Raw genomic sequence first — 48,049 nt, 5'->3', positions numbered from 1 at the left:
CACCCCGTGGGCCGAGCCCGACCACCACCCCGTGGGCCGAGACTACTTCGCACCCCGTGGGCCGAGACTACTTCGCACCCCGTGGCACGGTCAGCGCCGTCAGCAGGGCCGTGCCGGGGGCGAGCGCCCGCCAGCTGACGCCGTGCCAGGCCAGGACGGCGATCGCCGAGGTCGGGAACTTCACCCGGAGCCGGTCCAGTGTGTCGTCGAGCCCGTCCCCGGCGAGCTCGAGGACGAGCTCCTCCAGGCCGGGGTTGTGCCCGATCAGCAGGAGCGTCTCTACCTCGGGGGCCGTCTCGCGCACGGCTGCCAGCAGGGCGGGGAGACCGGCGGCGTACAGCCGCGGTTCGTGCCGTACCGGCGGCGGGGTGCCCCACTGGGCGGAGGCCAGCTCCCAGGTCTGGCGGGCACGCAGGGCGGTGGAGCACAGGGCGAGGTCCGGCAGCCAGTCGGCCTCGGCCAGCGCGCGCCCCGCGGCGGGCGCGTCCCGGCGGCCGCGGGGCGCGAGCGGACGATCGTGGTCGGCGACGCCCTCGGGCCAGGCGGACTTGGCGTGCCGCAGGACCACCAGGCGGCGCAGCGGGCCCCCTCCCGCGCGGGGCATCACGGCGTACTTCCCAGGTCGCGGGTCAGGTCGAGGCCGAGCAGCCGGTCCGCGTAGGCGTACGTCTCGAAGCGGGCGCCGTCCGCCAGGTCGGACCGGGTCTCGACCCAGTCCAGCACCTGGAGCACTGCCGGGACGTTCAGGTCGTCCTCCCAGGCTCCGCGCAGCCGGCCGCGCACCTCGTCGGGGATCGGCCGCGAGGGCCGCATCGCCCACCCGGCGACCGCGCGGCGCCAGCGCGCGAGGGTCCGGCGGGCCTCCGCCAGAGCCTGCACGTCGAGCCGTACGGGCAGGGCGCGGCGGCGGGCGAGCAGGGCCAAGCGCACTGCGGCGGGGTCGTCGGCGGCCGCGGGGGCGACCGGCACCACGGAATCGACCGGCGCGACGGTGATCCGGACGCCGTCCGGTGCCGCGCCGCCCTCGCCGACCACGTGGATGACCTGCGCCTCGCCCAGCGCGGCACCGAGGGCGCGGCCGTCCTCGAAGGGCCGGATGCCGAGGGCCGAGCCACAGGCCCGCAGCTCCGCCTGCTCCCGCTCGCCGGTCAGCAGGGCCCACACCGGCGTGCCGCCCAGTTCCAGGGCGCGGACGAGGAGGTCGGCGACCAGCAGCACGCGCAGGCCCGAGGCGTCGAAGCCCGACGCGTGCGCCTCGACACGGGTCAGGCCACGGCGGGCGGGAGTGGCGTCGACGGGCTCGCCGGTTCGGGCGTCGATGATGCGCAGCACGGCCCGAGCGTAGGCGTACGGACGGCTGCGCGCAGGCATGTGGAGGTGTCTTCCGGACATGGTGGCGGATTCGACCGGGTGTGAGAGGAGCCCTGCGCAATCGTGCGGGCGTCCGCGGAAAGGCGCGCCGCGCCCGTCACGCCCGCCCGGTCCCCGCACGTCCGGCACGTGGATGCGCACCCGGTCGAGCACCGCGACCGCCGAGGTATCCCCCAGGAAGCCCGCCCCGATCAGGACGAGTCGGCGCGCCGGGCCATACGCCGGGCGCCCCTCGCGCCGCGCCCGGTGGACGAGTTCGACGCAGGCGGGTCCGTGGTGCCGGACGACCGCCGTGTCGCGATGGATACCGCCGTGTCGCGATGGATGGTGAGACGGGCGGCGGGCGCGTCGGACGCGGACATCGGCCACCCTGCCGTACCGACCGACCCGACGGCACTGCGCGCCCCCGGCCGGCCATGCCCGCGGGCCGGGGAATCGCCGGGCGGCACCCGCTGTTGCCCAGTCGGCCACCCTTCCCCCACGCCAGAGGAGACCCGCGGTGTACGGCGACGCAGCGACGATCCGTAAGATCCTGACCGAACTCGGTGACACCTGGGCCGTCGTGGGCCTATCGTCGAACCGGAGCCGCGCCGCGTACGGCGTCGCCGAGGTGCTGCAGCGCTTCGGCAAGCGCGTCGTCCCGGTCCACCCCAAGGCGGAGACCGTGCACGGGGAGCAGGGCTACGCCGCCCTTGCGGACATTCCGTTCGACGTGGACGTCGTCGATGTCTTCGTCAACAGCGACCTGGCCGGTCCGATCGCCGACGAGGCGGTCGCCAGGGGCGCGAAGGCCGTCTGGTTCCAGCTCGGTGTCGTCGACGAGGCCGCCTACGAGCGCACCCGCGCGGCCGGCCTCGACATGGTCATGGACCGCTGCCCGGCGATCGAAATTCCCCGCATGAGCTAGCCTGTCTTACCTTCTTCTCACCTACCGCAACTGAATAGGTACATTCCGCCAGGCTGGCTGACCTGTGCAAAGTGCGCGTAAAAGAAGTCCCCGTGGAAGGGTCAAATTTCAGGCAACGGCCTTCTGTCGAGCGCGCCTCGATTCTTACTCTGAGCCGCCCATTGGGCGTTCATTCGATGTTCAGATAGTGAGAGGCCCCTTGACATGGTGAATGTTGACCATGCAGCCCTCGACGTCACGCGGGACCGGACCGGTCTGCGGCGGGACGTCGGTCTGATCGGTCTGATGTGGGCCTCGGTCGGTTCCATCATCGGCTCAGGCTGGCTCTACGGCGCCGAGAAGGCCGTCGTCGTGGCCGGTCCCGCGGCGATCATCTCGTGGCTGATCGGCGCGGTGGCGATCGTCCTGCTGGCGCTCGTGCACGCCGAACTCGGCGGCATGTTCCCGGTGGCGGGTGGCACGGCCCGCTACCCGCACTACGCGTTCGGCGGCCTGGCCGGCATGTCGTTCGGCTGGTTCTCCTGGCTGCAGGCGGCGACGGTGGCCCCGATCGAGGTCGAGGCCATGATCGGCTACGCCGGTCACTGGGACTTCGCGAAGGGCTTCCAGCACGCCGACGGCACGCTGACGACGAGCGGTTTCGTGGTCGCCGTCGTCCTGATGGCCGCCTTCGTCGTGGTCAACTTCCTGGGCGTGCGGGTCCTGGCCCACACCAACAGCGCGGCCACCTGGTGGAAGATCGCCGTGCCGCTGGCCACGATCTTCATCGTCGCGGTGGGCAACTTCCACCCGCACAACTTCACCGCCCACGGCTTCGCCCCGTTCGGCGCCAAGGGCGTGCTGAGCGCCATCAGCTCCAGCGGCATCATCTTCGCCCTGCTGGGCTTCGAGCAGGCGATCCAGCTGGCGGGCGAGAGCCGCGACCCGAAGCGCGACCTGCCGCGCGCGACCCTCGGCTCGGTCGCCATCGGCGCGGTCATCTACGTCCTCCTCCAGGTGGTGTTCATCGGCGCGCTGCCGCTCAGCTCCTTCGCGCACGGCTGGGCCAAGCTGGACTTCCCGGGCATCAGCGGCCCTTGGGCGGGTCTGGCGACGCTGGTGGGCCTCGGCTGGCTGAGCGTGGTGCTGTACCTGGACGCCGTGATCTCCCCCGGCGGCACCGGCCTGATCTACACCACCGCGACCTCGCGCGTGTCCTACGGCCTGTCCAAGAACGGCTACGCGCCGAAGGTCTTCGAGAAGACCGACGCCCGGGGCGTGCCGTGGTTCGGCCTGGTCATCTCCTTCCTGACCGGCATCATCTGCTTCCTGCCCTTCCCGAGCTGGCAGGAGCTGGTCGGCTTCATCACCTCGGCGAGCGTCCTGATGTACGCCGGTGCGCCGCTGGCCTACGGCGTCTTCGCCGACCGCCTCCCGCACCACGAGCGCCCCTACCGCCTGCCCGGCGGCAAGGTGATCTCGCCGCTGTCCTTCGTGGTCGCCAACCTCATCATCTACTGGGCCGGCTGGGACACGCTGTGGCGGCTCGGCGTGGCGATCGTCCTCGGCTACGTGCTCCTCGGCGGCTACGCCTGGTACGCCACGAGCAAGAACCTGACGGACGCGCCCCGGCTGGACTGGAAGGCCGCCCAGTGGCTGCCCGCCTACCTGGTGGGCATGGGCCTGATCTCCTGGCAGGGCGGCTTCGGCGGCCAGGGGCACATCGGCCTGTGGTGGGACATCCTGGTCGTCGCGGCTTTCTCGCTGGTCGTCTACGTCTGGGCGAAGGCCACCGCGTCCCGGCCCGAGGAGATCGAGCGGAGCATCGAGGAGGTCGTGGTCACCGACGCGCCCGCGCACTGACCCGACCCCGGACGGTGTCCCGTCAGCTGCAGCGACCCGGCCGTGGCTGACGGGACACGGTCATAATGTGCGGGTGACGCACTCCTCCCCCCACGCCAACTCCCCCTCCCCCCAACGCGTTCCGGTCGTCGTCATCGGAGCCGGCCCCGCGGGGCTCACCGTCGGCAACATCCTGCGCGCCGCTTCCATCGACTGCGTGGTCCTGGAGGCCGAGTCCAGGAAGTTCATAGAACAGCGGCCCCGGGCCGGGGTCATCGAGGAGTGGGCCGTGCGCGGGCTCGAACAGCGCGGCCTGGCCGGGAACCTGCTGGAGCGGGCGCAGCGGCACACCATGTGCGAGTTCCGCTTCGGCGGCCGGGGCCACCGCTTCCCGTACACGGAGCTGACGGGCCATCACCACTTCGTCTACCCACAGCCGTTGCTGGTGACGGACCTCGTGCGCGAGTACGCGGACGTACGCGGCGGGGACATCCGGTTCGGCGTGCGGGACGTACGGCTGCACAACACGGACACGGACCGGCCGTCGGTGTCGTACCTCTGCCCCGAGACGGGCCGACGGCAGCTGATCCACTGCGACTTCGTCGCCGGCTGCGACGGGGCGCGCGGGGTGACCCGGTCCGCGCTGCCGCCGGAGCGCACCCGCATCGCACGGCACGACTACGGCATCGGCTGGCTGGCGCTGCTCGCCGAGGCGCCACCGTCGTCCGACTGCGTGCTGTTCGGTGTCCATCCGCACGGGTTCGCCGGACACATGGCCCGCAGCCCCGAGGTGACCCGCTACTACCTCCAGTGCCCGCCCGGCGACGACCCGGAGAACTGGTCTCACGAGCGCGTCTGGACCGAGCTGCGGCAGCGGCTCGCGGCGGCGGACGCCCCGCCGCTCACGGAGGGCCGGCTGCTCGAGAAGCGGGTGCTCGACATGCACGACTACGTCGTCGAGCCCATGGTGTCCGGCCGGCTCTTCCTGGCCGGCGACGCGGCCCACCTCACCGCGCCCATCGCCGCGAAGGGCATGAACCTCGCGCTGCACGACGCCTTCCTGCTCGGCGACTCCCTGGCGGCACACCTCACGAAGGGCGACGACAGCGGGCTGGACGGCTACTCGGAGGCATGCCTGCGGCGCGTGTGGGACTACCAGGAGTTCTCCCAGTGGCTCTCCGACGTGTACCACGGCACCGCGTCGGGCGACCCGTACCGCGCGGGCACCACGCTCGCCCGGCTGCGGCGCCTGTTCGCCTCGCCCGCCGCCGCGGCCGCCTTCGCCGAGCAGTACCTCGGCACGGCCGCGCAGTTCTGAGCAGTTGCTGCCGGGACGCCCCGACTCGGCGGGACGGCGGCGTCGCTTCAGTCGTGGACGGGCCGGTCGCTGAGCCGGTGATCCGCCACGTTCAGCGCCTCGTCGACCAGGCGGCGCAGGTGGCCGTCACGGAGGGAGTAGATCACCCGGCGGCCCTCCTTGCGCGTGTTCACGAGTCCCGCCAGGCGCAGTCGCGCCAGATGCTGGCTGACGGCCGGCCGTGCCGCCCCGCAGGCCTGCGTGAGCGTCGTGACGTCGGCCTCGCCGGACGTCAGCGCGTGCAGCAGGGCCAGACGGGTGCGGTCGCCGAGCAGGGCGAGGAGTTCGGCGGCGAGCACGAACTGCTCCTCGCCCGGTGTGCGCGAGTGCGCATGGTGTGCAGGTGATAGGTGCATGCGTGCGCTCATACGCACATAATGGCTTCGTGGGCGCCGAGCGTCCACTTCGCGCGCACCGGAAGGGGAACCACGTGAGCGACCGGCACCACCACGAGCAGCGGCATCACCACGAGCAGCGGCGCTACCGCGAGCACGGTCACCACAACGGCCACGACCATGGCCACATCCACCCCCACGCGCCTACGTCTCTCCGTGACCGCCTGGCGCACCTCCTCACCCCCCACTCCCACGAGACCGCCGACAAGCTCGACTCCGCCCTGGAGTCCTCGGCCCGCGGCATGCGGGCGCTGTGGATCTCGCTGGCCGTGCTCGGCGCGACGGCGCTGGTCCAGTCGCTGGTGGTGGTCGCGTCCGGCTCGGTCGCGCTGCTCGGCGACACCGTGCACAACACCGCGGACGCCCTGACCGCCGTACCGCTGGGGATCGCGTTCGTGCTGGGCCGCCGCGCGGCGACCCGCCGCTTCACGTACGGCTACGGACGCGCCGAGGACCTCGCGGGCCTGGTGATCGTGGTGACGATCGCCGCGTCCGCGGCCTTCGCCGCGTGGACGGCGGTCGAGCGGCTCCTCGATCCGCGCCCCGTTCAGTACCTCCCGGCGGTCGCCGTGGCGGCCCTGGTCGGCTTCGCGGGCAACGAGTGGGTGGCCCGCCACCGGATCCGCGTCGGCCGCGCGATCGGCTCTGCCGCGCTGGTCGCCGACGGACTGCACGCCCGCACCGACGGATTCACCTCGCTGGCCGTGCTCCTGGGCGCCGGCGGCTCGGCCCTGGGATGGCACCTGGCCGACCCGCTCGTCGGGTTGGCGATCACTGCCGCGATCGTGCTGGTGCTGCGCGACGCGGCCCGTGAGGTGCTCCGGCGGATGATGGACGCCGTGGACCCGGCCCTGGTGGATGGGGCGGAACGGGCGCTGCGCGAGGTCCCCGGGGTACGCGCGGTGGGCGAGCTGCGGCTGCGCTGGATCGGGCACCGGCTGCGCGCCGAGGTGGCGGTCGTCGTCGACGGCGATGCGACGGTACGCCAGGCCCACGCCGTCGCCGTCGAGGCCGAGCACGCCCTGCTGCACGCCGTACCGAGGCTCACCGCGGCCCTGGTCCACGCCGACCCGGCACCGGCCCCCGGCGAGGACGATCCGCACCTGGCGCTGGCCCATCACACATCGGCCTGAGCGGGATCAGACCCCCAGGCCGTCCAGCACCACGGCCCTCGGCAGCTCCGCGAAGACCTTGCCCGGCACCAGCAGCTTGCCGCGTCGGCGCCCGCTGCCGACCAGGACGTACGGCAGGTCGACGACGGCCGAGTCGACCAGAATCGGCCAGTCCTCGGGCAGCCCGATCGGGGTGATGCCGCCGTACTCCATGGCGGTCTCGCCGGTGGCCACCTCCATCGGCGCGAAGGACGCCTTGCGGGCGTCAAGTTGGCGGCGCACGACGCCGTTGACGTCGACCCGGGTGGTGGAGAGCACGACACACGCGGCCAGCTTCGTCGCGCCGCCGCGCCTGCCCGCCACCACCACGCAGTTCGCCGACTGTTCGAGCAGCTCGCGTCCGTAGTGCTCGACGAAGACGGCGGTGTCGGCCCACCGCGGGTCGGTCTCGACATAGACGATCTGCTCGGCGGGGACGCTGCCGCGCCAGTGACGTATGGCGTCGGCGACCGGGCGGGTCAGTTCGTCGAGGCAGTCGGGGGCCGGGGCGGCGTGTTCGAACTCTCCGATCGGTGCGCGCATGACTGCACGTTAACAGCTGTGCAGCGAGGGGCGGCCGGGCGTCTCAGTGCACGGGCGGGACGGAGACCGTCATCACCATCTCCATCGGCACGGCGCCGTCATTGGCGTACGTGTGGGGGGTGTTGGCCTCGAAGGAGGCGCTCGCGCCCTCCGGTACGCGGTAGTCGACGCCGTCGACCGTGAGCGTCAGCTCCCCCGCCGTGACGTGGACCAGCTCGACGGTTCCGGTGGGGTGCGGGTCGGACGGGCTGCGCTCGCCCGGCATCAGGCGCCACTCCCACATCTCCAGTGGGCCGGGCGCCTCGACGCCCGCGAGCAGCCGGTTGTAGCTGCCGGCGTCGGTGTGCCACAGCCGGACGGCCTGGTCGGCGGGAACGATGCGGACCTTCGGACCCTGTTCGTAGTCGAGCAGGGTGGTGATGCTGACGCCGAGCGCGTCGCCGATCTTGACGACCGTTCCCAGACTCGGGTTGGTGCGGGCCTGCTCGATCTGGATGAGCATGCCGCGGCTGACTCCGGCGCGGGCGGCGAGCGTGTCCAGGGTGAAGCCGCGCTCGGTGCGCCACCGCTTGACGTTGCGCGCCAGGGACTGGGTCAGCAGGTCGAGGTCCGACACATTCCGTCCAATATTTTGGATGACACAGTTCACTTCACTAAACTACGGTGGGGTGCACCCGATCGTTCACCGAACTGTACTGCGAGGCGCCTCGTGACAGCATTCTTCGCCCTGGCCACCAGCCTCCTGTGGGGCCTGGCCGACTTCGGCGGCGGGCTGCTCACGCGACGCAACCCGGCGCTCACGGTCGTCGTGGTCTCCCAGACGATCGCGGCGGCGGTGCTGGGCGCGGTGGTGGTCGCCACCGGCGGCTGGAGCGAGGGCGGTCCGCGGCTGTGGTTCGCGTTCGCCGCGGGCCTGGTGGGGCCGGTGGCGATGCTCTCCTTCTACAAGGCGCTGGCCCTGGGCCCGATGGGCGTGGTCTCGCCGCTCGCCACGCTGAGCGTGGCCGTTCCGGTCACCGTCGGGCTCGTGCTCGGCGAGCGGCCGGGGCTGCTGCAGATAACGGGCATCACGGTCGCCGTCGCGGGTGTCGTGCTCGCGGGCGGGCCGCAGCTCAGGGGCGCCCCCGTGCAGCGGCAGACGATTGTGCTGACGCTGGTCGCGGCGCTCGGTTTCGGCACGGTGTTCGCGCTGATCACCGAGGCGTCCACCACCGTCACCGGCCTCTTCCTCGCCCTCTTCGTGCAGCGCGTGACGAACGTCGTCGCGGGCGGCGCCGCGCTGTACGTCTCCGCGCGGCGTGGCGCGGCCGTGCTACCAGGGGGTGGCTTCCCCTGGCGCTCCCTGCCGGCGCTCGCCTTCGTCGGCCTCGCCGACGTCGCGGCCAACGGCACGTACTCCGTCGCCGCCCAGCACGGCCCGGTCACGGTGGCCGCGGTGCTCGCCTCCCTCTACCCGGTGGTGACCGCCCTGGCCGCCCGCGGCTTCCTCAGCGAACGGCTGCGAGCGATCCAAGCGGCAGGGGCAGGTCTGGCGCTCGTGGGGACGCTGCTGCTGGCAACGGGCTGAGTCACCCCTCGGCCTCCAGCTCGGCGAGGCGAGCGCCCGTGTCCTTGTCCAGTGCGGCGAGCCGGGCCACGCTCTCCTCGTCCGGTGCGGCGAGCCCGACCGAGCTCTCCTCGTCCAGCGCAGCGAGCCCGACCGAGCTCTCCTCGTCCAGCGCAGCGAGCCGGGCCACGCTCTCATCGTCCAGCGCAGCGAGCCCGACCGAGCTCTCCTCGTCCAGCGCAGCGAGCCCGACCGAGCTCTCCTCGTCCAGCGCAGCGAGCCGGGCCACGCTCTCCTCGTCCAGATCCGCCAGGGCCAGCAGCTGCTCCGGGGTGACGCCCTCCGGGATCGGCACCGGGGCCGGTGTCCGCAACGGCGGCTGCCAGCCCTCGGCGGGGGTCCAGCGCCGTACGACCCGGGCGGGCGCGCCGGCGACGACCGCGTGGTCGGGCACATCGCCACGGACCACGGCACCGGCCGCGACCACAACGTTCCGCCCGATCCGCGCCCCCGGAAGGATCACCGCGCCGGTGCCGATCCAGCACCCGGGACCGATCTCCACCGGCTCCATCCGCGGCCATTGCCTGCCGATGGGTTGGTGCGGATCGTCGTACGAGTGATTGGTGGACGTCACGTAGACGTACGGCCCGAAGTAGCAGTCGCTGCCGATGGTGACCGTCGTGTCGGCGATGACATGGCTGCCGCGGCCGAGCACGACGCCGTCGCCGATGCGCAGGATGGGTTCCGGGCCCAGGTCGAGGTCGGGCATCAGACCGGCGGTGAGGGTGACCTGCTCACCGATGATGCAGTGGGCGCCGAGGTGGATCCACGGTTCGCCGAAGACCGTGCCGAGCGGGAAGGCCAGCCTGGTACCCGTTCCTATCGCGCCGAAGCGGAGGCGCCCCGGGTGCTCGGCCGTGACGGAGCCCGTGCGCTGCACCCAAGCCCAGCCCGCGTGCACGGCGCGCTGCGCGAGGCGACGCCGCCAGGATGAGAACGTGTTCTTGGGCTTGGGCACCCGCTCACGGTACTCAGCGCGGGCCGCACCCAAGAGGGCGGACGCCTGTGATCTTCGCCCCACCGGATGACGTACCGTTCCCGTGCACCCACGACAAGGAGACGAGGATGACGCACAAGGCGCTGATCGCGGGCATCGGCAGCAGGGAGCCGCACGTGGATCAGGAGGCGTTCGTGGCGCCCACGGCCACGGTGATCGGTGACGTGACGCTGGGCGCGGGCGCGAGCGTCTGGTATGGCGCGGTGCTGCGCGGCGACGTCGAGCGGATCACCGTCGGCGCGAACAGCAACGTGCAGGACAACTGCACGCTCCACGCCGACCCGGGCTTTTCGGTTCGCGTCGGCGAGCGCGTCTCCATCGGGCACAACGCCGTGGTGCACGGCGCGACCGTCGAGGACGACTGCCTCATCGGCATGGGCGCGACGGTGCTGAACGGCGCGGTGATCGGCGCCGGGTCCTTGGTGGCCGCGCAGGCGTTGGTGCCCCAGGGCATGCAGGTGCCGCCCGGTTCGCTCGTCGCAGGCGTTCCCGCGAAGGTCAGGCGGGAGCTGACCGCTCAGGAGCGCGAGGGCATCACGCTGAACGGCACGATGTACGCGGAGCTCGCGAAGGCGCATCGCGAGGCGCACGGGTAGGAGGTTTTCGGGGGCTGCGGACCGTGCGGACAGCGCGGGTCGTCCGGGGCTGGGCGCGCAGTTCCCCGCGCCGCCCCCTTAGGTTCCTCTACTCACCGGCGGGAACCGGTTCCGCTTCCTCGGCTTCCCGCTGCGCGGCCTGTGCCTTCTTCGCCTTGCGCTTGAGGACCAGCATCGAACCCAGCCCGATGAGCACGGCCGCCACCAGCCCCAGCCACGAGAACTTCTTCAGCCAGGACTCGGCGACGACACCGACGTAGTAGATGACGGCGGTGGTGCCGCCCGCCCAGACGACGCCGCCCAGGAAGTTGGCGGTGAGGAACTTCCAGTACGGCATCCGCAGGACGCCCGCGAGCGGGCCGGCGAAGATCCGCAGCAGGGCGACGAAGCGGCCGAAGAACACGGCCCACATGCCCCACCTCTCGAAGGACCGCTCGGCGGTGGCGACATGCCCCTCACTGAAGTGCTTGGGGAACTTCTTCCCGAGCCAGGCGAGCAGCGGCCTGCCGCCCTTGCGGCCGATGGCGTAGCCGATGGAGTCGCCGATCACGGCACCGAGGCTGGCGCACACGCCGAGGACGACGGGGTTGATGCCCGAGTGCTGGGAGGACATGAGCGCGGCGGAGACCAGGATGATCTCGCCCGGCAGCGGGATGCCCAGGCTCTCCAGACCGATGACGAGGGTGACCACGGCGTAGACGGCGGCCGCGGGTACCGTGTCGAGCCATTCCTGGACGTGCACCGCCGGTTCCTCCCCGTTTTCGCGTCCGTGTGTTCCCGGGGGCGCCCGCGAAGACGCGCCCCAGGAAGCCTACCTGTTCAGCCGGATCCGGCGGTGTCCCCCAGATGGCGCTGGTGCTCCCGGTGGACGCTCGCGCCCAGAGTGTTCCCGCCCTCGGCGGCGCTGTTCAGCGACAGCACGACCCCGGGCCGGCCCGCCATCGCGGAGCCCGCCATCGCGGGCTGCCCCTCGGCGCGGGGCACGCCGTGCCGCACGAAGGACTCCCAGTACTGCATCTGCCGCGCCGGCGCCTTCTGCACGGCGTTCAGCGGTACGCGAGCCCGAAGTGCTTGAAAGCGGTACGCCAGCCCGAAGTGCTCGACAATGCACTCGCCGAAATCCGACCGCGGCCGCATGACGGAAAAGGACCGCGGAATGAGGGGTCACCCGCAGCGGGGGGTGACCCCTGTGTTCACTTGTGTTCACTGCCCGAAGGCGGACCCAAGGGCCGTCACGGCGCCGGCCGCGCGCGCTGCCACGGGGTTCACCACGTGGACCCGGGCGGTGACGGCCGCCGCTTCGGCGACGGCAGGGGCCTGCGGCTTGTCGGACGGGGACTCCTTGGACCCGGAGCCGTCGCAGCAGCGATCTGGACGAACCGCTTCTCGTACTCCTGCTCCGGCGTCGCCCACTCCTGGCGCCGGGTGCCGGCCTTTGGGGGCGGCGGGGCGCCGCGCCGGGGTGTGCTGCGCTCCGCGGGCTGATCGCCCGTCGCCCCGCCGGTCTGCCGCGCCCACGGTGCGGCCTCCCGCATGTCGCCGGCCCCCGAGTCGAGCAGCCACCGCTGCCTCTCGCTCCCGTCGCGGGCCTCGACGACGACATGCGCACGGGACTCTCCGGTTGCCGGGGCGACAAGGAGATCCCTGCGCCGGCGGAGCAGGAGTTCGCCGCGGGCGGTCAGGTCGTAGGCCACCTCGCCGGCGTGCACGACGCGGCCGGACAGCAGCACCGTCCGCCGGCCGGGGGCCGAGTCCAGGCAGAGGGTGGGGTCGACGGCGCTGCGCAGGAGTCCGTCGTCCCGGTACGACCACTGCTGGGACCCCGCGGCCGAGCACACCGCGAGCTCGGCCCCGGCTCCCGCCGTGACCCGGCCGCCGTGGACGTCGAGCCACAGGCCGGCGGCGGGACTGCGCAGGCGGCCGTGGGCGACCTCCGTGGGGTGGACCGCGGAGGCGGCGGACGCGGCGGAGGAGGGCTCGCCGGCCTCGCTCGCTCGGACGGAGCTGCTGCTGGCCGCCCCCCAGGTGACGTGGGGGCCGGGGACAGCGTTGTCGTCGGTCCAGCCCTTGACCACCAGCACCGTGGCGAGCAGGGCGAGGGACGTGAGGGCGACGCCCACGGCCAGGGCCTTCCGGTGCCGCCGCAACGGCTCGTCCGGACCGACCAGCGCGGTGCGGTGGCGTCCGCCGCCTCCCGGGTGGGTCGGCCCGGACGCCTGCGGCGCTTCGGCGGCGGCGCGGGCCGGGCGGGAGTCGAGATAGCGGCGGGCGCCCCAGCCGAGCACGGTTTCGGCGAGCAGGACCTCCAGGCCGCCGTCGAAATGGCTGAGCTGTTCGGCGGCGTGCCGGCAGTAGCGGCACTCCGTCAGATGCCGCCGGACATCCGGCAGCAGGGCTCCGCCCCGGCGAATGGGGATGTCGAGGAGGCGGTTGTAGAAGCGGCATTCCTTGGTCGGCGCGAGTTCCCGGTGGGCGCGTACGCAGCCCGCCCGGAATTGCTCCCGCGCCTGCTCAAGCGCGGCCGCTGCGGTGTCGGCGCCCATCGCCAGCAGACCGGCCGGTGTGGTTATGGGTTCGGCCTCGACCTCCGTGTGCCACAGCAGGCATTGGGAGGCTCCGGGGAGGGCCTGGAAAGCCCGCTCGGCGAGTTGCCGCTTTTCGGGTGTCATGGACCTCACCGCGCGTAGACCGCGACCGCCGGTGGGCCGGCGCAGTTCCGGCAGCACGGCGCATATTCCGTCGTCGGCGGCCCATTCCCGGACGGTGTCCCGGGCGGCGACGAGGAGTTGGGGGCGCAGGGCGCCGCCGGCCGCCCCGCCCGTCAGGCGCCGCAGCACCTGATGGAACGCGGCGGTGGCCACCATGGCCGCCGAACTGCCGGACGCGGCGAGGCAGATGACCGCGTAGTCGTGGGTCGCCCGCCAGTGCCGGGCGAGCAGCCCGGCGACGGCGTGATGGCCGCCGTCGGCATCCCTCAGCCGGGCCACGAGGGTGCGGTCGGACTCCCCCGGAGCGGTGCCGGGGTGGGGCGGGCGGGGAGGGTGTGGGGGGTGGGGGGATTGCACTGAACCATTTCCTTCCAAGACGCAGGACGGCGTGCGGAATGCGCGTCCCCTGGAAAGCAGGTGCCTGTTGGTGCGTGCCTGATCGGGAAAGCGACTCTGGCCATCGTCTTTCTCACAGGGGGGCTCACCCTCGCACACGCGACTCATGGGAAACAAGAAGTTCGAACCGCCGGTGCGTCAAGTCGAGGGAATTACACGCCGGTTACCCGAAGTATCCGCACCCGCATTCGAAATCGCCGGTCGCAAGGACGCCAACTTGTGTACGTGGACGGGCGGATGGCACACGAAATCTCCAACTCCCGCCCCACAGCCCTCTCCCATGATTCTCTCGGGGCGCTCCCATCTGCGGCGGGCCGGCATGGCCCGCACGCCCCCCCACTCTTCACCCACGTCCCCGCCCACCCGCACGGTGCGCAAGGCGGTACGCGGGCACTGTGGTCGCCCTCATGGAGGTCGGCCCGGCGCAGATCCACCTCTACGGCTGCGCGGCCGTCGAACCGACCGGCGAGGAGGGCGTCGTCCGCGTCACCGGCCTGGCCGAGAGGCCGTCGGGCGAGGACGCGCCCAGCGCCTACGCGGTGGGCGTTACGTCCTCGACCCCGGTGCGTTCGGCGTCCTGGAGCGCACCCCGCCCGGCCGGGGCGGCGAGATCCAGCTGACCGACGCCCTTCAGGAACTCGCCGCGGGCAGCACGGTGCACGGGGTCGTCTTCCAGGGGCTGCGCTACGACACCGGCGACAAGGCGGACTACCTGCGCACGGTCGTCCGCCTGGCCTGCGACCGGCCGGACCTGGGACCGGAGTTCGTGGCCTGGCTCAAGGAGTTCGTCACCGGCCTGGAGGGCGGTGAGACCTCCGGCCGCCGGGTCGCCGCGTAGCACGACGGCGAAGACCCCTGGTCAGGCCATACACGGAGCGCCATCGCACCCGGCTCGAGCCGGACGTCGCCGAAGTGTGCGCGGTCATCTCGTGCCGGCCTGGGGGCGCGTTCTGCTGCCACGTCCGACGCTGCCGTGCGGGCCCGCCGACGCGGCCCGGTCGTCGATGGCGATGAAGACGCGGGCAGAGCGGCGCCGACTCCGCCGTACGGGCTGTCGATGATCTCTTGCCGGTGACGACTGGCAGAGGCGAGGCTCGGGCCGCGGATGCGGACACCGGCAAAGCCGTCGTTGTCGTCGGCTTCGCCGGACGTGGAAATGAAGAATCTCCCGGCCGCTCCCTGGCGGTCGATTGCGATGGCCAGGGAACGGAGTGCACACAGGTCGATCCGTCAGCCGTTGGGGCGGAGTGTCCAGACGACGGTCATCTCGCCCGTCACGGCGCCGTCCTCGCGCTGGATCTCGACGGTCACCGGGAACTCCGGGCGCCTGCCCTCGTCGAGTTCGGCGACGACCTCGGCGGCGGGGCGGCCGAGGGTCGCGGTGGCCTTGACCGGCCCGAGGGCGATCTTCTTGAACGCGATCTGGGCATTGACCGGCAACGGCACCGCTCGCGAGAGCTGGTCGCCGAAGGCGGCGAGGACGATCGCGCCGCTGGCCGACTCGCCGAGGGTGAACATCGCTCCGGCGTGCGGCCCGCCGACGTGGTTGCGGTACTCGCTCTGGTCCGGCAGCGCCAGGACGGCCCGCTCCGGAGTGGTCTCCAGGTACTCGAGGTTCAGGGTCCGAACCATCGGCACCGTGGCGGCGAGCAACTCGCCGATCGACATCTGATCTGCGCTCATGCCCGCCATGTTACTCACTAGTAGCTCTCGCTGGCCAGAGTGGTGCGAACGACCCGCACCCGTTTCTGGTACGTCCCTGACAAGGGGCAGTGACCGAATCGTGTTCCTGGCGGCACTAGGGTTACTGCCCATGTGGCCAGGACAGCAGCCGCCCGGGGGCGAGCAGAACCCGCAGAACAACCCCTACCAGCAGCCGGGATACCAGCAGCCGAATCCCTATCAGCAGCCCGGCTACCAGCAGCCCAACCCCTATGCGCAGCAACCGCAGTGGGGTGCGCCCGCGCCCGTGGGCGCTCCGCAGCCGCCGCAGGGCGGAGGCGGGGGCGGCAACCGGACGAAGCTTGTCGCGCTCATTGCGGCCGCGGCCGTGGTGGTGGCCGCAGGCGTGACCGGTTTCCTGGTCCTGGGCGGCGGCAAGGACGACAAGGCCGACGGCGGCACGAAGAACAACAAGGGCGGCCAGTCGGCATCGTCGTCGACGTCCACGGACCCGAGCGCCTCGGAGTCCGGGTCGGACGACAACCCGCGCGGCACGGAGACCGAGAAGCCGACCATTCCCGGCTGGAAGGTCGTCATCAACCAGAAACGGGGCGTCGCCTTCGACGTGCCGCAGGACTGGGAGATCCAGTCCCCGAGTGTGGCCATCGGCTTCGAGGACAACAAGACCGGCAAGCCGCTCGCCGTCATGACCGGCACGGCCGAATACAAGTCGAAGTGGTGCACGTCCGACGACGACAAGGACGGCCGCACGGAGGACACGTCGCTGGCCGCGGTGGGCGTCAAGGGCGCCGACGGCGCGAAGAACACCGACGAGGTCGCGGTGAACACCGTCGGCTGGTGGGTCTACGGCGGCTACACACAGCCCGACAAGAAGAGCCTCACGCTCGACGAGAAGGCCCAGCCCTACAAGACCACGTCGGGCATCGAGGGCAGCATAGCCTGGGCACAGTCCACGAACACGCCGACTAAGGGCAAGTGCGCGAGCGACGGCAAGGCGCTCAGCTTCGGCTTCAAGAACTCCGCCGGCGACTTCGTGTCCTGGAACTTCTTCGGCGCCAAGGGCGTGCACGGCGAGGTCCCCAAAGCGACCATCATGAAGATCCTCAGCACGGTCAGGCTGCACGGAGAGCCGACCGGCGGCTGACCTCAGCGCCCTCCGGCCCGCCTCGACGGACGGGCCGGAGCAGCCGAGGAGCCTAGCCCCTCAGAGAGTTGCGGAAGCCAACGCCGTCGGTGCCGCCGACGCGGTCCACGGCCCGCTCGGCGCCCGGGACAGGCTCGGTGGGACGGCACCCCAGGGCCTGGCGCCGGGATGCCGTCCCGGGCGGGCACGGTCGCGGGCGCCCTGTTGAGGACCCACTGGAAACCGCCCCACCTGCTGCTCGCGGGCACGCTGTGCGTCTTCCCGCTGGCCCTGCCCTCCGCCGCAACGAGTGACGGGCGCGGGGAGCCGGTCAGCCGATGCCGAACGCCCCGTCGGGAGGCTCGGGTGACGGTACGGCGTCCTCGTCCCGTACCGGCTCGGCGCCGCCGATGAAGTCCCGCAGTGCGGTGCCGTGTTCGACGCGGGCGGGGAAGGCGTCGGAGGCGGCGAGCCGGGTCAGGGCAGCCGTGTCGACACGGTGGTGCGAGGCGATGAGCACCGCGTTGCCGAAGCGGCGGCCGCGCAGCACGCCCGGCTCGGCCATCAGCGCGACCCCCTCGAACACCGCGGCCAGGTTGGCGAGTTGGGAACGCAGGAAGGCGAAAGGCGCGGCGTCGGCGAGGTTGGCGAGATAGACCCCGCCGGAGCGCAGCACGCGCTCCGCCTCGCGGGCGTACGCGAGGGACGTGAGGTGCGCCGGCACCCGCGAGCCGCCGAAGACGTCGGCGATCAGCACGTCCGCGGAGTCGGCCGGGGCCGCCTCCAGCCAGGCGCGGGCGTCCGCGGCGTGCAGCGCGACGCCGGCGTCGTCCGGCAACGGGAGGTGGGCGACGACCAGCTCCAGCAGGCCGCGGTCGGCCTCGACGACGTCCTGCCGGGAACCGGGGCGGGTCGCGGCCACGTACCGGGGCAGGGTGAGCGCACCGCCGCCGAGGTGCAGCACGTCCAGCGGACGGCCGGGCTCGGCGGCGGTGTCCAGCACATGTCCGAGCCGCCTGGCGTACTCGAACTCCAGATGCTCGGGGGCGTCCAGGTCGACGTACGACTGCGGGGCCCCGTCGACCGTCAGCAGCCAGGCCCGCTCACGGTCGACGTCCGGCATCAGCTTGGCGGTCCCGTGATCGACGGGGCTGGTCACGGGTATGGGCTCGGTCACGGGTCCATTGTGCCCGTGTCCGAAAGGGCGCGGAGCTGTGTCGACCTGCGGCTCCGCCGCGTGGGCGCGACCCGCCCACGGACGGTCCGCGGTCCCCCGCGCACGGCAACCGCTCAGCCGACGGCCGTCACCGTCCCCGCGCCGACCGTCCGCCCGCCCTCGCGGATCGCGAAGCCGAGGCCCGGCTCCAGGGGGACCTCGCGGCCCAGTTCGACCGTGATGCTGACGGTGTCGCCGGGCCGGGCGACGGCGGTCTCGCCGAGGTCGACGTCGCCGACCACGTCCGCGGTGCGGATGTAGAACTGCGGCCGGTAGCCGGTGGACACCGGGGTCGTACGGCCGCCCTCGCGCGCCGACAGCACGTACACCTGCGCGGTGAAGCGCCGGCTCGGTACGACGCTGCCGGGCGCCGCGACGACGTGCCCGCGGCGCACCGCGTCGCGCGGGACACCGCGCAGCAGCAGCGCCACGTTGTCCCCGGCCTGCGCCTCCTCCATCGGCTTGCCGAAGGTCTCCAGGCCGGTGACCACCGTCTCCGCCTCGGCGCCGAGTACCTCCACCCGGTCGCCGACCCGGACCGTGCCCCGCTCGACCGCGCCGGTGACGACCGTGCCGCGGCCGGTGATGGTCAGGACGTTCTCCACCGGCAGCAGGAACGGCGCGTCCAGGTACCGCTCGGGCATGGGCACGTAGGTGTCCACCGCGTCGAGCAGCGCCTCGATCGACGCCGTCCACCGCGGGTCGCCCTCCAGTGCCTTCAGCCCGGAGACCCGTACGACGGGGACGGAGTCACCGCCGTAGCCGTGCGCGGTCAGCAGGTCGCGGACCTCCAGCTCGACGAGGTCGGTGAGCTCCTCGTCACCGGCGTCGGCCTTGTTGAGGGCGACGACGATGTGGTCGACGCCCACCTGCCGGGCGAGCAGCACGTGTTCGGCGGTCTGCGGCATGATTCCGTCGAGCGCGGAGACGACGAGGATCGCCCCGTCGAGCTGCGCGGCCCCGGTGACCATGTTCTTGACGTAGTCGGCGTGGCCCGGCATGTCCACGTGCGCGTAGTGCCGGGTGTCGGTCTCGTACTCGACGTGCGCGATGTTGATGGTGATGCCCCGCGCGGCCTCCTCCGGGGCCCGGTCGATGCGGTCGAAGGGCACGAACGTGCCGGTGCCGCGCTCGGCGAGGACCTTGGTGATGGCGGCGGTCAGGGTGGTCTTGCCGTGGTCGACGTGGCCCATCGTGCCGATGTTCAGATGCGGTTTGGTGCGCACGTATGCCGTCTTGGGCATGGCTGTACCTCGAAGCCTTCACTGGGTGCTGAGTGACGGCCCGGCACGCACATGAGACATGCGGCCGGGGCGGGGACCCCAAGGACTTGCCGACCCTCCCCCTGCGGGGTCCGCCGGACGATCCGGAGAGGGTCAGCTTCGGGCGCCGTCGACTGCGGCCACGAGGATCAGGACGGCAGCCTTCGGAGCATCCGCGGCGGCGGATGCTGCGAGGACGAAGGCGTGCCGGAACATGGGGTCGATCATCGCCGACGCGCCACCGCACGTCGAATGGTTTTCCGCGGGAGGGGAGTTCAGCACCCGATGTTCTTCGCGCTTCGCGCACCGCCAGCGGCGCGAGCCTCCCCCGCTCCCGCGCCAGGAGCGCCCGTACGGCCTCCGGGTCGTACCTGGCATACGCGCAAGGACCAGCCGATCGCCTTGCGGACGAAGAAGTCCGGGTGGCCGGACTGGCGCAGGCAGTAGGCGAACAGGCGCTCGGCGTAGGTGCGTTCCTTGTGGCACAGCTGGTGGAGCAGGGCCGTGCGGACGACCCACAGGTCGTCGTCCGTGATCCACGCGTCCATGTCCACCGCCGACGCCGGGTCGGTCGCGACGAGAGCGCCGACGACGTGTACGGCGAGCGGGTCCACGGTGTCCCACCGGGCGACGGTGGTGATCAGGTGGCGGGCCGCCGGCAGGAAGGCGGAGGAGCAGTGCCGCACGTGCCGGCGCAGACAGTCGACGGCGAAGTAGTGGTATTCGCGTTCGGGCAGCTGCCGGCAGCTCAGGGCGATCGCGGTGCAGTCCCGCCTCATCGGGGCGGGGCAGGCCGTCGACGACGGTGCGGGACAGGGCGCGCCACACGGGTGTGCTGATCCCCAGGAAGGGAGCCACGCCCTTCCTGTACGCCCGCATGGCCACGGTCTTTTCCGGGTCGGCCGCGTCGGCGTACGCGGCGGTGGGCCGCTCCAGCACGGTGTCGGCGCGGATACAGCGCGGCACGTCCGGGCGGGGCGCACCTGTGACGCTCATGAGACGAACCATACGGCGATCACACATGTCTGTCGGTTAGTGTCACCGGATGCTCGATGCCACCACCCGCTCTGGGGGCACCGCCACGGCCTCTCGCCGGGCCGCCGCCACGGAGCTCGCCGTCACCGTACCCACGGTCACGACCGTCTCGATCGTCACGTCGGGCGCACCGACGTCCGTCCCGCCGACGGGCCTCCTCGCCCGCTGCACGAGAACCCTGCTGTCACCGTGGTCACGCCTGTCCCTGCTCCTCGTTCTGCTCGCGGCGGCCGGGGCGTCCGTACTGCTCTTCCAGCCGCAGAAGCTGCTGGCGCACGGCTGGCCGCCGCAGCTCGGCGGGGCAGCGGCGGCCGTGGTGTTCGCGGTGGCGTACGGCCTGTGCACGGTGGCGTTCGTGCCGCGGCCGCTGCTGAACCTCGCGGCGGGCGCGTTGTTCGGCTCGCAGCTGGGGCTCGGCGCGGCGCTGGCCGGCACGGTGCTCGGGGCCGGGGCGGCCTTCGGCCTCGGCCGGGTGCTGGGCCAGGACGCCCTGCGGCCGCTGCTGCGGGGCCGGTGGCTCAAGGCCGCGGACGGGCAGCTCAGCCGGCACGGCTTCCGCTCGATGTTGGCGGCACGGCTGTTCCCGGGCGTGCCGTTCTGGGCCGCGAACTACTGCGCCGCCGTCTCCCGCATGGGCTGGCCGGCGTTCCTGCTCGCGACGGCGCTCGGGTCGGTCCCGAACACCGCCGCGTACGTCGTCGCCGGCGCCCGCGCCTCCGCGCCGACGTCGCCGACCTTCCTGATCGCGATGGCCTGCATCGCCGTACCGGCCCTGGCCGGCGCGGTGGTGGCCTGGCGCAAGCGCCACCACCTGCGGCTGCGCTGACCTGCCGTCAGGCCGCTCCCAGGATCATGGCGTTGGCGAGCCCGCCCGCCTCGCACATCGTCTGCAGGGCGTAGCGGGCGCCGCGCTCGCGCATGGCGTGGACGAGGGTCGTCGTCAGGCGGGTGCCGCTCGCGCCGAGCGGGTGGCCGATCGCGATTGCGCCGCCGTGCACGTTGACCTTGGCGAGATCGGCGCCCGTCTCCTGCTGCCAGGCCAACACCACACTGGAGAAGGCCTCGTTGACCTCGAACAGGTCGATGTCGTCGAGGGTCAGGGAGGCCCGGCGGAGCACCTTCTCGGTGGCCGGGACGACACCGGTGAGCATGAGCAGCGGGTCGGATCCGGTGACGGCGAAGCTGTGCAGCCGGGCGAGCGGGCGCAGGCCGAGGCGGGCCGCAGTCTCGCTGGAGGTGATCAGTACGGCGGACGCCCCGTCGTTGATCGGGCTGGCGTTGCCCGCGGTGACGTTCCACTCGATCTGCGGGAAGCGTTCGGCGAAGGCCGGGTCGTAGTAGGCGGGCTTGAGGTCGGCGAGGATTTCGGTGGTGGTGTTCGGCCGGACGCACTCGTCGCACGTGACGCCCTTGAGGGGGGCGACCTCGGCGTCGAACAGACCGGCCTCCCAGGCCGCGGCCGCCTTCTGGTGCGAGGTGACCGCGAAGGCGTCCATCTGCTCGCGCGTAATGGACCACTTGGCGGCGATGAGCTCGGCGCTGATGCCCTGCGGGACGAGGCCGTCGGGGTAGCGCTCGGCGACACCGGGGCCGAAGGGGTCCTTGCCCGCGGGCACGTTCGACCACATCGGCACGCGGCTCATCGACTCGACTCCGCAGGCGACGACGAGGTCGTACGCCCCGGAGATGACGCCCTGGGCCGCGAAGTGCACGGCCTGCTGGGAGGAGCCGCACTGCCGGTCGACGGTGGTCGCGGGAACGGACTCGGGCAGACCCGCGGACAGGACGGCATAGCGGGTGGTGTTCATGGCCTGCTCGCCGACCTGGTCGACGGTGCCGCCGATGACGTCGTCGATCAGCGCCGGTTCGACGCCGGAGCGTTCGACGAGGGTGCGCAGGGTGTGGGCGAGGAGCTCGATGGGGTGGACGTGCGCGAGGGCGCCGTTGGGCTTGCCCTTGCCGATGGGGGTGCGTACGGCTTCGACGATGACTGCGTCACGCATGGTGCGGGCCTCCTTGGCCGCTGAACGGTGACCGGTCCGCAGGGGCGGTTACCAGTGAGTAGGAAATCCGAACCCACCATAGCTTGCCAAGTTGGAAAATCAAACCCTCGCCTAGACTGGCGTCATGGCCGCCACCAAAGACCCGCGTCCCTGCTCCATCGCCGATGCCCTGGCGCTCGTCGGCGAGAAGTACTCCCTGCTCGTCCTACGGGAGGTGTGCCTCGGCAACGGCCGCTTCGACCGACTGGTGCGCAACATCGGCGCCCCGCGCGACATCCTGGCCACCCGGCTGCGCCGCCTCGTCGACGCCGGCATCCTGACCAAGCGCGCCTACAGCGAGCGCCCGCAGCGCTTCGAGTACCGGCCCACCCAGGCGGGCCTCGAGCTGGAGCCGGTCCTGATGACCCTCATGGCCTGGGGCGACCGCCACCTCCGCAGCGACAGCGACCGTCCCATGGTGATCGAGCACGCCTGCGGCAACGCGCTGGTCCCGGTCGTCACCTGCGAGGCCTGCGGCGAGGCGGTCCGCCACGAGGACCTGACGGCCCACCCGCAGGCGCCGGGCTGGACGGTGGCGGGACCGGCTGCGGCATAAGCGCATCCGCCTATGGCGTGAGGTTGCAAGGCGTCGAGGCCCTACGGCGTGAGGTTGCCGGGCGTCCAGGCCCTACGGCGTGACGTCGCACGACGTGGAGCCCCTAGGGCGTGCCTTCGTAGACGTCGAGCCGCCCGCACATCCCGAACCTCCCGTACACCGACGGCAGCTCGGCCCGTACGAACGCGCCGTCGAGGTGGGAGACGTCGCCCCGTTCGAGGCGGTCGAGCTGTTTGCCCGTGGCCGCGGCGGCCGCCTCGGCGCCGTGCCGCCAACGCTCGCGCCACTCGGCGAGCCGGGGCCGGACCAGGGCGGCGGCGGCCCGGTAGAAGGCGGCGAGCGCCTCGGCGCCGGCCGCGTCGCGCAGCGCCCGGTAGCCCTCCAGCGCGAGGTCGCGCCGGGCATGGGCGATGCGCTTCCGCTCCTCCTCGGGTGCGTCCGCCGGGATCGTGGTCGCGGCCGCGTACGTCTCCGGGTCGGTCAGGTACTCCGGTGGCAGCGTGAAAACCGCGTCGCCCGCCTCGGGCAGCCCGCTGTTCTGCATGAGGACGGTGATCCGCAGATCGCCGTCGTTGACGAGCCGGTGGATGGTGCCGGGGGTGAAGCGTCGGCCGGTGCGCTGAGTTCGCACGCCGCCGAGTCGGCGGGCTGACCCGTCCATTCGACTGAGCGTCCAGTCAGCAGGGGCGACCGGACCACGGAAACGGGTGGCCGACTCCATACGGTCCGCGTAGCCGTCCGGTAGCGCAGTGTCAGTGCTTGCCCCTACGCTTGTGGCCATGTCCCCCAATTCCGTGGCCCCTGGTTCCGTGCGGTCTGCTGCCGAACTGAACGAGCAGATCCGGGCGCTCTGGCTACGCGCGGGCGCGTCGCTGTCGGCCGAGGAGCGCGCGGAGTACGAGCTGCTGGTGGTCGAGTGGGCCGCCGCCATCCGGGGCGAGGTCATCAAGGCGGCCTGACGTCCGAGGCGCGGCTCACCGCCCGCCCGACACCCTCAGCACCGCTCCCGTCGCGTAGGAGGCGTCCGGTGACATCAGCCAAGCGATGGCTGCGGCGATCTCCTCGGCCCGGCCCGGGCGACGCAGCGGGATCGTGTCGGCGACGCGCCGGACCCGGTCCGGGTCGCCCATCGCCGCGTGCATCTCGGTGTCGATCAGGCCGGGCGCGACCGCGTTGACGCGGATGCCGTCCGGACCGAGCTCCTTGGCCAGCCCCAGCGTGAGGGCGTCGACGGCGGCCTTGGTCGCGGCGTAGTGGACGTAGTCGCCGGGGCTGCCGAGCGTGGCGGCGGCGGACGACACGTTCACGATCACACCGCTGCGCCGGGGCGTCATCAGCTGGGCGGCACGGCGCGAACACAGCAGCGTCCCCATCAGGTTCACCTCGACGACGCGGCGCAGGTCGGCCGTGTCCGCGTCGGCGAGGCGGCCCAGCGGTCCGGTCACCCCCGCGTTGTTCACCAGCCCGGTCACCGGCCCGAGCCGCTCCTCCGCCGTGGCGAAGAGCCGCTCGACGTCCGCCTCGACCGACGTGTCCACCCGGACGGTGAGACTGCGTGCCCCGGCCTTGAGCACCTCGTCCGCCACCGCCTCGGCGGCCCCGGCGTCCCGGACGTACCCCACCACCACGTCGTGCCCGTCGGCCGCCAGCCGCCGGCAGGTCGCCGCGCCGATGCCCCGGCTGCCGCCGGTGACGACGGTGACGAGACGTTTCATGCGGAACCCCCAGGCGACCGACGACACCCGTATGGGATCACCCTAGGCCCGCAGATGCGCGAGCACCTCCTCGTCCAGGGGGAATGGCCGCTCCTCGGGCAGCAGACCGGCCGCCCGGTCCAGGTCACCCGTCCGTACGAGCGCGTGGATCTCGGTCGCGAGCGGTGTGACGTCCTCGATGCCGACGTTCCACTCGTCGGCGTACCGGGCCGCCGCTTCCCCGGCGAGGCCGAGCTGCAGGGAGCGGTGGGGCAAGGGGTTGAGATGCAGATCGCGCTCGGGATCCCACTGCACGCGCGCGGGAGCCCGCTTCAACTGCCGCTTCCAGGAGGCCTGGTCACCGTGCAGCACCGGCACGTAGTGCGAGAGGCAGGAGTTGCGCAGCGCCCAGACGAAACCCTCGCGCGTGATCTCGACAGCGGACGGTCTCCTGGTGCTCCTTGGTGCCCCAGCCGCAGCGGTACATCATCCACAGGAACGACGGTTTGATCCAGGTCATCCGGTCGCGCTTCCACGAGGACGGGAAGCGGCCGTTGCGGGCCGCGGCCCGGCCGATCTCCGGGTGGTACGCCTGGTAGACGGTGACGGTGTTCTCCGTATGGCGGGCGCGCACCCGGAACCTGGGTTCTTGGTCGGCGTCCGGATCATTCATGGGACCGGGGTGGCCGGACCACCCGGGTCGGGCCACCGAATATCCCCGCACGCCTCTTGGCCCGTCGCGCCCCGTGGCCAAGACTGAGCCGATGACACAGCGCATCGAGCTCGCGACCGTGATGGACCGGCTGGCCGTGGACGGGCTGATCACCGAGTACGCGGTGGCGGTGGACGACGGCGACTGGGCGGCCTACCGGGAGCTGTTCACGCCGGACGGGCGCGCCGACTACCGGTCGGCCGGCGGTATCGAGGGCGACGCCGGGCAGATCGCAGGGTGGCTGGCCGAGACCATGCGGCTGTTTCCGATGCGGCAGCACCTGATCGTCAACCGTCGCCTGCGGTTCGGGACTCTCGATCAGGACACGGGCGACACGGCCCGGGTGCAGGCCGACTACGTCAATTTGATGCGCTTCGCCGGAAACGACGGCAGCCCGGCCGCGCCCGACTTCGTGTGCGGCGGCCGGTACGCGTTCGCGCTGCTGCGCACGGACGACGGCTGGCGGCTGCGCGAGGTGGTCGTGCAGGAGAAGTGGCGCCGCCTGCCCAAGCCCCGCCCGGCGCCGGTGCCCGACTGAGCCGAGGCCCGGCGCCGGTGCCCGACTGAGCCCCGCCCGGCGCCCGTGCTCGACCGATCCGGTGCCCGACTGATCCGGGGCCCAGCGCGGGTGCCCGACTGGTCCGGGGCCCAGCGCGGGTGCCCGACTGGTCCGAGGCCCGCCGCAGGTATTCGACTGAGCTCCGCCCGGCGCCGGTGCCCGGCTGAAAACCGAGGTCCTCAGTGCCTCGAGCGAGCCGGCGCCCCCTGTGCGAGATCGGCAACAGCGCGCACACTGGAGCCAGCACGGGGTAGGGAGGCGACGTATGAAGACGTTCGGCCACTGGCTCGCCTCCCCGTGGCTGCGCTCGCTCCTCGCCGCGCTCGCGGGCGCCCTGCCCATGCTCGCCTTCCCCGCCCCGTCGCTGTGGTGGTTCGCCTACGTCGCCCTCGTCCCGTGGATCCTGCTCGCCCGCTCCGCCCCGACCGGGAAGCGGGCGGCGTACGACGGCTGGTTCGGCGGGCTGGGCTTCATGCTGGCCGTGCACCACTGGCTGCTGCCCAGCCTGCATGTCTTCACGGTCGTCCTCGCAGGGCTGCTCGGTGTGCTGTGGGCCCCGTGGGGCCGGCTCGTGCGCCGCTTCCTGGCCGGAGTGCCGTCGCCGGGGCGAGGTGCGGCCGCGCTCGTCGTGCTGCCGTCGGGCTGGCTCATGGTCGAACTCGTGCGTTCCTGGCAGGGGCTGGGCGGCCCCTGGGGCATGCTCGGCGCCAGCCAGTGGCAGGTGGAACCGGCCCTGCGGCTGGCCTCGGTGGGCGGAGTCTGGCTGCTCAGCTTCCTGGTGGTGGCCGTCAATGTCGCGGTCGCCGTGCTGGTCTCGGTCCGTGAGTCCCGCGTGCCCGCGGTGGCCGGTCTGGTCGCCACGGCCGCAGCGACCTCCGCGGCCTGGATATGGGCGCCGCGCCCGGACGTCGACGGCCGAGTCCGCGTCGCCGTCGTCCAGCCCGGAATCGTCGACGGCGTCGGCAGCGGCGAGAGGCGCTTCGACCGCGAGGAGCAGCTGACTCGGCGGCTGGCCGGGGAGCACCCCGACCTGGTCGTCTGGGGCGAGAGCAGCGTCGGCTTCGACCTCGGAGAACGGCCCGACCTGGCGCGGCGGATCGCCGCCCTGTCCCGGGAGACCGGGGCCGACGTCCTGGCCAACGTGGACGCCCGGCGCTCGGACCAGCCGGGCATCTACAAGAGCTCCGTGCTGGTCGGCCCGAACGGCCCGACCGGCGAGCGCTACGACAAGATGCGGCTGGTCCCGTTCGGCGAGTACATCCCGGCCCGCTCCCTGCTCGGCTGGGCGACCTCCGTCGGCAAGGCCGCGGGCGAGGATCGCAGGCGCGGCAGCGAGCAGGTGGTGATGAACGTCGGCCACGGCCTGCGGGTCGGCCCCATGGTCTGCTTCGAGACGGCGTTCCCGGACATGAGCCGCCACCTGGCGCAGGCCGGCGCCGACGTGCTGCTCGCGCAGTCCTCCACGTCGACGTGGCAGCACAGCTGGGCTCCCGAGCAGCACGCCTCGATCGCCGCGCTGCGCGCCGCCGAGACCGGACGCCCCATGGTGCACGCCACGCTGACCGGCGTGTCCGCCGTCTACGGCCCCAGCGGACAGCGCATCGGCTCCTGGCTCAGTACCGAGGCCAGCACGGCCAGGGTGTACGACGTGCCGACCGCGCACGGCGTCACCCCGTACGTCCGCTTCGGCGACTGGCCGGTGTTCGGCGCGCTGCTCGTGCTGGGCGTCCTGGGCGCGACGGAGGGCGCGCGGACGCTCAGGCTGCGCCGGAGCGCTCCTGAATCGCACGTACCACCCGCTCGCACAGTTCATGAGTCTGCAGCGCATCCCGGGCGCTGAGCACCTTGCCGGCGCGCACGGCGTCGAGGAAGGACAGCACGGCCTGTTCGAAGCCGCGCTGCCGGGCCACCGGAACCCAGTCGCCGCGCCGCCGCACGGTCGGCTGCCCCTTGTGGTCGATTGTCTCGGCGAGGTTGACCACCTGCCGCTTGGTGTCCTGCCCGGACACCTCGAGGATCTCCTCCGCCGAGCCGCTGAGCCGGTTCATGACGCCGAGCGCGGTGAACCCGTCCCCGGCGAGCTGCAGTACGACATGCTGCAGCAGGCCGTCCCGGACGCGACCGCGGACGGTCACGTCGTCGACCGGGCCCGGCACCAGGAACCGCAGGGTGTCCACGACGTGGATGAAGTCGTCGAGGATCATCGTCCGGGGCTCTTCCGGCAGCCCGATGCGGTTCTTCTGCATGAGGATCAGCTCGCGCGGGTGCTCGGCGCACTGCACGTACCCGGGGGCATGGCGCCGGTTGAAGCCGACGGCGAGGGAGAGGTTGCGCTCCTCGGCGAGCGCCACGAGCCGCTCGGAGTCGGCGAGTTCGTAGGCGAGGGGCTTGTCGACGTACGTCGGTACGCCCGCCTCGAGCAGCCGGGTGACGATCTCCGGGTGGACGGAGGTGGGGGCGTGCACGAAGGCGGCGTCCAGGTCCTGGGCGAGGAGGGAGTCCAGGGTCGCGTGCCGCCGGTCGGCCGGCAGGTGCAGGCTGTCGGCGACCCGCTCGAGCGTCGCGGGGGTCCGGGTCTGCAGATGCAGGTCGACCCCGGGCTGCAGGCCGAGCACCGGCAGGTACGCCTTCTGCGCGATGTCGCCGAGCCCGATGCAGCCGACCTTCACGGAGGCTCCTTCACTGCTTGCCTGCGCCTGCCTGGACGGCAGCATACGGCCTCCCCCACTCTCACCTTCTTTCGAGCGGGGGGACCTCCACCGGGGGCCGCCAGTCGGCGATGCCGTCGAAGCTCCGCAGGAGCAGCGCCGGTCGGGCCTTCGACAGTGCGGCGATCGCGGTATTGCGTACGGCGATCCCGGCGCGGTTGCTCATCATGTCGATGCGCGCGGCCTTCACGGCCTGGCGGGCGATCGCCGTCGTACGGGGCAGCCGGGCCGCCGTGTAGGCAGCGAGGTCGTCCGCATGGTGGGCGAGCACGACCGCGTCCTCGATGGCCTGGTTGCCACCCTGGCCGAGGGTCGGCGGCATGGCGTGCGCGGCGTCGCCGAGGAGGGCGACCCGGCCGCGGTGGTAGGCGGGCAGAGGCTCGGCGATGTGGTGGACGTCGTGGCGCAGCACGTCCTCGGGGCGGGCGGCGGCGATGACGGCGGGGATCGGGTCGTGCCAGTCGCCGAAGCGACGGAGGAGTTCGGCCTTCTCGTCGTCGGCCGCGTGCTGCCCGGCCGGCCCCGTGGCGGCGGCGTACGCGTAGACCCGGCCGTCCTTGAGCGGGTGCGTGCCCCACAGTCGGCCCCTGCCCCACGTCTCGTGCGAGGTGAACGCGACGCCGGGTACCGGGATGACGAGCCGCCAGGTGGTGAACCCCGAGTGGACGGGCCCGGGATGGTCCGGGAACAGGGTCCGGCGTACGCCGGAGTGGATTCCGTCGGCGGCCACCACGAGGTCGGCCTCCAGTTCGCCGTCGGAGGTGGTCACGCGGGCCGGGCGGTGAGCGTCGCCGGGGTCGGCGAGGCCGGCGGCGGCGTTCGTGCGGACGGCGTCGGGCGGAAGGAGTGCGGCCAGGCTGTTGATCAGCGTGGCGCGGTGCAGCAGGACGAGGGGCCCGCCGAAGCGCTCGGCCGCCTCAGCGGCGCTGGTCTTCGCCACCCAGCGTCCGGTCGGGGTGCGCAGTCCGCCGTCGCCCTGCCAGGCGGCGAGGTCCCGGATCTCGTCGCCGATGCCGATGACGTCCAGGGCGCGCAGGGCGTTCGGAGAGAGCGAGATCGCCGCGCCGACGGGCTCCAGGGAGCGGGCCCGCTCCAGCACGGTCACCTGCCGGCCGCGCAGGTGCAGGGCCACCGCCGCGGTCAGGCCTCCGATGCCGCCGCCGATGACGACGGCGCGTGACGACTGGGGCATGTCTACCTCCTGCGCATGGAACCGTTGACTACACCTGTAGTGGCGCGTCTTGACTGTACTACGGATGCAGTCAGGAACACTACGGCTGTAGTCCACCGGGTAGGTTGAGTCCATGTCCGTGAACACCGCGAGCCCTTCGCGCGCCGAACTCGTCGCCGACACCGCCCTCGCCCTGCTCGCCGAGCGCGGGATGCGCGGCCTGACGCACCGGGCGGTCGACGAGGCGGCCGGGCTGCCGCAGGGCTCGACCTCGAACCTCGCGCGCACCCGCCAGGCGCTGCTGGAACTGGCGGTCCGGCGGCTGGCCGAGCGCGAGGCGCGGGTGCTGGCGCAGCACGAGATGCCGGACCCGCGGGCCGGCGGTCTCGACTCGCTGGTGGACGGGCTCGCCCTGGCGACGCACCGCGCGCTGACCCGCAACCGCGAACTGACGCTCGCCCGCTACGAACTGGCCCTGGAGGCGACCCGCCGCCCGGAGCTGCGGACCTACTTCGACGCGACGGGTGCCCGCTTCCGGGAGCAGCTCAGCGCGCTGGTCACGGCCATGGGCTCGACCGACCCCGAGCGGCACGTGCTGTCGCTGGTCGCCTGGACGGACGGGCTGATGTTCTCCTGCGTGGCCGGGTCGTACCACGCCCGGGTGCCGGGGCTGGACGAGGTGCGCGCGGGCCTGCGGGAGCTGCTGGGCGGGATGCTGGGCGCCGGAAAACGCGTGGTGTGACGGGCGTGGGGTGCGCCAGGATCGGGGCATGACCTCCGAGCGCCGCGAACCCGCCCAGAACGCCGACGAACGCACCATGCTGGAAGGCTGGTTGGACTACCACCGGCAGACCCTCGCGTGGAAGTGCGAGGGTCTGACCGACGAGCAGTTGCGGACCACGTCCGTCGAGCCGTCCCAGTTGTCCCTGATGGGGCTGGTGCGGCACATGGCGGAGGTCGAGCGGGGCTGGTTCCGCAAGGTGCTGGTGGGCGACGATCCGGGGCCGATCTACTACAGCGACGAGGACCGGGACGGCGAGTTCCATCTCACCCAGGACACCTGGCAGGAGGCGTACGCCACCTGGCAGGCCGAGATCGGGATCGCCCGGCGCAACGCGGCCGGGTTCGCCCTGGACGAACTGTCCAAGGGCCGGAGCAGGTTCACCGACGAGCCCTTCAGCCTGCGGTGGATCTACACGCACATGATCGAGGAGTACGCCCGCCACAACGGCCACGCCGACCTGATCCGGGAACGCATCGACGGAGCGACCGGGGACTGAGGAGGCCGGGCCGAGCCGCCGGGTCGGGCCCCGAGGGCGACGTCAGCCGGGCGAGCCGCGCCCACTCCCTACGGGGCCGGAGATCACCCGTGCGGGGCATCCTCCGCTCCTCCGCTGTTCGCCGGTGGCCCGGACCCAGCAGAGTTGCGCGGGTGCATCGAACGACGACCACCGCAACGCTCCTGGTCACCGTGGCCGTCTCGGCCCTGTCCGGCTGTGTCACGGTTCAGCGGCCACCCGCTTCCGGTCCCGCGGCGGCTCCCTCCCGGCCGTCGGCGCCGCGCCCGGACGGCAGCGCCGAGCCACGGATCGTGCAGGCCCCGGCCCGGGAGGCCCTGGAACTCATCGGCCGGCCCCGCACACCGAAGCCGGCCGTACGCTCGCAGGCCCCGGCCGCCTCGACGCCGCCGACGGAACAGCACCGGCGGCCGTCGCCGCACTCCCGCACCCACCACCAGCCGCATCCGGCACCACGGCACCCGAGTCAGGCGAGGCCGCCGCGCATCGAGCTCCCCGACGTCTCGCAGTCGGTGCCGAAGAACTCGGACGTCTGCGCCCTCGGCAGACGGTACGGCGGCTGGAAGGCGGACAGCCCGGAGGCGACGATCTGCAGGCAGGCGTACGTCCGTTGAGACGAGCGAGCAGGCGTACGGCCGCGGAGAAGGCGAGCAGGCGTACGGCCGCGGAGACAGCGAGCAGACGTACGGTCGCGGAGACAGCGAACCGCCGGCACACGCACGGCCGTTGTGATCCGACGCCCGCCTCCGCCGGAACCGGGCGTCGGACGTCGGACGTCACCCACCGGTCGCCGGTTGTCGGTCGCCGGTCCTAGGGACGCCGGTGCGGCGGGTCCCACGTCTCCCCTCCGGAGTCGCCCTCCCCGAGCCTCAGTTCGAGCCGGTGGATCGCCGCCCGGACCCCGTCGCCGTAGCTGTCGTCGCCGAGGGCGTCGGCCGCGCCGCGGGCGCGGTGGAGGTGGGTGCGGGCGGCCTCGGAGCGGCCGAGCTTCACGTAGTCGGCGGCGAGGTTCAGGTGGAGGGAGGGGTAGAGGGCGCGGACCGCGAGCGCGTCCCCGTGCTCGGCGAGCCGGTCGTCCGTGAGGTCGTCCGCCGCCGACAGCGCCCTGAGGTCCCAGGCCAGCTCGTCCGCGGGGTCGTCCTGGGTGTCGGCCACGTAGTGGGCCAGCGTGCACCGGTGCAGCGGGTCGCCGTCTTCGCCGATCTCGGCCCACAGGTCCAGGAACCGCCCCCGGGCCTCTTCCCGGTCCCCGGCGTGATGCAGCATGACGCTCTGCCCGATCCGCGTCATCACGGGATCCGGCACCGTCTGCTCCCGGCGCTCCACCACGACGTCCTCCAGCCCTCTCCCCTGCCCGACTCCCCCGACGCTAGCCCCACCCCTCCGGCAATCCCGGTCAGGCGGCCCGGTACACCACCGGGCCACCCGGATGCCCGACCGGACCGGCCGAAGGAGGCTTGCCGGGCGTCGTCACCCCAGGTTCGGAATCCGCCAGTCGATCGGCTCGTGCCCCTGCTTCGCCACCGCCTCGTTGATCTGGGTGAACGGGCGGGAGCCGAAGAACTTCTTGGCCGACAGCGGAGACGGGTGTGCGCCCTTGACCACCACGTGCCGGGTCTCGTCGATCAGCGGGAGCTTCTTCTGCGCGTAGTTGCCCCACAGGACGAACACCGCCGGGTCGGGGCGGTCGGCCACCGCGCGGATCACCGCGTCGGTGAACTTCTCCCAGCCCCGGCCCTTGTGCGAGTTGGCCTCGCCGCCGCGGACCGTGAGCACCGCGTTGAGCAGCAGCACGCCCTGCTGGGCCCACGGCATCAGATAGCCGTTGTCCGGGATCGGCGTGCCGAGCTCCTCGTGCATCTCCTTGTAGATGTTGCGGAGCGACGGCGGGATCTTCACCCCGGGCCGGACCGAGAAGCACAGGCCGTGGCCCTGTCCCTCGCCGTGGTACGGGTCCTGACCGAGGATCAGGACCTTCACCTTGTCGAACGGCGTGGCGTCCAGGGCGGCGAAGACCTCCTCGCGCGGCGGGTAGACGGGGCCCTTCGCCCGCTCCTCCTCGACGAACTCGGTCAGCTCCTTGAAGTAGGGCTGCTGCAGTTCGTCGCCCAGAACCCCGCGCCAGGACTCGGGCAGCATGGCGATGTCGGTCACGTCAACGTCCTCACGATGTGCGGTCACTTCCAGGCCACAGAACCTACAGGCGACCACTGACAACGGGCCTCCGACCCGGAAAACGCCCCGCCTACCAGCTGGTCTTCCGGTACAGCTCCCACATCATCATGATCGTCGACGGGTCGAGCGCCCGCTCGCCGCCCGAGATGTCGTCGCTCGCGGCCACGTACTGCTTGCCCTGCCACAGCGGCAGCAGCCGCGCGTCGTTCACCAGGATCTGCTGGGCCTGCTCGAACTGCTTCACCACATTCGCGCGGTCGCTCTCGCGGCGGGACTCGGGCAGCAGCACCTTGGTGATCTTGGGCGCCGGATAGGGCGTACCGAGCGCGTTCTGCTCACCCACGAACGGGGCGATGAAGTTGTCGGCGTCGGGAAAGTCCGGGGACCAGCCGCGCCCGAAGACGGGGTACTCGCCCTTCTGGTAGCCCACGACGTACGTCTTCCAGGGCCGGCTCTTCAGAGTGATCGTGAACAGGCCGGAGTTCTCGAGCTGGCTCTTGAGCTCCTGGAACTCCTGGGCGGTCTCGGAGCCGTAGCGGTCGGTGGTGTACCAGAGGGTGAGCGGGACCTTCTGGGTGATGCCCGCGCCGGAGAGGATCTTGCGGGCCTTGGCGACGCTGGGGTCGCCGAAGTTGTCGAAGTAGCCCGTGGTGTGCCCGGTCAGCCCCTTGGGGACCATGGAGTACAGCGGGTCGACGGTGTCCTTGTAGACATTGTGCGCGATCGCCGGCCGGTCGACGACCTGGGCGACGGCTTTGCGGACGGCGGGCTTCTGCGCCCACGGGTCCTTCGGGTTGAACACCAGGTAGCTGATGTCGGTGCCGGCGCCCTCGACCAGCTGGAGGTCCTTGGAGCCCTGGCGCTGGAGGGCGATGATGTCGTCGGCGGCCAGGCCTCGGTAGGTGACGTCGATCTGCTTGGCCCGCAGCGCCTTGACCATGGCGGCCGAGTCCTGGAAGTAGCGGATCGTCACCGCGTTGTTCCTGCGCTGGGCGAAGCCCTTGTAGTAGTCGTTCTTGACGAGCTCCGCCTTCTTGCCGTCCTCGTACGACTTCAGGGCGTACGGTCCGGACCCGAAGACCTTGTCGTCCTTGCGCAGGGACCGGGCGGGGTAGTCGTTGGGGTCGACGATCGACATGGCCGGGGTGGCAAGCACGAACGGGAAGGTGGCGTCCGGCTTGTTGAGGTGGAAGACGATCTCCCGGTCGCCGAGCGCCTGCACCCGGTCCAGGCTGCCGAGCAGCCCCGCCGGGCCGCCGGACACGTTGATGGTTCTGATACGGTCGATGGAGTACTTGACGGCCCGCGCGTCCAGTGTGTCCCCGTCGGCGAACTTCATGCCCGGGCGCAGCACACAGCGGTAGGTGCTGTTGGTGTCGTCGGTGAACTTGCAGCTCTCCGCGGCGTCGGGCTGGGGCGTGGTCGCGCCGTTCGGGTAGGCGAGCAGCGTCTGGTAGATGTTGCGGAACAGCTCCCAGGAGCCGTCCCAGGAGGCCGCCGGATCCAGCGTGCTGGGAGCACTGGTGGTCCCCACGACGATCGGTCCCTTGTCGTCGGGGCTGCCGTCGGAAAAGACGCTGCACCCGGCGACCAGGGATATGGACGCGATCGCCACTGCTGGCCGCAGGCATCGGTTCCGGTTGAACACGCGCACGCTCCTCGATCTGCCATACCACGGGTCGGCAGACCATACCGCAGTGCCCCGCCCGGTGAACCTGCTTGGGACGGGGCTCTGGATCAACGGGTCGATGACTACGTTGTCATCCGGCTGTGCGTCCGTTGTACGCCGACACGGGCGCCGTTTCCGTCAAGGAGAGGCTGGAGAGGAAACGGCGCCCGGTCGAGTCAGGCCACCCCGGCGTTGAGGAAGATGCCGCCGTCGACGACGAGCGTCTGGCCGGTGACCCAGGCGGACTGGTCGGAGGTGAGGAACGCGGCCGCGCCGCCGATGTCGGAGGGGACGCCGAGCCGGCCCAGCGGGTAGGCCGCGGCCGCCTCCTCCTCGCGGCCCTCGTAGAGGGCCTGGGCGAACTTGGTCTTGATCACGGCGGGCGCGATCGCGTTGACCCGCACCTTGGGCGCGAACTCGTGCGCCAGCTGCACGGTCAGGTTGATCATCGCGGCCTTGCTCACGCCGTAGGCGCCGATGAACGGCGAGGGCGCGAGGCCGGCGACCGAGGCGATGTTGACGATCGCGCCGCCGTTCTCCTTCTGCCAGGCCTTCCAGGTCTGCTGCGCCAAGCCGAGCGCCGAGATCACGTTGGTCTCGAACACCTTCCGCGCGACATTGAGGTCGAGCTCGGCGATCGGACCGAACACCGGGTTGGTACCGGCGTTGTTGACCAGGAAGTCGACGCGTCCGAAGGCCTCCATCGTGCGCTCGACGGCGGCGGCCTGGTGGGCCTCGTCGTGGGCCTTGCCCGCGACACCGATGACCCGGTCGGCGCCGAGCTTCTCGACGGCCTCCTTCAGGGCCTCCTCGTTGCGGCCGGTGATGCACACCCGGTCGCCCCTGGCCACGAGCGCCTCGGCGATGCCGTAGCCGATGCCCCGGCTGGCGCCGGTGACGAGCGCGACCTTGCCGGAGAGTTCCACGGAAGTCATGTCAGTCATTTCGGTGTCTCCCGGCCTCAGTTGAGCGGTCCGCCGGCGACGTACAGCACCTGGCCGGAGACAAAGCCGGCCGCGTCGCCCGTGAAGAAGGCGATCGCGTTGGCGATGTCCTCCGGCTCGCCGACGCGCTGCACCGGGATCTGGGTGGCGGCCGCGGCCTTGAAGTCCTCGAAGCCCATGCCGACGCGCTCGGCGGTGGCCTTGGTCATCTCGGTGGCGACGAAGCCGGGGGCGACGGAGTTGGCCGTGATGCCGAACTTGCCGAGCTCCTTGGCGAGGGTCTTGGTGAAGCCCTGCAGACCGGCCTTGGCGGCCGAGTAGTTGACCTGGCCCCGGTTGCCGAGCGCGGAGGACGAGGAGAGGTTGACGATGCGGCCGAAGCCGGCGTCCACCATGTGCTTCTGGCAGGCCCGGGTCATCAGGAAGGAGCCGCGCAGGTGCACGTTCATGACGGTGTCCCAGTCGGAGACGCTCATCTTGAACAGCAGGTTGTCACGGAGCACACCGGCGTTGTTGACCAGGATGGTCGGCGCGCCGAGCTCCTCGACGACGCGCGCGATCGCCGCCTCGACCTGCGCCTCGTCCGAGACGTCGGCGCCGACCGCGATGGCCTTGCCGCCGGCCGCGGTGATCTTCTCCACGGTGTCCTTGCAGGCGGCCTCGTCGAGGTCGATCACGGCGACCGCGCGGCCCTCGGCGGCCAGTCGTACGGCGGTGGCGGCGCCGATGCCGCGCGCGGCACCGGTGACGACCGCGACCCGCTGCTCAGTGGTGGACATTGCTGGTTCTCCTCGCCCTTGGAAAGCCTGGAACACCTTCGGAACGTCTGCGGCTCCCACGGTACGCCCATCAGGTGAGCGACCGCTTAGTACCTTCAGCAGACGTGACGCTAGAAGCCCTGGCACCCGGTGTCAACGGCACACCGGGTGCGTGTGATCCATTACCTCACCAGGAGGTCCAGCAACCGCTCCGTCTCCGCGGCCGGATCGGCGGTCAGCCCGGTGTGCACGGGCCCGGGCTGGACGACCGTGGAGCGGGGCGCGATCAACCAGCGGAAGCGCCGCCCGGCGTCGTCGCGCGCCGCTTGTCCGGCCGATTCCCCGCCGGTGCACACGCCCTCGACGGCGGCCAGGGCGGCCCGCACGCCCGCGACGTCGGCGTCCGGGTCGAGGGCCAGCAGCCGGGCCTCGTCGAGGTGGGTGCGGGCGCCGACGTAGGCCTCGGCACGGCAGTAGACGAGCACGCCCGCGTTGATGCACTCGCCGCGCTCGACGCGCGGGACGACCCGCAGCAGGGCGTACTCGAAGACGTGGCGGTCGCTCACCCGGCTCCCCTTGATGATGTGGCGGTCGCTCACCCGGGCCTCCTTGATGATGTGGCGGTCGCTCACGTCGCCCCCTCGATGCCGTGGATGCGCTCGTGGATGACGGCGGCCCGCGCGAGCAGCGGCCGCGTGTAGGCCCGCCGCAGGTCGTCGGGCGTGTCGAAGCCGGGCTCGTCGGCCAGCCAGGCGTCCGGGATCTCGGCGGTCACCTCGGCGAGGAGGTCCTCGGTGACAAGGGGCGCGAGCTGCGAGGCGGCGGCCGTGACGTCCGGGGCGAAGGGTGCGAGGGCGTGCTCCGAGGCGTCGTACGGGCGGGCGGCGGAGGCCTCGGCGCCGGGCCAGTTGTGGTGCCAGATCAGGGTGGCGCCGTGGTCGATGAGCCACAGTTCGCCCCGCCACCTGAGCAGGTTGGGGTTGCGCCAGGAGCGGTCCACGTTGTTCACCAGCGCGTCGAACCAGACGATCCGCCCGGCCTCTACTGGGTCCACCGGGAAGGCGAGCGGGTCGAAGCCGAGCGCGCCGGAGAGGAAGTCCATGCCGAGGTTGGTGCCGCCGCTGGACCTCAGCAGCTCCTGCACCTCCTCGTCGGGCTCGCCGAGCCCCAGCACCGGGTCGAGGTCGATCGTCACCAGCCGGGGCACCCGGAAGCCCAGCCGCCGGGCGAGTTCCCCGCAGACCACCTCGGCGACCAGCGTCTTGCGGCCCTGCCCGGCACCGGTGAACTTCATGACGTACGTCCCGAAGTCGTCGGCCTCGACGAGCCCCGGCAGCGAGCCGCCCTCACGCAGCGGCGTGATGTAGCGGGTCGCGATGACTTCCTTGAGCATCGCCCCAGGTTACTGGGGTCTTCACTGTGCCCGGGCGCGGCCCGGAGCCGCTTCCCGCGCCCGTCCGATCTCGGGCCGGTCAAGATCTCGGCAACGTCTGAACACCGGATGCCCGCCGACCGTACCCCTGTACAGATCTACGAAGCCTGCGCGGAAGGGAACGTCAGCATGACCAGCGAATCGCTTCAGCCCCAGGGGGCACCGGCCCGCCGCACGGTCGTGGCGGCGGTGGGCGCGGCAGGACTCGCCGTCGCGCTGACCGCGTGCGGATCGGACGACAAGTCGTCCGACTCGTCGAATTCGTCGACCACCCAGAACAACAGCAATGCGAGCAGCGGCGGTTCGGGCGGCGACGGCGCCGCGGCCGGCTCCGGTGGCACCGTGCTCGCGAAGACCTCCGACATTCCGGAGGGCGGCGGCAAGGTCTTCGGCAGCCAGGGCGTGGTGGTCACCCAGCCCACGAAGGGCGAGTTCAAGGCGTTCTCGTCCAAGTGCACCCACCAGGGCTGCGCGGTGAACCGGATCGCGGGCGGCGTGATCAGCTGCCCCTGTCACCACAGCGAGTTCTCCGCCACCGACGGCAGCGTCAAGAAGGGCCCGGCGACCCAGCCGCTGCCCGCCAAGAACATCACCGTCTCCGGGGACGAGATCAAGCTGGCCTGACGCTCACGCCCGTCCCGCGCTCCGGGGCCGCTTGAAACAGCCCAGCACCTCGTCGGTGGTCGCGACGGTCGCCACCAGGGCGAGGGTGTTGCGGATCATCGCGGGGGTGTAGTCGGAGGGCACCCCCGCGATGGCGTCGGTGGGCACGACGGCGGTTTAGCCGCGGTTCACGGCGTCGAACACCGCGTTGGGGATCGCCACGTTGGCCGAGACACCGGTGACGATCAGTGTGCGGCAGCCGAGGTTGCGCAGCAGCGCGTCGACGTCGGTGCCCTGGATCGGCGACAGTCCGTGCAGCCGTCGTACGACGAAGTCCTCCTCGGCGACCTCGATCGGGGCGGCGACGCGCACCGCCGCGGTGCCGCAGAGCTGCTGGACGGGGAGCCGCTCGGCGGCGCGGAACAGCCGGGCGTTGCGGCCGGCGCCCCGGCCGTCCGGACGGCGCTCGGCGATCGCATGGATCACCTGGATCCCGCTCTCGTGCGCGGTGGCGACCAGCCGGGCGACGTTGGCGAGGGCACCCGAGGAGCGGGCCTCGCGGGCGAGCTCGGGGAGCGCGCTGTCCGGCCCGACGACTCCCCGCTGGCACTCGACGGTGAGCAGGACGGTGCTCGCGGGGTCGAGGAGTTCGCTGAGCTGTTCGTAGGACGGCACGGCTCCCCCTGGTCGCCGAGGGTGTGGGGCGCGGAGGCTAACCACCATTGCGCACGGAGGGAAGACGACCCATTCTTTTCTGACGTGATGTCAGAGGATCTCTCCTCGTCGAGGACGATCTCCTTCCTCTGGCACGACGTGAGAGAAGAGGGGGCCGCATGACCGTCACTCAGCGCCGGGGCCGGAAGATCATGATGACGCCCGGCGAGCTGGACGAATTCCTCACCACCCAGCGCACCTGCCGGGTCGCCACCGTGTCGACCGGCGGCGCCCCGCACGTGAGCGCCCTCTGGTTCGCCTGGGACGGCACCTCGCTGTGGCTGTACTCCGTGGTGCGCAGCAAGCGCTGGGCCGATCTGCGCCGCGACCCCCGGGTGGCGGTGGTGGTCGACACGGGCGAGGAGTACGACCAGCTACGGGGCGTCGAGCTGTCCGGCACGGTGGAGTTCGTCGGCGAGATACCGCGCACCGGGGAGCTGTGCGCCGAACTCGACGTCCCGGAGACGCTGTTCGCCCGCAAGAACTTCGGTCTGGAGGAGATGCCCCACGACGGCCGGCACGCGTGGGTGCGCCTGACGCCGGAGAAGATCGTCTCCTGGGACTTCCGCAAGCTGGGCTCCGTCTAGCCTCCGCTCACGCGATGCTCTCCCCCGCCGCCCGCAGCGCCTCGACCGCCGCGCGGATCGAGGGGCGGCGGTCGGCGTAGGCCCGCCACACGGCGTAGACGTGCCGCCGCACCGCCTGCCGCACCGGAACGGTCCGCACGCCCGCGGGCAGCGGCCCCCGTCCGAGTCGCGGCGCCACGCACACCCCGAGTCCCGCGGCGACCAGGGCGAGCTGGGTGGCGTGCTCCTCGGCGCGGTGCGCGATGCGCGGTTCGACGCCCGTGGAGCGCAGGGTGTCCAGCAGCCACTCGTGGCAGAACTCGGCCTCGCCCCAGGTGACCCAGTCGTCGTCAGCGAAGTCCTCCAGATCGACCTCGGTGCGCTCGGCGTGGGGATGTGCGGCGGGCAGGGCCACATCGGCGGGGTCGTCGAGGATCGGGGCCCGGGTGAGCCCTTCGGGGACGGGCAGCGGTTTGTTGTACCAGTCGAGGACGACGGCCAGGTCGACGTCGCCGCGCAGCACAGCGCGCACCGCGGGCGCGGGCTCCATCTCGGCCGTGGTGACCCTCAGGCCCGGGTGCCGGGAGCGCAGGTCGGAGAGCGCGGCGGGGAACAGCCCGCGCGCGGCGGTGGGAAACGCGCCGAGCCGCAGTTCGCCGACCACCTGTCCGCGCTGTGCCTCCAGGTCGGACTGGGCGAGCTCGACCTGCGACAGGATGCGCGCCGCGTGCTCGGCGAGCAACCGCCCCGCGTCGGTGAGCCGCACGCCGCGCCCGTTCTTGGCGAGCAGCTGCTGGCCCACCTCCCGCTCCAGCTTGGCCATCTGCTGCGAGACGGCCGACGTCGTCACGTGCAGCCCCTCGGCCGCACCGCTGACCGAGCCGTGCCGGGCCAGGGCGTCTAGGGTCCGCAGGCGCTCCAGGTTCAACATGTAAGTGATGCTACGAGATACCGCCCCCAAATTCTCGATTGTGCTACGAGGTCATCGACGGCATCGTTACGACCATGAGCCCCGCGACCGTCTCGACACAGACCCCGTCCCGCCCCGCCGAACGCGCCGGCCGCCCTCTCCCCTGGCGCGTCCGCTTCGCCTTCCTGTCGCTGATCTGGGGCTTCAGCTTCCTGTTCATCAAGGTGGGCACGGAGGGCTACGCCCCCTTCCAGGTCACCTTCGGACGGCTGCTGTTCGGCACGGCGGTGCTCGCCGCGGCCATGGCCGTGAAGCGGGAGCGGCTGCCGCGCGGTGCGCGGACCTGGGGGCACCTGGCGGTGGCGGGGTTCTTCCTCAACGCCCTGCCGTTCTCGCTCTTCGCGTACGCGGAGCTGACGATCCCGTCCACGCTCGCGGGCATCTGCAACGCGACCTCGCCGCTGTGGGGCATGGCCCTGTCCCTCGTCGCCCTCTCGGAGGACCGCCCGACGCGCCTGCGGGTCGCGGGGCTCGGGCTCGGCTTCCTCGGCGTGCTCACGGTGCTCGGCGCCTGGCAGGGCTTTGCCGGTCTGGACGCCACCGGCACGGCGATGGCCCTGTTGGCCTCGCTGAGCTACCCGGTCGGCTGGATCTACGTCCGCCGCACCCTGGCCGGCTCCCACCACTCGAACCTGTCGCTGACCGGCGGGCAGTTGCTGCTGGCCACGCTCCAACTGGCCGTGGTGACTTGGCTGTTCGCCGGCGTGCCGAGTCACTTGCCCGTCCTGCCCCTGCTGGCGATCGCGGCACTCGGCGCCTTCGGCACGGGCTTCGCGATGCTCGTCCAGTACGGCCTGGTCGCCGAGGTCGGCCCGACCACGGCCCAGATGGTCACGTACTTCGTCCCGGTCATCGCCACGGCCGCCGGCGTCGCCCTGCTCGGCGAGCACCTGACCTGGTCGACGCCGGTCGGCGCGGTGATCGTCCTGGCGGGGGCGGCACTGACGCAGGCACGACCCAAGGCGCAGAACCGGATCGCTCAGGCGGCACCGAAGGGCACGGGCCTGTCCACTCCGGCCGAGTCCCAGCCCACGTCCTAGACGTAGCTGCGCGCGGGCACCGGGCCGAGGGCCGCCGCAACCGCGTCCGCCAACAGTCGCGTCTCCTGCTCGGTCAGGGTCGAGACGGTGATCCGGATGCCCGGCGGGGCGCTCATCCGGAAGCGTGCGCCGGGGGCGACGGCCCAGCCGGCGTGCAGCAGCCGGGCGACGACACCCGTCTCGTCCGGCACGGGCACCCACACGTTCATCCCGCTGCGCCCGTGGGCCGTGACTCCGCGTTCCGCGAGCGCGCCGATCAGCAGGTCGCGCCGCATCCGGTACGCCCCCGCCACCGCGCGCGTGTCCAGCACGCCCCCGTCCCACAGCCGCACCACGGCCCGCTGCAGCAGCCGGCTCACCCAGCCGGGGCCGAGCCGCTGCCGGCCGCGGACCCGGTCGACCGTGACGGCGTCCCCGGTGAGCACGGCGAGCCGCAGGTCCGGCCCGTACGCCTTGGCGACCGAGCGCACGAGGGCCCAGTGCCGCGTGACCCCGGCGAGCGAATGCAGCGGCAGGTCGACGATTCCGTGGCCGTGGTCGTCCTCGATCACCAGGGTCTCGGGGTACGCCCGGAGCACGGACCGCAGGGCACGCGCGCGCGTGGCGCTCACCGCGGCACCGGTCGGGTTCTGCGCCCGGTCCGTGACGATCAGGGCTCGCGCACCCCCCTCCAGGGCGCGCCGCACGTCGTCGGGGAGCGGCCCCTCGTCGTCGACCCCGACGGGAGCCGTGCGCAGTCCGAGCGCGGGGACGAGGTCGAGGGTCCTGCCCCAGCCGGGGTCCTCGACGGCGACCGTGTCGCCGGGCTTGAGGTGGGCCGCGAGAACCCGCTCGACGCCGTCGAGCGCCCCGGAGAGGACGGCGAGGGGCCCGTCCGGCACCCCGTCGGCGTCCAGCTCGGCCCGCGCCAGGCGCGCCAGCTCCGGCTCCACCGCGACCTCCCCGTACAGCACCGGCTCCCGGTCGCCCTGCGCCGCGGCCGCCGCGAAGGCCGGTGCCAGCGGCGGCAGCAGCGCCGGGTCCGGGTTGCCGCTGGACACGTCGCGCACGCCCTCGGGCACGTCCACGCGGATGTGGTCCCGCCCGGTCGTGGCCGGCGCGGGCCGCACCCGGCTCCCCCGGCGCCCGGCGGTCTCGATGACCCCGCGCTCACGCAGAATGCGGTACGCGGCCGCGACGGTGTTGGGATTGACGCCCAGCTCGACCGCCAACTCCCGTATGGGCGGGAGCAGTTGACCGGGCTCCAGGTCTCCCGAACCCACCCCGCGCTCGACGCTCGCCGCGATCTCGGCCGCGCGCCGCCCCTCGATCCGATATTCTCCTAGCACAAAACAGATTATGCACTAGTGCAATGGAGACCGCACATGCAGGGGACCCATCAGCCGACCTCGCCGCCCGCCGCCTACACCCCGACGGACCGCACCGTCCCCACGCGCTCCGCGAAGCGGGCGTCGTACGACAAGGAGCTGGTGCACGCGATACTCGACGAGGGCTACGTCTGCCATCTCGGCTTCGTCCGCGACGGCGCGCCGGTGGTACTCCCCACGCTGTACGGCCGGGTCGGCGAGCGGCTGTACGTGCACGGCTCGACGGGCTCGCGCCCGCTGCGCATGGCGGGCCAGGCCGACCCGGGTCTGCCGGTCTGCCTGACGGTCACCCATGTCGACGGCCTGGTGCTGGCCCGCTCCGCCTTCCACCACTCGATCAACTACCGCTCCGTGGTGGTCCACGGCATCGCCCACCAGGTCACCGACCCCGAGGAGAAGCGGGCGGCTCTGGACGCGCTGGTCGACCACGTGGTGCCGGGCCGGTCGGCCGACTCGCGGCCCGCCAACGCCAAGGAGCTGGCCGCGACCGCCGTGATCCGCCTCGACCTGGACGAGGTCTCCGCCAAGGTGCGCACCGGCGGCGTGAACGACGAGCCCGAGGACCTCTCCCTCCCCCACTGGGCCGGCGTGGTCCCGGTTCGCAGGGCGTACGGCACCCCGCTGGCCGACGCGGATCTGACGCCCGGCATCGAGCCGCCGGGCTACCTGGCGGCCCTGTGATGCTCGTCCACCCTGGGACGAGCCCCGAGCGGGGCGAGGCCGGAGAAGGCCGAGCTGCTGACCGGCCGCGGGGCGTGACGAGGGCGGGCCCTCGCGGCAGGACCCGCCCTCGCCCGTTCCACGGGGAACGGCTCCTTCGTCAGACGAGGGCCGGTTCCTCCTCCGGGGCCATGGCCCGCGCCTCGCGTGTCTCCGCCACGGCGAGGCCCGCGACCGACCCGAGCATCAGCGCGGTGCCAACGACGGTCGCCGCCGTCAGCCGCTCGCCGAGCAGGGCGACGGCCAGCACCGCCGCACTGACGGGCTCCAGCAGCATGATCACGGACACGGTGGCCGACCGTACGACGGCCGCGCCCGCGAAGTAGAGCGCGTAGGCGAGGGCCGTGGGCACCGTCGCGATGTACACGAGCAGCCACAGCAGCCGACCGGGTTCGGCCGCGTGCGGCACCAGTCCCTCCGCCCACGCGAAGGGCAGCAGGCACAGGCTGGTGACCACGAACGCCCCGACGGTCGTACCGGAGCCACCGGCCGCTCCGTCGCGCCCCCATCGGCGGGTGAGCAGCGTCATCGCGGAGTAGCCCGCCGCCGACGCGAGCGCCAGCAGCACGCCCCACGGGCGCACGGTCGCCCCGCCGCTGCCGAGCACGAGCACCGCGAGCCCGGCGAGCGCACCGACGACGGCGGTCAGGCCGGCCCGGCCGAGCCGCTCACCCAGCGCCAGGCGGGCGCCGAGCGCGATGAGCACGGGTCCGGCGCCGAGGGTGACGACAGTAGCCACGGCGAGCCCGGTGGCCGAGACGGCGGCGAAGTAGGCCGTCTGGAAGACGGCGAGGCCGAGTCCGGTGGCGCCGGCCTGCAGCATCCTGCTGCGGAGCGGTACGGGCACGGCGGGCCGGCTGCGCGGCCGCACGAGGCGGGCGGCGAGCAGCAGCACGGCCCCGCCCGCGCAGCGCCAGAAGGACAGGGCGACGGGGCCCATGTCACTGGCCCGGTAGACCAGGGAGGCGGCCGCGCCCGCGGTGCCCCAGGCGGCACCGGCGACGATCAGGTAGAGCAGGCCACGCCCGACGGGCAGGCCGAGGGAAGCATTCGACACGAGTTGTCTCCGCAGAGTGCAGAAGTGCGATGGGGGACCCCTGTCGAGCGGGGTCGTCGGACTGCTTCTGCGGGCAGCACCGTTCGGCCCGGCACAGCGCCGGGCTCGGTCACCGGAGGGCCCGCCTCAGGCGGCCGGGGGCGGAAGAACGAGTGCGTCCGAATGCATGATCAACACCTTAGGCCGCCGTCCCACGAGCCGACAACTCCCTTTCCGCGCCACCGCTCGCCACCGGCTCCGCGGAGCCCTTCGCGGGCGCCGACGACTGGGCGATGAACGCGCCCACCAGGACGACCACTCCGCCGACGACCTGCGGCGCCGAGAGGTGCTCACCGAGCAGCACCCAGGCCAGCACGGTCGCGATGACCACCTCCAGGCACGCCACGACGCCCGCCACCTGCGGCGAGAGCCGGCGCACGGAGAGCACGCCGGTGACGTACGCGAGGACGGTGGCGACCAGCACGATCCAGGCCAGCAGCGCGGCGGCCGGAACCAGGGTGCCGTTCATGTGGGCGGTGTGCGCGAGCACCATCCAGTCCATGCTCCAGGGGCGCGCGACGAGGGTCAGTACGGCGGCGCCGACGAGCAGCCCGTACGCGATGACGCCGAGCGGGTCCGGGGCCGCGTCGCGGGCGTCACCGCCGTGGTCGGACAGGATGAAGTAGCCCACCTGGCAGCAGGCGGCGCCGAGCGCGAGCAGCAACCCGAGGGCGTCGAAGCTCAGACCCGACCAGACCTCGACGACACAGGCGAGTCCGCCGACCGCGAGGACGACCCCGAGCGCCGCGGCCCGTGTCACCGGCCGCCGCTGGACGAACCGCACCCAGCCGAGCACCAGGGCGGGCGCCAGGTACTCGATGAGCAGGGCGACCCCCACGGGGATCCGAGAGAGCGCGGCGAAGTAGCAGGCCTGGACGCCCGCCACGGCGAGCAGTCCGAACCCGGCGAGCAGTACCGGGCGGCGGCGCAGCAGCGCGCGGTGCCGCACGGCGAGCGGCAGCATGACGAGGGCGGCGCCGGTGACGCGCAGCCACACCACGTGGAGCGGGTCCAGGCCCGCCTCGATCAGTGGCTTGGCCGCGACACCGGACCCGCCGAAAGCAACCGCGGAGACAAGCGCGAGGCCGAGCCCGGCACCCTCGCCGGGGCGGCCCTGACTGCTCTCGGACGTATGCACCCGCACATGATGACATGCGATGACATGACCGTCATCCCTGTTGGCACCTGTCTCACCGGTCGGACGGGACGCCGTCCGTCTCTCCCGTGTCAGCAGGTGGCTCCGCCGCCCCCGGCGCACTCTCCCCCGCGTCAGCAGGTCGCTCTACCGCCCCCCGGCCCCCTCCCCCGCGTCAGCAGGCGGCTCTACCGCCCCCGGCCCCCTCCCCCGCGTCAGCAGGTCGCTCTATTGCCCCCGGCGCACTCTCCCCCGCGTCAGCAGGCGGCTCTACCGCCCCCGGCGCACTCCTCCCCCGCGTCAGCAGGTCGCTCTACCGCCCCCGGCGCACTCCTCCCCCGCGTCAGCAGGCGGCTCTACCGCCCCCGGCGCACTCCTCCCCCGCGTCAGCAGGTCGCTCTACGCCCCCGGCCCCCTCCGCCGCGTAGTTCCGCCGCCCCCGGCGCACTCCTCCCCCGCGTCAGCAGGTGCCTCCGCCGCCCCCGGCGTACTCGTCCCCGCGTCAGCAGGTCGCTCTACCGCCCCCGGCGCCCCCTCCCCCGCGTCAGCAGGTGCCTCCGCCGTCCCCGGCGTACTCGTCCAAGCGCCCCTCGGCACGGTTCTCGATCCGGGCGGAGAAGTCCCGAGCGTCTATCCCGGCCCGAGCCAGCACCTCGACGGCCCGCGCCTGCGGGTCCACGACGATCGCCGCCAGCAGGTCGATGCCGCGCGCCTGGTCGTCACCGCGCCGGGCGGCGCGCTCGCAGGCGTACTCCAGGGCGGCCGCGGCCAGGGGTGAGAAGCCGTCGGCCTCGGTCAGGACGGGGTGGGCGCCGGAGTCCTCGACGGTGCTCTGCCAGCGCAGGCCGTAGCCGATGCTGCGCTGCACGAGGTAGCCGAGCAGCCGGGCGATCTGCCGGCCGCCGTCGAAGACGGCGCGCACCTCGGGGTCGGATTCCAGGAGCGTGTGCAGAAGATGGGCGGTGTCGATCTGCCGGTCCCCGTCCCGAACCGCCCTCCTGCGGGCACCGGCGACCACCGCTGCCAGCTCGGCGCTGAGCCCGGCACCGTCGTCCAGGCGGCGGATGTCCTGCTCGCGGCCCGACTGCCGGGGGATAGGGGGTTGCACGTCCCCTACCCCATCAGCCGCTTCGGGTCGGGTCATCCCCGGCGGGAAGCATTCTCGCGTCCCACACAGAGTGGACTCCGGTGGACGGCATCTCCTCCTTACGGATGAGATCAGGGACTGCGGCGCCCGCGACACAACTTCTGACGGTTCATCAGTATTGAATGTTCCAGCCCCTGCGACTACGTTCCGCGACACCCTGGCTGCGCCCGGCGCAGCATCCGACGAGAAGGGGTGGTCGCATGGCCGAAGTCAGCGCGGAGGCCCGCATCGGGGCGCCCGCGGAGAAGATCTGGGCGCAGCTCACGGACTGGTCCGCGTACGGGGAGTGGAACGCGACCCACACCAGCTTCCCCGAGGGCGGCCCCGAGACGCTCGCGGCGGGCGGGACGTTCCAGGAGAACATGAAGCTCATGGGCTTCCCGGCCGAGGTCGAGTGGACCATCGAGGAACTGGAGCCGGCCCACGTGTTCGCGATCCGCGGCAAGGGTCCGATGGCTGTGAACGTGGCCACGCGCTACACACTGACCCCCGACGGGGATGCAACGACGGTGCACATCGACGGCGAGTTCACGGACGCGGCGGTGTCCCTGATGGCGGGCAAGCTCAAGGACTCGGCGACAGCGGCGCTGAACGAGTCGCTGCGCAGGCTGGCCGGGCTGGTGGCCTGACCCCGCGCTCCACACGGCGAAGGTGCCCCGCGGAGGAGTCCGCGGGGCACCTTCGCCGTGTGTCCTCATGACGGCCGTGCCGTCAGTCCTCCCTACCTTGTTGATCGGGATGAGCGAGCCATTCGTAGGGTTGGCTCACCCAGGGGGTCCGGGTGTGGCTTTCAGTCCTCTGCCGCC

General features: G+C 72.3%; 48 protein-coding genes and 6 pseudogenes. 22 read left to right on the top strand and 32 right to left on the bottom strand.

Translation table 11 applies throughout. The features are described 5' to 3' along the window. Positions 1-67: 67 nt before the first annotated feature. Both ABZV31_RS21920 and ABZV31_RS21915 read right to left on the bottom strand, forming a co-directional pair. Positions 68-607 (bottom strand): histidine phosphatase family protein, encoded by a 540-nt coding sequence (locus tag ABZV31_RS21920; protein ID WP_355896336.1) that lies wholly within the window; start codon positions 605-607, stop codon positions 68-70. Continuing rightward, positions 604-1,371 (bottom strand): hypothetical protein, encoded by a 768-nt coding sequence (locus tag ABZV31_RS21915; RefSeq protein WP_355896334.1) that lies wholly within the window; start codon positions 1,369-1,371, stop codon positions 604-606. Before ABZV31_RS21915 ends, ABZV31_RS21920 begins: the two co-directional genes overlap by 4 nt. Before the next feature lie 499 nt (positions 1,372-1,870). Between ABZV31_RS21915 and ABZV31_RS21910 the strand changes: the two genes are divergently transcribed. From ABZV31_RS21910 to ABZV31_RS21900, 3 genes are all read left to right on the top strand, one after another. Beyond that, positions 1,871-2,278: a CoA-binding protein gene (locus ABZV31_RS21910; protein ID WP_355896331.1), complete on the top strand. Its 408-nt coding sequence runs from the start codon at positions 1,871-1,873 to the stop codon at positions 2,276-2,278. 204 nt (positions 2,279-2,482) lie between these two features. Continuing rightward, on the top strand, positions 2,483-4,120 hold the full coding sequence (locus tag ABZV31_RS21905) for an APC family permease (protein WP_355896329.1): 1,638 nt from the start codon (positions 2,483-2,485) through the stop codon (positions 4,118-4,120). Between the two features lie 73 nt (positions 4,121-4,193). Next, on the top strand, positions 4,194-5,417 hold the full coding sequence (locus ABZV31_RS21900; protein WP_355896327.1) for a 4-hydroxybenzoate 3-monooxygenase: 1,224 nt from the start codon (positions 4,194-4,196) through the stop codon (positions 5,415-5,417). A 47-nt stretch (positions 5,418-5,464) separates the two neighbouring features. Here ABZV31_RS21900 and ABZV31_RS21895 read toward each other — a convergent pair whose 3' ends face one another. Beyond that, positions 5,465-5,824 (bottom strand): metalloregulator ArsR/SmtB family transcription factor, encoded by a 360-nt coding sequence (locus ABZV31_RS21895; protein WP_355896324.1) that lies wholly within the window; start codon positions 5,822-5,824, stop codon positions 5,465-5,467. A gap of 155 nt (positions 5,825-5,979) precedes the next feature. Here ABZV31_RS21895 and ABZV31_RS21890 point away from each other — a divergent pair, with 155 nt between their 5' ends. After that, a complete protein-coding gene (locus ABZV31_RS21890; RefSeq protein WP_355896568.1) occupies positions 5,980-6,984 on the top strand; it encodes a cation diffusion facilitator family transporter in 1,005 nt (334 codons plus the stop codon). Between the two features lie 6 nt (positions 6,985-6,990). Here the strand turns inward: ABZV31_RS21890 and ABZV31_RS21885 are convergent, their stop codons facing one another. Continuing rightward, a complete protein-coding gene (locus ABZV31_RS21885) occupies positions 6,991-7,545 on the bottom strand; it encodes a YbaK/EbsC family protein (RefSeq protein WP_355896322.1) in 555 nt (184 codons plus the stop codon). 43 nt (positions 7,546-7,588) lie between these two features. Continuing rightward, on the bottom strand, positions 7,589-8,161 hold the full coding sequence (locus tag ABZV31_RS21880) for an XRE family transcriptional regulator (RefSeq protein ID WP_355896320.1): 573 nt from the start codon (positions 8,159-8,161) through the stop codon (positions 7,589-7,591). A gap of 93 nt (positions 8,162-8,254) precedes the next feature. Here ABZV31_RS21880 and ABZV31_RS21875 point away from each other — a divergent pair, with 93 nt between their 5' ends. After that, positions 8,255-9,112 carry a DMT family transporter gene (locus ABZV31_RS21875; RefSeq protein ID WP_355896317.1) on the top strand — a complete coding sequence of 286 codons (858 nt, stop codon included), beginning with the start codon at positions 8,255-8,257 and terminating at the stop codon, positions 9,110-9,112. Positions 9,113-9,350: 238 nt separating this feature from the next. On the opposite strand, the pseudogene ABZV31_RS21870 reads toward ABZV31_RS21875, so the two are convergent. After that, a pseudogene (locus ABZV31_RS21870) lies at positions 9,351-10,109 on the bottom strand (acyltransferase); the annotation flags it as partial. Positions 10,110-10,216: 107 nt separating this feature from the next. Here ABZV31_RS21870 and ABZV31_RS21865 point away from each other — a divergent pair. Continuing rightward, the gene (locus tag ABZV31_RS21865) at positions 10,217-10,744 is read left to right on the top strand and encodes a gamma carbonic anhydrase family protein (RefSeq protein WP_355896314.1); all 528 of its coding nucleotides are present in this window, start codon (positions 10,217-10,219) and stop codon (positions 10,742-10,744) included. 88 nt (positions 10,745-10,832) lie between these two features. Here the strand turns inward: ABZV31_RS21865 and ABZV31_RS21860 are convergent, their stop codons facing one another. The 3 genes from ABZV31_RS21860 to ABZV31_RS21850 all read right to left on the bottom strand — a co-directional run bounded on the left by ABZV31_RS21860 (position 10,833) and on the right by ABZV31_RS21850 (position 13,809). Further along, positions 10,833-11,486, bottom strand: a complete 654-nt coding sequence (locus tag ABZV31_RS21860) for a DedA family protein (protein ID WP_355896312.1) — start codon at positions 11,484-11,486, stop codon at positions 10,833-10,835. A 77-nt stretch (positions 11,487-11,563) separates the two neighbouring features. Continuing rightward, entirely contained in the window at positions 11,564-11,785 is a 222-nt protein-coding gene (locus ABZV31_RS21855; RefSeq protein ID WP_355896309.1) for a hypothetical protein, read from the bottom strand. A gap of 224 nt (positions 11,786-12,009) precedes the next feature. Beyond that, positions 12,010-13,809, bottom strand: coding sequence for a ricin-type beta-trefoil lectin domain protein (locus ABZV31_RS21850; RefSeq protein WP_355896307.1), 1,800 nt, complete (start codon positions 13,807-13,809; stop codon positions 12,010-12,012). A 419-nt stretch (positions 13,810-14,228) separates the two neighbouring features. Between ABZV31_RS21850 and ABZV31_RS21845 the strand changes: the two are divergent. Further along, positions 14,229-14,686: pseudogene (locus ABZV31_RS21845) on the top strand (sugar phosphate nucleotidyltransferase); the annotation flags it as partial. A 392-nt stretch (positions 14,687-15,078) separates the two neighbouring features. Here the strand turns inward: ABZV31_RS21845 and ABZV31_RS21840 are convergent. Beyond that, entirely contained in the window at positions 15,079-15,516 is a 438-nt protein-coding gene (locus ABZV31_RS21840) for a DUF4442 domain-containing protein (RefSeq protein WP_355896565.1), read from the bottom strand. Positions 15,517-15,661: 145 nt separating this feature from the next. Here ABZV31_RS21840 and ABZV31_RS21835 point away from each other — a divergent pair, with 145 nt between their 5' ends. Further along, positions 15,662-16,675, top strand: a complete 1,014-nt coding sequence (locus ABZV31_RS21835) for a hypothetical protein (protein WP_355896305.1) — start codon at positions 15,662-15,664, stop codon at positions 16,673-16,675. A 64-nt stretch (positions 16,676-16,739) separates the two neighbouring features. Further along, a pseudogene (locus ABZV31_RS21830) lies at positions 16,740-16,966 on the top strand (MFS transporter); the annotation flags it as partial. Between the two features lie 19 nt (positions 16,967-16,985). On the opposite strand, the gene ABZV31_RS21825 reads toward ABZV31_RS21830, so the two are convergent. From ABZV31_RS21825 to ABZV31_RS21815, 3 genes and pseudogenes are all read right to left on the bottom strand, one after another. After that, positions 16,986-17,831: a fused MFS/spermidine synthase gene (locus ABZV31_RS21825; RefSeq protein ID WP_355896302.1), complete on the bottom strand. Its 846-nt coding sequence runs from the start codon at positions 17,829-17,831 to the stop codon at positions 16,986-16,988. 113 nt (positions 17,832-17,944) lie between these two features. Continuing rightward, complete coding sequence (gene tuf / locus ABZV31_RS21820) at positions 17,945-19,114, bottom strand: elongation factor Tu (RefSeq protein WP_355896299.1); 1,170 nt, start codon at positions 19,112-19,114, stop codon at positions 17,945-17,947. Between the two features lie 298 nt (positions 19,115-19,412). Next, positions 19,413-20,128, bottom strand: a pseudogene (locus ABZV31_RS21815) (DNA alkylation repair protein); the annotation flags it as partial. A 49-nt stretch (positions 20,129-20,177) separates the two neighbouring features. Between ABZV31_RS21815 and ABZV31_RS21810 the strand changes: the two are divergent. After that, entirely contained in the window at positions 20,178-20,993 is an 816-nt protein-coding gene (locus ABZV31_RS21810) for a TVP38/TMEM64 family protein (RefSeq protein WP_355896296.1), read from the top strand. Between the two features lie 7 nt (positions 20,994-21,000). Here the strand turns inward: ABZV31_RS21810 and ABZV31_RS21805 are convergent, their stop codons facing one another. Then, positions 21,001-22,170, bottom strand: a complete 1,170-nt coding sequence (locus tag ABZV31_RS21805) for a thiolase family protein (protein ID WP_355896293.1) — start codon at positions 22,168-22,170, stop codon at positions 21,001-21,003. A gap of 124 nt (positions 22,171-22,294) precedes the next feature. On the opposite strand from ABZV31_RS21805, the gene ABZV31_RS21800 reads away from it, so the two are divergent. Then, positions 22,295-22,765 (top strand): helix-turn-helix domain-containing protein, encoded by a 471-nt coding sequence (locus tag ABZV31_RS21800; RefSeq protein WP_355896291.1) that lies wholly within the window; start codon positions 22,295-22,297, stop codon positions 22,763-22,765. A gap of 103 nt (positions 22,766-22,868) precedes the next feature. Here ABZV31_RS21800 and ABZV31_RS21795 read toward each other — a convergent pair whose 3' ends face one another. Next, positions 22,869-23,426: a cupin gene (locus ABZV31_RS21795; RefSeq protein ID WP_355896289.1), complete on the bottom strand. Its 558-nt coding sequence runs from the start codon at positions 23,424-23,426 to the stop codon at positions 22,869-22,871. Positions 23,427-23,544: 118 nt separating this feature from the next. On the opposite strand from ABZV31_RS21795, the gene ABZV31_RS21790 reads away from it, so the two are divergent. Beyond that, a complete protein-coding gene (locus ABZV31_RS21790; RefSeq protein WP_355896286.1) occupies positions 23,545-23,724 on the top strand; it encodes a hypothetical protein in 180 nt (59 codons plus the stop codon). A gap of 15 nt (positions 23,725-23,739) precedes the next feature. Here ABZV31_RS21790 and ABZV31_RS21785 read toward each other — a convergent pair whose 3' ends face one another. Next, entirely contained in the window at positions 23,740-24,480 is a 741-nt protein-coding gene (locus ABZV31_RS21785) for a glucose 1-dehydrogenase (protein ID WP_355896284.1), read from the bottom strand. Positions 24,481-24,522: 42 nt separating this feature from the next. Next, positions 24,523-25,132: pseudogene (locus tag ABZV31_RS21780) on the bottom strand (DUF4291 domain-containing protein). Positions 25,133-25,223: 91 nt separating this feature from the next. On the opposite strand from ABZV31_RS21780, the gene ABZV31_RS21775 reads away from it, so the two are divergent. Together ABZV31_RS21775 and lnt are read left to right on the top strand one after the other, a co-directional pair. Beyond that, positions 25,224-25,709 carry a nuclear transport factor 2 family protein gene (locus tag ABZV31_RS21775; RefSeq protein WP_355896281.1) on the top strand — a complete coding sequence of 162 codons (486 nt, stop codon included), beginning with the start codon at positions 25,224-25,226 and terminating at the stop codon, positions 25,707-25,709. 286 nt (positions 25,710-25,995) lie between these two features. Next, a complete protein-coding gene (lnt, locus tag ABZV31_RS21770; protein WP_355896278.1) occupies positions 25,996-27,570 on the top strand; it encodes an apolipoprotein N-acyltransferase in 1,575 nt (524 codons plus the stop codon). On the opposite strand, the gene ABZV31_RS21765 is transcribed toward lnt, so the two are convergent. Beyond that, complete coding sequence (locus ABZV31_RS21765; RefSeq protein WP_355896275.1) at positions 27,488-28,399, bottom strand: Gfo/Idh/MocA family oxidoreductase; 912 nt, start codon at positions 28,397-28,399, stop codon at positions 27,488-27,490. The two genes, lnt and ABZV31_RS21765, sit on opposite strands and share 83 nt — an antisense overlap. A gap of 61 nt (positions 28,400-28,460) precedes the next feature. After that, positions 28,461-29,630, bottom strand: a complete 1,170-nt coding sequence (locus ABZV31_RS21760) for an FAD-dependent monooxygenase (protein ID WP_355896272.1) — start codon at positions 29,628-29,630, stop codon at positions 28,461-28,463. A 112-nt stretch (positions 29,631-29,742) separates the two neighbouring features. On the opposite strand from ABZV31_RS21760, the gene ABZV31_RS21755 reads away from it, so the two are divergent. From ABZV31_RS21755 to ABZV31_RS21745, 3 genes are all read left to right on the top strand, one after another. Continuing rightward, positions 29,743-30,351, top strand: a complete 609-nt coding sequence (locus tag ABZV31_RS21755) for a TetR/AcrR family transcriptional regulator (protein ID WP_355896269.1) — start codon at positions 29,743-29,745, stop codon at positions 30,349-30,351. Positions 30,352-30,379: 28 nt separating this feature from the next. After that, on the top strand, positions 30,380-30,889 hold the full coding sequence (locus ABZV31_RS21750) for a DinB family protein (protein ID WP_355896266.1): 510 nt from the start codon (positions 30,380-30,382) through the stop codon (positions 30,887-30,889). Between the two features lie 152 nt (positions 30,890-31,041). After that, positions 31,042-31,521 (top strand): hypothetical protein, encoded by a 480-nt coding sequence (locus tag ABZV31_RS21745; protein WP_355896263.1) that lies wholly within the window; start codon positions 31,042-31,044, stop codon positions 31,519-31,521. Between the two features lie 196 nt (positions 31,522-31,717). On the opposite strand, the gene ABZV31_RS21740 is transcribed toward ABZV31_RS21745, so the two are convergent. The 7 genes from ABZV31_RS21740 to ABZV31_RS21710 all read right to left on the bottom strand — a co-directional run bounded on the left by ABZV31_RS21740 (position 31,718) and on the right by ABZV31_RS21710 (position 37,846). Beyond that, positions 31,718-32,236, bottom strand: coding sequence for a hypothetical protein (locus ABZV31_RS21740; RefSeq protein WP_355896260.1), 519 nt, complete (start codon positions 32,234-32,236; stop codon positions 31,718-31,720). A gap of 141 nt (positions 32,237-32,377) precedes the next feature. Next, entirely contained in the window at positions 32,378-33,061 is a 684-nt protein-coding gene (gene ung / locus ABZV31_RS21735) for a uracil-DNA glycosylase (protein WP_355896257.1), read from the bottom strand. Between the two features lie 91 nt (positions 33,062-33,152). Further along, positions 33,153-34,730 (bottom strand): ABC transporter substrate-binding protein, encoded by a 1,578-nt coding sequence (locus ABZV31_RS21730; RefSeq protein WP_355896254.1) that lies wholly within the window; start codon positions 34,728-34,730, stop codon positions 33,153-33,155. A gap of 197 nt (positions 34,731-34,927) precedes the next feature. Next, positions 34,928-35,686, bottom strand: a complete 759-nt coding sequence (locus ABZV31_RS21725; protein WP_355896562.1) for an SDR family oxidoreductase — start codon at positions 35,684-35,686, stop codon at positions 34,928-34,930. Between the two features lie 26 nt (positions 35,687-35,712). Then, complete coding sequence (fabG, locus tag ABZV31_RS21720) at positions 35,713-36,474, bottom strand: 3-oxoacyl-ACP reductase FabG (RefSeq protein WP_355896251.1); 762 nt, start codon at positions 36,472-36,474, stop codon at positions 35,713-35,715. Positions 36,475-36,635: 161 nt separating this feature from the next. Further along, positions 36,636-37,019 (bottom strand): DUF3037 domain-containing protein, encoded by a 384-nt coding sequence (locus tag ABZV31_RS21715; protein ID WP_355896559.1) that lies wholly within the window; start codon positions 37,017-37,019, stop codon positions 36,636-36,638. A 62-nt stretch (positions 37,020-37,081) separates the two neighbouring features. Further along, entirely contained in the window at positions 37,082-37,846 is a 765-nt protein-coding gene (locus ABZV31_RS21710) for a HipA family kinase (protein WP_355896249.1), read from the bottom strand. Positions 37,847-38,014: 168 nt separating this feature from the next. On the opposite strand from ABZV31_RS21710, the gene ABZV31_RS21705 reads away from it, so the two are divergent. Further along, positions 38,015-38,509 (top strand): Rieske (2Fe-2S) protein, encoded by a 495-nt coding sequence (locus ABZV31_RS21705; RefSeq protein ID WP_355896246.1) that lies wholly within the window; start codon positions 38,015-38,017, stop codon positions 38,507-38,509. A 3-nt stretch (positions 38,510-38,512) separates the two neighbouring features. Here the strand turns inward: ABZV31_RS21705 and ABZV31_RS21700 are convergent. Beyond that, positions 38,513-39,163, bottom strand: a pseudogene (locus ABZV31_RS21700) (isochorismatase family protein). A gap of 158 nt (positions 39,164-39,321) precedes the next feature. On the opposite strand from ABZV31_RS21700, the gene ABZV31_RS21695 reads away from it, so the two are divergent. Further along, positions 39,322-39,789 (top strand): pyridoxamine 5'-phosphate oxidase family protein, encoded by a 468-nt coding sequence (locus ABZV31_RS21695; RefSeq protein WP_355896244.1) that lies wholly within the window; start codon positions 39,322-39,324, stop codon positions 39,787-39,789. Between the two features lie 7 nt (positions 39,790-39,796). Here the strand turns inward: ABZV31_RS21695 and ABZV31_RS21690 are convergent, their stop codons facing one another. Then, positions 39,797-40,699, bottom strand: a complete 903-nt coding sequence (locus ABZV31_RS21690; protein WP_355896241.1) for a LysR substrate-binding domain-containing protein — start codon at positions 40,697-40,699, stop codon at positions 39,797-39,799. A 38-nt stretch (positions 40,700-40,737) separates the two neighbouring features. Here ABZV31_RS21690 and ABZV31_RS21685 point away from each other — a divergent pair, with 38 nt between their 5' ends. Further along, a complete protein-coding gene (locus tag ABZV31_RS21685; RefSeq protein ID WP_355896238.1) occupies positions 40,738-41,778 on the top strand; it encodes a DMT family transporter in 1,041 nt (346 codons plus the stop codon). Here the strand turns inward: ABZV31_RS21685 and ABZV31_RS21680 are convergent. Continuing rightward, a complete protein-coding gene (locus tag ABZV31_RS21680) occupies positions 41,775-43,106 on the bottom strand; it encodes an aminotransferase class I/II-fold pyridoxal phosphate-dependent enzyme (protein WP_355896236.1) in 1,332 nt (443 codons plus the stop codon). The two genes, ABZV31_RS21685 and ABZV31_RS21680, sit on opposite strands and share 4 nt — an antisense overlap. Positions 43,107-43,142: 36 nt before the next feature. Between ABZV31_RS21680 and ABZV31_RS21675 the strand changes: the two genes are divergently transcribed. Beyond that, positions 43,143-43,826, top strand: a complete 684-nt coding sequence (locus tag ABZV31_RS21675) for a pyridoxamine 5'-phosphate oxidase family protein (protein ID WP_355896233.1) — start codon at positions 43,143-43,145, stop codon at positions 43,824-43,826. 139 nt (positions 43,827-43,965) lie between these two features. Here the strand turns inward: ABZV31_RS21675 and ABZV31_RS21670 are convergent, their stop codons facing one another. The 3 genes from ABZV31_RS21670 to ABZV31_RS21660 all read right to left on the bottom strand — a co-directional run bounded on the left by ABZV31_RS21670 (position 43,966) and on the right by ABZV31_RS21660 (position 47,204). Next, a complete protein-coding gene (locus ABZV31_RS21670) occupies positions 43,966-44,922 on the bottom strand; it encodes an EamA family transporter (RefSeq protein WP_355896230.1) in 957 nt (318 codons plus the stop codon). 178 nt (positions 44,923-45,100) lie between these two features. Further along, positions 45,101-46,105 carry an EamA family transporter gene (locus tag ABZV31_RS21665; protein WP_355896227.1) on the bottom strand — a complete coding sequence of 335 codons (1,005 nt, stop codon included), beginning with the start codon at positions 46,103-46,105 and terminating at the stop codon, positions 45,101-45,103. Between the two features lie 535 nt (positions 46,106-46,640). After that, the gene (locus ABZV31_RS21660; RefSeq protein WP_355896224.1) at positions 46,641-47,204 is read right to left on the bottom strand and encodes a Clp protease N-terminal domain-containing protein; all 564 of its coding nucleotides are present in this window, start codon (positions 47,202-47,204) and stop codon (positions 46,641-46,643) included. A gap of 239 nt (positions 47,205-47,443) precedes the next feature. Here ABZV31_RS21660 and ABZV31_RS21655 point away from each other — a divergent pair, with 239 nt between their 5' ends. Next, on the top strand, positions 47,444-47,872 hold the full coding sequence (locus tag ABZV31_RS21655) for an SRPBCC family protein (protein WP_355896221.1): 429 nt from the start codon (positions 47,444-47,446) through the stop codon (positions 47,870-47,872). Positions 47,873-48,049 lie beyond the last annotated feature (177 nt).

The organism is Streptomyces sp. NPDC005202 (assembly GCF_040608235.1).
GTDB lineage: Bacteria > Actinomycetota > Actinomycetes > Streptomycetales > Streptomycetaceae > Streptomyces.
Note: the sequence above shows the minus strand (reverse complement) of the source record. Positions and strands in the feature narration are given on the sequence as shown.

Bases quoted from the DNA above. Each gene is read 5' to 3' on its own strand.
- ABZV31_RS21785 (WP_355896284.1), bottom strand. From the start codon at position 24,480: ATGAAACGTCTCGTCACCGTCGTCACCGGCGGCAGCCGGGGCATCGGC.
- fabG (WP_355896251.1), bottom strand. From the start codon at position 36,474: ATGTCCACCACTGAGCAGCGGGTCGCGGTCGTCACCGGTGCCGCGCGC.
- ABZV31_RS21865 (WP_355896314.1), top strand. From the start codon at position 10,217: ATGACGCACAAGGCGCTGATCGCGGGCATCGGCAGCAGGGAGCCGCAC.
- ABZV31_RS21750 (WP_355896266.1), top strand. From the start codon at position 30,380: ATGACCTCCGAGCGCCGCGAACCCGCCCAGAACGCCGACGAACGCACC.
- ABZV31_RS21915 (WP_355896334.1), bottom strand. From the start codon at position 1,371: ATGCCTGCGCGCAGCCGTCCGTACGCCTACGCTCGGGCCGTGCTGCGC.
- ABZV31_RS21755 (WP_355896269.1), top strand. From the start codon at position 29,743: ATGTCCGTGAACACCGCGAGCCCTTCGCGCGCCGAACTCGTCGCCGAC.
- ABZV31_RS21790 (WP_355896286.1), top strand. From the start codon at position 23,545: ATGTCCCCCAATTCCGTGGCCCCTGGTTCCGTGCGGTCTGCTGCCGAA.
- ABZV31_RS21675 (WP_355896233.1), top strand. From the start codon at position 43,143: ATGCAGGGGACCCATCAGCCGACCTCGCCGCCCGCCGCCTACACCCCG.
- ABZV31_RS21760 (WP_355896272.1), bottom strand. From the start codon at position 29,630: ATGCCCCAGTCGTCACGCGCCGTCGTCATCGGCGGCGGCATCGGAGGC.
- ABZV31_RS21835 (WP_355896305.1), top strand. From the start codon at position 15,662: ATGTGGCCAGGACAGCAGCCGCCCGGGGGCGAGCAGAACCCGCAGAAC.
- ABZV31_RS21805 (WP_355896293.1), bottom strand. From the start codon at position 22,170: ATGCGTGACGCAGTCATCGTCGAAGCCGTACGCACCCCCATCGGCAAG.
- ABZV31_RS21705 (WP_355896246.1), top strand. From the start codon at position 38,015: ATGACCAGCGAATCGCTTCAGCCCCAGGGGGCACCGGCCCGCCGCACG.
- ABZV31_RS21840 (WP_355896565.1), bottom strand. From the start codon at position 15,516: ATGTCGATCGGCGAGTTGCTCGCCGCCACGGTGCCGATGGTTCGGACC.
- ABZV31_RS21905 (WP_355896329.1), top strand. From the start codon at position 2,483: ATGGTGAATGTTGACCATGCAGCCCTCGACGTCACGCGGGACCGGACC.
- ABZV31_RS21725 (WP_355896562.1), bottom strand. From the start codon at position 35,686: ATGACTTCCGTGGAACTCTCCGGCAAGGTCGCGCTCGTCACCGGCGCC.
- ABZV31_RS21895 (WP_355896324.1), bottom strand. From the start codon at position 5,824: ATGAGCGCACGCATGCACCTATCACCTGCACACCATGCGCACTCGCGC.
- ABZV31_RS21810 (WP_355896296.1), top strand. From the start codon at position 20,178: ATGCTCGATGCCACCACCCGCTCTGGGGGCACCGCCACGGCCTCTCGC.
- lnt (WP_355896278.1), top strand. From the start codon at position 25,996: ATGAAGACGTTCGGCCACTGGCTCGCCTCCCCGTGGCTGCGCTCGCTC.
- ABZV31_RS21695 (WP_355896244.1), top strand. From the start codon at position 39,322: ATGACCGTCACTCAGCGCCGGGGCCGGAAGATCATGATGACGCCCGGC.
- ABZV31_RS21775 (WP_355896281.1), top strand. From the start codon at position 25,224: ATGACACAGCGCATCGAGCTCGCGACCGTGATGGACCGGCTGGCCGTG.
- ABZV31_RS21800 (WP_355896291.1), top strand. From the start codon at position 22,295: ATGGCCGCCACCAAAGACCCGCGTCCCTGCTCCATCGCCGATGCCCTG.
- ABZV31_RS21690 (WP_355896241.1), bottom strand. From the start codon at position 40,699: ATGTTGAACCTGGAGCGCCTGCGGACCCTAGACGCCCTGGCCCGGCAC.
- ABZV31_RS21795 (WP_355896289.1), bottom strand. From the start codon at position 23,426: ATGGACGGGTCAGCCCGCCGACTCGGCGGCGTGCGAACTCAGCGCACC.
- ABZV31_RS21710 (WP_355896249.1), bottom strand. From the start codon at position 37,846: ATGCTCAAGGAAGTCATCGCGACCCGCTACATCACGCCGCTGCGTGAG.
- tuf (WP_355896299.1), bottom strand. From the start codon at position 19,114: ATGCCCAAGACGGCATACGTGCGCACCAAACCGCATCTGAACATCGGC.
- ABZV31_RS21885 (WP_355896322.1), bottom strand. From the start codon at position 7,545: ATGCGCGCACCGATCGGAGAGTTCGAACACGCCGCCCCGGCCCCCGAC.
- ABZV31_RS21655 (WP_355896221.1), top strand. From the start codon at position 47,444: ATGGCCGAAGTCAGCGCGGAGGCCCGCATCGGGGCGCCCGCGGAGAAG.